Below are 57,671 nucleotides of genomic sequence, written 5' to 3' on the forward strand. Positions count from 1 at the left end.
ATCCACACGGAACACACAAAGTTTGCCTGGATGCTATTTTTGAAGCTGTAAAAGCTTTAAAACCAAAATCTTTTATGGATGAATGTTGGCTTTGGTTATACCGAGGAGCATGGCAGGAATGGGGAATTGACGAAGTAGAAATGGCGGTACCCATGAGCCCAGATCAGGTTTTAGCAAAACGTCACGGAATTTTCAAACACCAGTCTCAAAAAGACGGCGTTGTATTTCAGGGGACTGATGCCAGAGAGTTTTGGCAAAGAGCCGAAGACAGAAATGCAGAAACAGCGCAAGTTTACCAGCAAATGGGATTAGCGAGTTATGCTGCGATGGAAGCTTTTGTGAGATGGGAGTATTAAAACAAATTTTAAACCATATAAGTAATATAAGTCCATTCAATTACTGAGTTTAACCCGTTGGGTGAAATTTTTTAACACATAGAAACATAGCTTATTGAACTCAAAAAAGGCGTTTCACTTGCATTAAAACATCCCGATAACTATCGGGACTATGTGTGAAGAAACGAGTTTCTTTTTGATTTTCTTTTTTTCAAAATCATAAAATCTATGTTTCTATGTGTTTAATTAAATTTTTATTAATTACACTCAACGGGTTAAGCTTATAATTTCTTATATAACTTATATGGTTAAAAAAAATTTTCTATGGTAAAAAAAATAATAAAATGGCTTTAATAAAATCAATTTCAGGAATAAGAGGCACGATTGGAGGAGTCGTAAATGAAAATTTAACTCCAGTCAATGCCGTAAAATTTGCCGCAGCTTATGGTATGTGGCTCAGAGGGCAGTATAAAAAAGAATCATTAAGCATTATTTTAGGCAGAGACGCCAGAATTTCGGGAGAAATGATTAGTAATCTGGTGGCCAATACACTTACCGGTTTGGGGATTCAGGTAATAGATATTGGTTTGTCAACTACGCCTACTGTTGAAGTGGCTGTAAAACTAGACCAGGCAGATGGAGGCATTATAATTACCGCAAGTCATAATCCGAAAGAGTGGAATGCCTTAAAATTACTGAATGATAAAGGAGAATTTCTAAATGCTGTGGAAGGTGAAAAAATTCTGAAGATTGCAGAAGAGGAAAGTTTTGTATTTGCAGCAGTTGACGATTTAGGGCAATATCAAAAAAAAGAAGGGTACATACAACGTCACACAGAAGAAGTATTGAAATTGTCTTTAGTAGATGTGGAAGCCATTAAGAACGCCAATTTTAAAGTAGTGGTAGATGCAGTAAATTCAACTGGAGGTATTGCGATTCCAGCGTTGTTAGAAAAATTGGGAGTGGAATGTGTTAAATTGTATTGCGAGCCTAATGGTCACTTTCCTCATAATCCGGAGCCTTTAAAAGAACATCTTACGGTTATTTCAGAATGGGTTGTGAACGAAAAAGCAGATTTCGGAATTGTGGTCGATCCGGATGTAGATCGTCTCGCGCTAATTTGTGAAGACGGTTCGATGTTTGGCGAAGAATACACCCTCGTAGCCTGTGCCGATTATGTTTTAGGAAAAACAAAAGGAAATACGGTTTCTAATTTGTCTTCTTCCAGAGCATTACGCGATATTACTTTGAAACACGGCGGAAGTTATGAGGCCAGTGCAGTGGGTGAAGTAAATGTTGTCGAATTAATGAAAACCTCAAATGCGATTATTGGCGGCGAAGGAAATGGCGGAATTATCTATCCCGAATCACATTACGGTAGAGATTCATTAGTGGGAGTTGCTTTGTTTCTATCGCATTTAGCCAATAAAAAAGTATCCTGTAAAGAACTCAGAAACTCGTATCCGGATTATTTTATGAGTAAAAGTAAAATTGAGTTAACTCCCGAAATTGATGTGGATGGAGTTTTTGAAAAAATCGCTTATAAATTCAAAAATGAAAGCATTAATTGTATTGATGGTGTCAAAATAGATTTTGAAGAAGAATGGGTGCATTTAAGAAAATCAAATACAGAACCCATCATCCGAATTTATACCGAAAGCACATCGCAGAAAAAAGCAGATGAACTGGCAGAAAAATTTATTGATGTTATTAAAAATTTGCTTTAAAAAGTGTTTATATAGAATGTGTTTTTAAAAATATTGATTTTGTTTTAGTTTGAATAAGTAGCTGATTTTAAAACGTTAAAAAAGATATTTAACTGCATTTTTTAATTAAATGAATATCAAAATAAAAAAAATACATTTCAAAGGATAATAAAATTTTTTAGACAATTTATTAAATTCTTACACTATATATAATCGAAAACAATAAGAATTTAATAATACTTTTTCTAAAAAATGTGCTCGAAAACACTTTTTTTATGTGCACGAACACATTTTTTTGATTTTGCCATTGTTTATTAAAAAATATTATTTAGTTTAGCCAAAAGTAAGTACAAGAACCGTTTTTTTTCGACCCTTTTTTCGAGTTCAGTTAAGGCATTTTTAAGAGAAAAAAAGGATCGCATTTTAAAGAGATTGCAAATTGAAAAATAATAATAAGTAGTTGATTATTAGGTGAGGTATAATCTTCTGAAAGAGAATAAAAAAAACTAAACGAAAAACAAAAAACAAAACCAAATCTATTATGAAATTAAGAAGAAACATAGAATGAATCCTTCCGCTTTGTGTTTGATAAAACGCTTAACCAAATTTTACTCACGCAAAGCATGCTTTTTACATTAACCATTAAACTAACCAGAATAATATGAAAAAAAGTAACAAGTTACTACACGGTAACTATCAAGAATTAAAATTTAGTTTAAAAGCAATACTTACTGTTTTATTTTTGATAGTAACTGTTTTTAAAGTAAATGCGACTACTTCTACAGAAAGTAGCGAAAAATCAGAAATTGTAAATAAAAAATCAGAAGCAGATATTACGATCAAAGGTGTTATTTTAGATGAATTAGGACAACCAATGATTGGGGTAACCATTTTGCCTAAAGGTTCTAAAAGAGGAACCACAACTGATTTTGACGGAACTTTTACTATTGTCGTTCCGGCTACTACTGAGGCATTATTGCTTTCGTACGTAGGCTATGATGACAAAGAGGTTGCAATAGCAGGCAGAACGAATATTACGGTATCCATGGTTCCGTCTTCGAAATCACTGAATGAGGTAGTAATTATTGGATACGGAACTCAGAAAAAGAAAAATGTAACGGGTGCGATGTCTTCTATAAAAGGAGAATCGTTGATTTTATCTTCTGCTCCATCAGTTTTGACAGCCCTTCAGGGAAAAGTTGCAGGTTTGCAGATTACTCAGAATAGTGCCCAGCCAGGTGGTGGATTTAATATTCAGATTCGTGGTGCAGGATCTATAAATGTTAACAAACCTTTGGTGGTTATTGATGGATTTCCGGTTACCGATTTCCAGCAGCCAGGAACAGGAAACCGCTATGATGGGGGGACACAGAGTATTTTAAATTCATTTAATCCAAACGACATCGAATCTATTGAGGTTTTAAAAGATGCCAGTGCTTCCGCAATCTATGGTGCCAGAGCAGCAAACGGTGTCATTATGATTACGACCAAAAAAGGAAAAGAAGGTCAGGTAAGAGTAGATTATTCAGGATCTTATTCGTATCAAAAATACAACGACAGTTATGAAGTTCTGAATTTGCAGGAATGGATGCAGTTACGAAACGATGCTTCTAAAGAAAACTGGGAATTCATCAATAAAGTTTACCCGTATTCATCCAGAACTTTAGAAGAAGCTAATGCTGCTCCGGTTAATGGAATTCCGTTCAAAAGACTATATTCTGATGAGCAGATTAGAAATGCAGGTAAGGGAACAGATTGGCTATCATTGGTAACCAGAGACGGAATGGTGCAGCAAAATAATTTATCATTAAGAGGAGGAACTCAATCGACGAAATACTTTTTGTCCGGAAATTTATTCAATCAGGAAGGAATCGTTAATAATTCAGGATTAAAAAGAAGTACGGTTCATTTTAGTATTGATCAGAAAGTGACAGATTATGTAAATGTTGGAATGAACATGACCAAAAGCCGCATCAAAAATCAAAACTCACAATTGGGTGGCGATCAGTTTGAGAATTCAGGAATCATTAGATCTGCAATCCAGCAGAGCCCCAACATTTTAGCAATAGATGAATTTGGAAATTATCCTATAAACCCGGATAATGCCTTAGAACCAAATCCATATTCATTGTTAACCATTTCTGACGAAGGAATTATAGATAGAAATCTGATGAATTTTTATGCAGAAATTAAACCTTTCAGAGGATTTACAGCTAGATTTCAGGCAGGTTTTGATCAGGGAAATACCAGCAGGAATACGTATTTGCCAAGAACGACTTTGCATGGTGCATTAGAAAACGGTAAAGCATCAATTAATAATCAGAAAAAAGATGATAATTTATTTGATATTATCTTAACCTACAACACAAAAATAGCAGACGACAACTCTTTTACTTTTATGGCGGGTTATTCTAGATCAAAATTTAGAAATGAAGGATCGTCCTTAGGGAACAGTAATTTTATTACCGATGCTTTTTTATGGAATAATATGAATGCAGGAGCGGGAACAAAACTGACTACATCTTTTAAATCAGAGGAAGGCTTTATCTCTTATTTTTCAAGGATATCCTATTCGTATAAAGACAAATACCTGTTAACTTCTACAATACGTCGTGATGGGGGAAGTATGTTTGCTGAAAATTATAAATACGCTTTGTTTCCATCTATTTCGGCAGGGTGGGATATTTCTCAGGAATCTTTTATGAAAGGGATTACAGATTATGTATCACAACTTAAAGTAAGATTTGGATATGGTTTGATTGGGAATTCCGATGGACTTTATAAAGGAGCATTTTATGCACAGCCGGCCTATTTAAATCCTGATGAATCTATTTGGACAGGAGTATTTCCGAGCAGATTAACTAACCCTAATTTGAAATGGGAAACTACAACAGAAAAGAACTTAGGTATTGATTTTCAAATCTTAAAAAGTAGGGTTTCTGGTTCAGTAGAACTATACGATAGAGTAGTCTCAGATTTAATACAGGTAAAACCAAACAATAGTTATCAGGAAATACCTGAAGTTTTTGCTAACATAGGCAGTACACAAAGTAGAGGAGTTGAGGTTACTTTAAGTACGGTAAATATTAATAATCCTGATTTTAAATGGAATACTACTTTTACCTACTCTCAATACAAAACCAAATGGAAAGAAAGAGCTCCAGACTGGAAGCCTTCAGTTTATATGAGTTATAATGATCCGTTACGTGCGCAATACAGCCAGCTTTCGGATGGTATTATGCAAATTGGCGAAGTAGTTCCGGCACAGCCTGATTTATATCCGGGACAAATAAAAATAAAAGATATCAATGGCTTCGTTCGCGATGCAGCAGGAAATCCTGTAACAGATGAGAATGGCGTATTTTTAAGAACTGGAGAAGGTGATGGAAAAATTGACGAAGCGGATACTGTTTTACTGGGCTCAGCAGATCCTGATTTTTCAGCAGGTTTAAGCAATACTATTATCTGGAAAAACTTTCAGTTGAATTTTGTTTTTAATGGAATGTTCGGAAGAGAAATTGTAGATCAGACTGATTTTGCTTATGGTGTAACAGCAGTAGGTGTTGCTCAGAACGGAAGAAATGCACTAAGAAATGTATATAACAGATGGACTCCGGAAAATCCTACCAATACACGTCCGGGTTCGCATTTTGGCTATACACAATATGGTTCGGGTGATTTCTTTATGCAGGATGCTTCCTTTGTTCGTTTGCAAAGTGTTTCGCTAAGTTATAATTTACCACAAAAATGGTTTGGTAAATACATGCAGGGTGCGGCGATTAGACTGGATGGACAAAACCTTTTCACTATTACAAAGTATGATGGTATTGATCCTGAAACAGATGCTTATGCTGCAGCATATCCAAATGTAAAAACATTCACAGTAGGAATTGATCTTAAGTTCTAATAAAAAAGATATGAAAAATTTAATAAATTATACAGTAGTTTTACTATTACTAGTTTTCTCAGGTTGCAGTGAGGATTTAGAGTCGGTTAAGTACGACGATATAAATCCGAGTATTTTTCCAAGTTCAGAGGCAGATGTTCAGGCTATAGTGGCTTCGGCATATTATCCGTTAAGAGGATCTTATGGAAACGGAATTCATTCTACTTCAGAAAATGGATTAATGTTTATTCTGGATGCCACAACCGAAATCCTTCAGGGACCTTACGGCGTACAGCAGGAAGCATCATTACACAGTTACAAGGCAAGTTCTACTTCTTTTACACGATTTTATGATGTGTTTTACAATAAGATCAGCAACATGACCCTGAGTATCGACAGAATAGAAAAATCAAATGTAAACGAGCAGATTAAAAAGAAGGCCATTGCCGAAGTAAGATGTGCAAGAGGATTATTGGCTTATGAACTTTTTGACTTATACGGACCAATTGTAGTCGCACCTCTGGAAGTACTTAAAAACCCATTAGATGAACAACCTTTAGCAAGACTTTCTAATGCTGAGATGGTTAGTTTTATAGAAAATGACCTTAAAGCTGCTGCTGCAGAGTTGAAATCTCCAGCCGAAACGCCTTATGGAAGATTCAGTAACGGTTTGGCAAGAATGGTTTTAATCAGATTGTATCTGCATGAAAAAAGATGGGCTGAGGTTGAAGAACAAGCTACCGCTATCATGGATATGAATTATTATGGTTTAGAAGAAAATTATGCTGGTCTTTGGGATATTACAGCACCGGTTAGCAGTAAAGAAGTTATTTGGGCAGTTCCGGCAGATTATGCAGGAACCAGCGAAAACCAATGGCAGCTTATGGTATTGCCGAATAATTTCCCGGGACGTGGAGGTTACGGAACGATTCAGAGTTCATGGAAATTTTACGATTCTTTTGAGTCAACTGATATTCGTAAAATGGCTCTTATTGCGGAGTTTACTGGTACAGATGGAGTTACGTATAACAGAGCGAATCCGGCGAACTATATGCAATTAGGACCAATTCCTCTAAAAATTCACCCTGATGCGGCCAGAACTACGGCTTTAACAACAGTTGACATGATTATCTATCGTTATGCTGATGTATTATTATCAAGAGCTGAAGCTTTGGTCAACAAAACAGGAACGCCTACACAAGCGGCTATCGATTTGGTTAATATTGTTAGAAGAAGAGCCAAAATCAGTGAAATTGAATTGGTTAATTATGCGACTTTAGCGAAATTCAACGAAATGATTCTTTTAGAGAGATCCCACGAATACTGGTGTGAGAACGGACAATATCGTTCAGATCTTATCAGACACGGGAAATTTACGGAGCATGCTATCGACTTAAATGGTGCTGCTAGTCAAAGTGAGCCTTACAAAGCGTTGTTTCCTTTTTCATTAGCTAAAATTAGCGAAGGCAAAGGTAAATTTATTCAGAATCAGGGGTATAATTAATTTCTTTTTAAGAAGGATATCACTTTTGTGAATGAAAATGATTAATCAGATAATTTAATTATAAAAAATATGAAACATTTATTAATAATGCTTAGCCTTTTCCTGAATGTTGCTTCGAGTTGTCAGAGCGACGGAGGTGGTGATACCAATGAAGAAGTAAAAGGTGCTGAAAAAGTGACGTATGCCGTTTCTAATGAAGTTTTTACAAATCCGGAACGTGGGTTTATGCACACCTGGCAGGTAAATTCTGAAGGAGCTGCAATGACGGCGGCATCTCTGAATAATTTAAAGAAAGAAAATGTAAGCCTGATTTTACGTTTGTATTATCTGGAAAAATTTAAAACCACGGCTTTAAGCGAGGCACAGCTGGATCTTATCAAAACCGATTTTACTCGTTTGAGAGAGGCAGGTTTAAAATGTGTTTTGCGTTTTGCCTATACAAATGCTCAGGATGGTTCAGATGCTTCGGTTACGGTTATTTCTGGACATTTAGATCAGTTAAAACCTATTTTCGAAGAAAACAAAGATGTCATTGCTTTTGTTCAGGCAGGTTTTGTGGGCGCTTGGGGAGAGTGGTATTATACAACCAATCAGCTTACCACTCCTGCAAATAAAAAATTGATACTGGATAAACTTTTGGCTTCTTTTCCTAAAGAAGTTAAAATTCAGGTAAGAACACCTAAAATCAAACAGGACTTCGTGGCAACTACCACTGCTATGGATGCAACTGTTGGTTACGGAACGACTAATACAGCCCGTTTAGGTTTTCATAACGATTGTTTTATGGCAAGTGTTGACGATTATGGTACGTATCAGAATGTTACTGCCGAGAAAACCTATGTAAGTAATGAAGCCCTTTTTGTCCCAACAGGAGGTGAAACATGTCCGCCAGTAGATGTTCCAATTGCAAGTTGCAGCATTGCCGAGAAAGAAATGACACTCCTGAAATGGACGTATTTAAATCTGGATTATTATGGTCCGGTTTTACAGGAATGGAGAAACAATAATTGTTTTGCCGATTTTGAAAGAAAACTAGGTTACCGATTGGCATTAGCTTCGTCTAGTGTAAAAAAAGAAGCGGCAGTAAACGGTACTTTAGAATTTAATGCTTTGATCAACAACGCCGGATTTGCTCCGGTCTATAATCCGAAAAATGCTTTTTTGATTTTTAAATCGACTGCAAATGGAACGATTTACAAGAAAAAATTAAATTTTGATGTTAGAAAAGTGGTTCCAAGAGTTTCTTTCGACTTAAAAGAATCGGTAAGCTTAGCTACTATTCCAGCCGGAACTTACGAATTGCTTTTAAAGATAGAAGACAGTTCTTCAAAATTAGCCGAAAGACCTGAATATGCTATTCGCTTAGCTAATACAGGATTGTGGGACGCTGCTACCGGATTCAACAAATTATCACAAACGGTTATCATTAAATAGGTATTAAAATATTTAAACTTAAAACCATGAAAAAAATAAAATTAACCCAATACATAACAATGCTGGTTGCCTTGTTATTCCTGGCTGCTTGTTCCGGCGACGATTCATCTTCGGATTCCGCAACAAAACCTGTGGCAGATTTTTCATTTACGAATGATGGAAGTACATTTACGTTTACCAATCTTTCAACAAATGGTACAAAATACAGATGGGATTTTGGCGATTTGTATTATCCTTCAACCGAAAAAGACCCTGTTTATACCTATAAAATAGGTGGCGAAATTAGAGTTTCATTGACCGTTACAAACGATGCAGGTGAAGAATCGTTTATTACCAAAACCATCACGGCCCCAAGAATTATCATTATTGATATTAATATTGATGGCGAATTTGATGACTGGAATGATGTAGCGGTTACGGATGAAAATACATCAGGAAACGGTTCGATCCAGAAAATTAAAATCTGGGCTGGAGGTCCAAATGTGAATGTTTATTTAGAAGGAAATAAAAAAATGCTGATGGAATTGGTTGACATGTATATCAATACAGATGGTAATACAGCCACCGGATTTTTACACAGCAATTGGTCTGAAGGTTCAGGAGCAGAATTTTTATTCGAAGGCCCAATGGTAACCAATGGATGGGGACAGTTTTACAACCATACAGATCCAAACGGAGGCTGGGGCTGGGCTGGAATTGCAGGTTCTGGAGCTAATTTAAAAGCATCAGCAATTGTAAGTCTTAATGATACTACCAATGCAATGGAATTCAGTATTCCTAAATCACAATTAGGAACTTTAGGAAGCTCAATTGGTATTGCCATTACTGAAATGACTGCAGGATGGGCAGGAGTTGCAAACTTCCCGGAAGCACCAAAATTTTCAACATTAGAACTTTAGTTTGTCATCGATAGCGGGTCAAAATGTGCCATTAGACGTATAGTTTTTTGAAAAGGTATTTTTTAAATCTAATGGCATGTGCTATCGAGTAAAAATAATTTAAAGAGTAATCCTTGGTATTTTAGGATAACAAGGATTACTTTATAAGAATTCAAATTATAAAGAAATAAAGATAAGAATGAATAAAACCATTGCCAACAACCGATTGATGTCTGTAGATGTCCTGCGAGGATTTGATTTGATAATGATCATTGTTGCAGATCGTTTTTTCTACAATTTAAATACGGCAGCCAACACGAATTTTACCAAAACGCTGGCAGATCAGTTTGAGCATCCGGAGTGGTTTGGTTTTCATTTGTATGACGTTATAATGCCCTTGTTTTTGTTTGTTGTGGGTGTGGTTATTCCTTTTTCATTAGGAAAAAGAAGTACAGAAACCGGATCCGATTTTAAGTTGTACAAGCATATTTTAAGACGATTTGTAATACTGTTTATTTTAGGCTGGATCGTGCAGGGTAACCTGTTGGCTTTGGATATTTCAAAGTTTCATATTTTCAGTAATACATTACAGGCTATTGCGGTGGGATATTTATTTTCATCTGTTGCCTATCTGAATTTATCTAAAAAAGGAAGGTATTTGTTTTTTGTATCCTGCCTTGTTTTATATGCTGTATTGTTGTCTGTTCCGAGTTTCTTTGGGCATGATTTCGAATTAGTACCAGAAAAAAATCTTCCTATTTTTATAGATCAGCAGGTTTTTGGACAGTTTTATGATCAAACGCAATATTCCTGGCTTTTAACGGGTTTAGGATTTACAGCTACCACATTATCCGGATTATTTGCGGGAGAATTACTTCTGTCTTCTATTCCAAGAAAAAAAACAGCGCTTTATCTTTTAGTAATCGGAATAACCGGAATTCTTTTATCATTATTAATAGGTTTATGGCATCCTATTATCAAAAAAATATGGACAAGTTCATTTGTACTATTTTCATCAGGAATTAGCTTTGTATTGTTAGCTTTATTTTATTGGCTTGTTGATGTAAAAGGCTATGTAAAATGGGCATATCCATTTCGAATAATCGGGCTGAATGCCATCGCAGCTTATGTGGGATCTCATGTTTTGAATTTCACCTTAATAAGCAAGCAGATTTTCTTTGGCTTCGAGCAATTCACCGGAGTATATTATGATGCATTTTGCGATTTAGCAGGTTTTGGAATTCTTTATTTCATACTTTGGTACATGCATAAAAATAAGACTTATATAAAGGTTTAAGAAAACAAATAATTACAAATAAAACGTCCAAACAAGTATTACCATTAAAATAAAAAAAAATGAAAATTTCAAGTTTAAGATTTTTACTAATAGCTTTTTTGCTATTAAAAGTTTGCACAGTATCTGCACAGCTTATAAAAACAAAAGCACCAAAAAGAGACAAAGGCCAAACCGATGTTTTACGTTTGGCTACGCCGGCAATTCCGGTTGTTCACGTAGCTATTATTGGTTTAGGAATGCGCGGTACTGGAGCTGTTGAACGTATTACGCATATTCCCGGAGTAGAAATCGTGGCACTTTGTGATATGGTCGAAGAAAGAACAAAAGCAGCCAATGATACCTTAGTAAAACAAGGAAAGCCAAAAGCAGAAGTATTTTTTGGTGAAGATTCATGGAAGAAAGTAACAGCACTTAAAAATGTAGATTTAGTATATATCGTTACCGACTGGAAACACCACGCCAATATTGCTGTACAGGCCATGAAGGACGGAAAGCATGTTGCTGTTGAGGTTCCGGGAGCGTTGACAATGGACGAAATTTGGGACATTATCAATACTTCCGAAAAAACGCGTAAACATTGTATGATGCTTGAAAACTGTGTGTATGATTTCTTCGAATTAACAACTCTAAATATGGCACAGCAAGGTTTGTTTGGAGAAATTCTTCATGCCGAAGGTTCTTACATTCACGGATTGCAGCCGTATTGGGGAAATTACTGGAACAACTGGCGTATGGATTACAATCGCAAACACAGAGGCGATGTATATCCTACACACGGAATGGGGCCAGCCTGTCTGGCCTTGAACATTCACCGTGGAGATAAAATGAATTTCTTGGTTTCGATGGATACCAAAGCAGTCGGAAACCCAGCCTTTATCAAAGAAAAAACAGGAGAGGTAGTTACTGATTTCAGAAACGGAGATCACACGATGACAATGATTCGTACCGAAAAAGGAAAAACAATTCAGATTCAGCACGATGTTACAAGTCCAAGACCTTATAGCCGAATGTATCAGGTGTCCGGTACCAAAGGATTTGCCAATAAATACCCGGTTGAAGGTTACGCAATAGATGCAAAAGAAGCAGGAGGAGAGATTTCTAAAAATTATCAAAACCTGAATGCTGAAGAATTTGTATCCGAAGAGGTAAAAAAGATTTTGATGGAAAAGTATAAAAACCCAATTGTAAAAGATATTGAAGAAATGGCTAAAAAAGTAGGCGGTCACGGCGGTATGGATTTTATTATGGATTACCGTATGTTTTATTGCCTGCAAAAAGGACTTCCTCTGGATATGGATGTTTATGACTTAGCCGAATGGTCTTGTTTAAGTCCGTTAACCGAAATCTCTTTAGATAATAATTCGGCTCCGGTTGAAATACCAGATTTCACGAGAGGCGGATGGCAGAAATTAAACACAGTTGAGTTTTCAAAATAAGAAAATTGGTTTATATAAGTAATGTTTATTTGGTTGTTAAATTTAAAGCTCCTGTTAACTTAGCAGGAGCTTTTTTATGTTTAAAGGATTTTAAAATGAAGCGGATTTAAATCTTTAATAGAATTTATATTTCACCCCGCAAGGGTTTCTTCGAAATTGAGAATTATAGATAATTAGGTATTAAGCTCGGTATGTGAGGAGGTAAGCATGGTATCTGAGAAAGTAAGCATGGTATGTGAGGATGTAAGCACGGTATGCGGGAATGTAAGCGTGGTATCTGAGAATGTAAGTTCAGTATCTGAGGATTTAACCATGGTATTTGAGAATGTAAGCATGGTATCTGAGAATGTAAGCTCAGTATTTGAGGATTTAACCATGGTATGTGAGAATGTAAGCATGGTATGTGAGGATGTAAGCATGGTATCTGAGAATGTAAGCATGGTATATGAGGAAGTTAGCTAGGTATCTGAGGATGTAAGCATGGTATGCGAAGAAGTAAGCTCGGTATCTGGGAAGTCCCCATCCAGTAAAACCCCAGCGGGGTGACATGTTTATAGAAAAAATTAAATGTTCAACGTATTAAAACCCCAGCGGGGTGACCTGTTTATAGCAAGAATCAAATATTCATGTAGTAGTAAAACCCCTTCGGGGTGACCTGTTTATAGAAAAAATCAAATGTTCAACGTAGTAAAACCCCAGCGTGGTGACATGTTTATAGAAAAAATCAAATGTTCAATGTAGTAAAACCCCATCGGGGTGACCTGTTTATAGCTTCTGAAAATGTCCTTTTATAAATAATCTTCCCTATCAAAGTTTCAATTCTTACTATATAAACCCAGTACCGAACTCAAATCTAAGAGATGAATTTGCTGCCGAACATTCAAAACAGGTTTTCGAACCAAAGCCTCATTGGTTAAATAATAATGCAAACCATCTTGCGTAGTAATTCCTTCTATTTGATGAAAAGAAAGCCTTAAATTGATTTTACGTTTATTGCCCGATAAAAAATCATGGTTTTTAAAATCATATAAAAGATATAAAAAAGACTTCCCTACTGTTGAATAGCCGCATAAAACAATTAGTTTTTTAGATTCTAAAAATACGGCACCAGTTACCAGTCCTTTAGTATCAAGTGTTTCTTTGAATGTTGCAATATGATTTCCGGGTTGATTGGCAATGCTGTAAATAGTGGTTTTAGAAGATTTCCATTCTTTGGTAAACAAATAAATACTGTCTTTTGAAACAATAAAAGCTTCACAATCAAAATTAGTAGTGTTTGGCGTATGTTTAGAAAAATCAGTTTGGTTGGAATAAGTAAATGAAATATTTTCTATTATTGGATTTCCCTCTAAGAATGATTTTTTTTCAATTTTAAGAATGTTCAGATTGGTTCTGTTTCCGGAAGCATTGTTGCCAAAATCACCTATATATAAGTGAGTGCTGTCTTGCGAAATTTCTTCCCAGTCGTGATTGACGGCTTTATGCAAAATAATTCTCTTCTTAATTTTTCCTAAGGTATCAATACCGTAAATCGTTTTGTCATGGTCGTCATTGTGCGTCCAGAGTAAACCATCAAAAGCAATAAGCCCCGAAGTTTCTTTTATAGAATCACTTAATTGAGCTGTAAATTCAGGTTTTATTTTAAAATTTTCATACAAACAGCTTCCATCATTACTAGTAGCATCTGGATTGAAATTTTTCGAAAGCGAATCGGTACAGCCAGAAATCTGCGCGTAGCTGGAAAGAATACCTAAAAAGTAACATAAAAATATTCTTATCATAATTGGTTGAAAATCCATTAGATCAAAAGTAAAGTTTTATTTCTGAAAAAAGTTTTAGCATTTTTTAATATTCTTTGATTTCTCATGGTTTATTTTATATTTGTGATTCCCAATACCCCAATATTTTATGAAAATTAAAGAGAATTTATACAGTCAAAGGATTATTTCTATAGACGCTTTACGCGGAATTACCATTTTTGTAATGATTTTTGTAAATGAACTCGCCAGCGTTGCCAATGTACCGCAATGGATGAAACACATGCCCGCTGATGCGGATGCGATGACTTTTGTTGATTTGGTTTTTCCTGCCTTTTTGTTTATTGTAGGAATGTCTGTTCCCTTCGCATTTAATACGAGATTACTAAAAGGCGACAGTACCAAAACGATTTGGACACATACCCTGAAACGTGCCTTGGCTTTAATCATCATAGGAGTTTATATGGTCAATGCGGAGTATGGTTATGATGCCTCAAAAATGCTGATTGCGCCTGCGTTCTGGGGACTTCTGGCCTACATAATGCCAATCCCGATTTGGAATAAATACGCTAAAGATTTTCCGTTATGGATTAAAAATGTTTTGCAGTATGGCGGAATGTTAGTTTTAGTAGTATTGTATTTTTTATACGTCCAGGAAGAAACCGGCGAAATAGGAATGACACCAAAATGGTGGGGAATTCTGGGTTTGATTGGTTGGGCATATCTTTTTACAGTAGTGTATTATTGGCTTGTGGGAGGCAATTTATGGGCGATGATTACTTTCTTAGGCGTTTGTGTTGCGGCCAATTCTTTAAATTTAACCGAAGGAACTTTTGTCCAGCAAACTTCCTGGCTTAGTTTTATCGCCGGACATTTTACGCATGCTTCTTTAGTAACAGCGGGCATCATCATTTCGTTATTGTTTTTTGACCGAAAAATTCCGATAAAAATCAATTGGCCGGTGATAGGTTTTGCAATACTCTTTTTTGTTACGGGTTATTTACTGCGTCCGTATTTCGGAATTTCAAAAATAAAAGGAACACCATCCTGGACTATGTTTTCGGCAGGAATTTGCACAGTACTATTCTATTTCCTTTTTTGGTTAATGGAAATTAAAAAGCAAACAAAATGGAGCGATTTTTTCATGCCGGCTGCAGCAAATCCTTTGTTGATCTATATTTTGCCGGGTATTATTTATTATTTCAATGCCGCCTTTAATCTTCATATCATTCCGGATTATTTCCGTGAAGGAGTTCCCGGAATTATTTGGTGCCTGATCTTCTCAACGATTATGTTATTGGTAATGAAAATTTTCAATAAATATAAAATTCAACTGCATCTATAAAAAAAGTTTCAGGTTTCAGGTTTTGTAGCAACCTGAAACCTGAAACAAAAAAACTTTATCGTATGCGCTTAAACGCTATCGTACCTTCTCTTTGTTTGTTGTCTTTAAAAGTACCTTCCAGAGTATTACCATCTGCTGATAAGGTCAAAGTGTGCGTGCCCTGAGTGGCCCAACCTTCAATGGGCAGCGTCACGTCAACAGTGTAAATAATAGTGTTTCCGGTTCTTTTTCCCGTTCCGCTTTCTACAAATTTCTGGCCTTTCCATTCGAGATAATGCGAGAAAATGACTTTTCCGTTTTGTTCCGAAATAATCGCAACAGCATGTTGAACTCCTGAATTTATATCTTCCCAGACACCATTGATATCGATTGGTTTTGCGTCTGATTTTATTTGGCTATAGCCGAAATTTAAATTTAAAAGAAAGAGCAGTACTAAAAAGTTGGTTTTCATAAGTATTTTAATTTTGAATTATAACAGATTTTATTTCTAATAAAGCGCCTGGGACAGGATGATAATTCACAAAATTGAATTTACAGAGATTGTGCTTATTGAGGAGTTTTCCGTTGGGTAATCCGTCTTGCTTAAAATCTGTCCAGTGTAATTTTATCGTCCTAAATTTATCAGGAGAAGCTTGCAAATCAACTCTTGGGTGAGAGCCTCCGTGAACACATCCGTTTCCTTCTTCATTTCCTTCGCGGGCCTGCAATTTAATTTCATGGGAAGATTTATAAGTAAGCAGTACAAAATCGGAAGCAGCAGGTAAATCGGTAGGAGGACCGTCATTGGTGTCGGATGGTGTAATCATGACATTCAGTTCAATTTCGCCTTTCGGATTATCATTCGCAGTTACCCGAATTATACCTTCTTCCTGACGAATGGAATTGATTGTTTCCTGGCTTTCGTTTACCGGCCCAGCGATGAACCAAGTGTTCGTAGCCACCAGATTTTGACTGGTATTATTGGTAAAACCCGAAAGAATAAAACAGCTGATAATGGAGAGAAATAGTATTTTGTTTTTCATGAAATTGATTTCTTTTATCCAAATCAAATATAACTTTTAAAATTTTCAACAGAACCTAAATTTTTATTATTGAAGAAATTAGCTTCTTTTCTAAATATAATTTTAAATTTGTAAGAAACCATTTCTGTAAATTATTTTGATGCGTAACATTCGGATAAAATATATAATAGTTTTCTTGCTCTTGCACTCTTTTTGTTATGCGCAACAAGATAGTCTTGCCAGCGGAAAAAAAGATATTCTGGATGTTTACTACAAAGTTTTTCATAAAAATGATTCCACGAAAGTGAATAAAGACAAAAAAGTAGCTTTTTCACTATTACCCGTTCCAACGGATGCAAATTCGAATTCGGGATTAGTCATTTCTTTTCTGACAACTTTTTATTTGGGCGATGATTACGAAACAACCAAAATGTCTCAGGTTTCTTTTGCACCTTACTTTAGCTTTTCAAATCAATATGTTTTTCCGCTTCAGGCCTATATTTACACAAAAGAGAACAAATGGAACTTCATCAGCGATTATCGATATTTGATTTACCCACAGCTTACGTATGGCTTAGGAACAAATAATACCGAGAAAGAAATGTCGAATCTGGATTACCAGCAATGGCGTTTTTACCAGTTTGCGACCCGAAAAGTAGTGGGTGATTTTAGACTAGGATTGGGTTTGTTGCTGGATAATTACCAAAACATTTCCGAAGAGTCTTTTATTGATCAGGAAACAGATTATTCGAAATATATGAAAGGAGATTTTAGTGATGAAACTTCTTTAGGATTTGCTTTTCAAGGTTTATACGATTCCCGAAAAAACAATGTCAATCCAGAGCAGGGAATGTATATCGAAGCCGATTATCGGCTAAACACCAGTGGAGTAGAAGACAGGAAGTGGAGATCTATTTATTTCGATGCCCGAAAATATCATTCCTTTAGCAAAAACAAACATCGGGTTTTGGCTTCCAGAGCTTTTTACTGGTCAACATTTGGAGGAAAACCGCATTATCTGGATTTACCGAGTATTGGCTGGGACAGAGAAGGAAGAACAGGACGAGGTTTTACCAAAAACAGGTATCGCAGCAATGCGCTGCTTTACTTTGAAACTGAATACCGGACAGATATTACCAAAAATGGTTTTTTGGGCGCTGTATTTTTTACCAATATTTCATCGGTTTCGAAATTGGATACCTATCAATTTACCAAATGGAACCCGGCAGTTGGAACCGGATTGCGTATCAAATGGAACAAATTTAACAGCAGTAATTTGGCTTTGGATTTTGGTGTAAGCAAAAACGACTGGTCATTACGTTTGGGTTTGGCCGAAAATTTCTAACTTTCGCAAAAATCAACAGTTTACTTTTTCATGCAATTATCCGTAATTATCCTCAATTATAATGTGCGTTACTTTTTGGAACTCTGTGTATTGAGTGTTCAGGAAGCAATTATTTCGCTTGATGCGGAAATTATTGTAGTCGATAATAATTCGGATGATGAGAGTGTTCTGATGATGCAAAAACGCTTTCCAGACGTAAAACTCATTCAGAACAAAGATAATTTTGGTTTCCCAAAAGGCAATAATATAGGTGTAGCGCAAGCTAAAGGAAAATATATTTGCATTCTAAATCCCGATACCGTAGTTGCCGAAGATACGTTTACTAAAGTTTTGGCTTTCGCCGAAGAAAAACAAAATCTCGGAATTGTGGGTTGCAAACTGATTGACGGAACCGGAAACTTTCTGCCTGAGAGCAAACGTGGTATTCCGACACCCTGGGTAGCTTTTACAAAGATTTTCGGATTATATAAAATTTTTCCAAAATCAAAAATTTTCAATCAGTATTATGCACTGCATTTAGGCGAGAACGAAACCGGCAAAGTTGCTATTCTTGTAGGCGCTTTTATGCTGATGAAACGTGATTTATATCTGGATTTAAAGGGTTTTGACGAAGAATGTTTTATGTATGCCGATGATATCGATTTGTCGTATCGCGCGTTACTGAATAAAAAATCAAATTATTACTTTCATGCCACAACCGTCATACATTATAAAGGAGAAAGCACTGTAAAGGATGAGAAATACATGAAACGTTTTCAGGAAGCAATGAATTTCTTTTATCAGAAACATTTCAGGAAATCATGGTTTTTTAGTTTCTTTATCCAAATCGGAATTGTATTTTTTTCAATAGTAAAAATGTTTCAGGGAAAAGAGAGGTTCAAAACACCTCCGGAATGTTATTTTTTTTACTCATCGAATGACGAAATGTTAAAAAAAATGTCTTCGGTATTCAAAAATAAAGCCTCTTTTATAGAATTCAACAAAGAAAAAATGGTAAATTCGTCCTCGATTTTTAAGGGTAAAAGGACAGAGATTATTTTGGATAATCAGTATGTTTCATTCAAAAATTGTATCAAAATCATAGAAACTCTTAAAGATAAGAGCATTACTTTTAAAATTTTCCCCAAAAATGCAAATTTTATTATTGGAAGCGATTCGCGAAATGACAGGGGGCAAATTATAAAAATCGAGTAAAAAATTATATTAAATGTAATTTATATTTAAAATATTCAGTAATTTCGCAATCTGAAAATCAAAATCACCTTTTAGGTTAACAATATGGCAAGATTTGAATTAAAACTTCCTAAAATGGGAGAAAGTGTCGCTGAAGCAACTATTACCAACTGGTTAAAAGAAGTAGGAGACAGAATTGAAGCTGATGAAGCAGTACTTGAAATTGCAACTGATAAGGTTGACAGTGAGGTGCCAAGCGAAGTGTCAGGTGTTTTAGTTGAACAATTGTTTGGCAAAGACGATTTGGTTCAGGTAGGACAGACGATTGCAATTATTGAAACGGAAGGCGATGCCCCGGCTGCAACTGTAGCTGAAGAAGTGGCTGTTCCTGCTGAGGTTGCTGAAATAGAAAAAACAATCGAAGCAGCTACTGAAGCTGTTGCGGCTCCTCAGGATTATTCAGGTTCAGATAAATTCTTTTCTCCATTGGTAAAAAATATTGCGAAAGAAGAAGGCGTTTCTATTACTGAGTTAGAAAATATTTCTGGTTCAGGAAAAGACGGACGTGTTACTAAAGAAGATATTTTAAAATATATAGAAGATCGTAAGTCAGGTAGTGTAGCAGCTCCTAAAACGGAAGCTGTAGCTCCTAAAACTGAAATTGTGGCTCCAAAAGCTGCAGAACCAGTAGTACAAAAAAGCCAGCAGGCAGCGCCAGTTTCTGTAAACGGAGGTGATGAAATCATCGAAATGGACAGAATGCGTAAACTGATTTCAGGTTACATGGTGGCTTCTGTGCAGACATCGGCACACGTGCAGTCTTTCATCGAAGTTGACGTTACCAATATCGTAAAATGGAGAGATAAAGTAAAAGTAGCTTTCGAAAAAAGAGAAGGCGAGAAACTGACTTTTACACCAATTATGATGGAAGCGGTTGCAAAAGCACTGAAAGATTTCCCTGGGATGAATATCTCTGTTGATGGCGATTATATCATCAAAAAGAAAAATATAAACTTAGGTATGGCGGCAGCTTTACCAAACGGAAATTTAATTGTTCCGGTTATCAAAAATGCAGATCAGTTGAATTTGGTTGGAATGGCAAAAGCGGTAAACGATCTTGGTGGTCGTGCAAAAGCCGGAAAACTAAAACCGGATGATACGCAGGGAGGAACTTATACGGTTACGAATGTGGGTACTTTTGGAAGTGTTTTCGGAACGCCAATTATCAATCAGCCACAAGTAGGAATTCTGGCTTTGGGTGCTATTCGTAAAGTGCCTGCGGTTATCGAAACTCCGGAAGGTGATTTTATCGGAATCCGTCAAAAAATGTTCCTTTCGCACTCTTATGATCACAGGGTTGTTGATGGTGCATTAGGAGGAAGTTTTGTAAAACGTGTAGCAGAATATCTGGAAGCTTTTGATGTAGAAAGAGATTTTTAAAATAATACAGATAAGTTCAAAGCCCGATAAATTTTAGGAATTTATCGGGCTTTTTGTTTTGTAAGAAAATATATTTAAAATTTAATTTGGATGTATCGTAGTATTGTTTTTAAGTTCTTGAATTTAAAAATTCAACATGCTTTTAACCAAAAAAAGAGAATAAAATAAGGGAAATTCGGCTTTAAAAATTACATTTGTAATCTTATAAAATAAAAAAATGGAACTGAAACTCAACAAACCAATTTGCTTTTTTGATCTTGAAACAACCGGAATTGACATCGGAAAAGATCGAATTGTAGAAATTTCGATATTCAAAGTTTTTCCAAACGGAAATAAAGAAAGTAAAACCTGGTTAGTGAATCCTACGATTCCAATTCCGCCCCAAACAACAGCTGTGCATGGTATAACTGATGAAAAAGTGGCCAATGAGCCTACTTTTAATGAGCTGGCACCACAGGTCTATAATATGATTAAGGATAGTGATTTGGGAGGTTTTAATTCAGATCGTTTTGATATTCCGTTGTTGGCAGAAGAATTGCTTCGTGCCGGAGTAGATTTTGATATGAAAAACAAAGTTTCAGTAGATGTGCAGACTATTTTTCATAAAATGGAAGAGCGTACCTTAAGTGCGGCCCTGAAATTTTATTGCGGAAAAAATTTAGAGAATGCCCATTCTGCAGAAGCCGATACTATGGCAACTTACGAAATTCTTAAAGCGCAATTAGACCGTTATCCGGAACTTGTAAACGATATGAAATCATTATCAGAATTTACAACCCGCAAAAAAATAGCCGATTTTGCCGGAATGATTGCATTTGATAAAGACAACGAAGAGATTTTTACTTTCGGAAAACACAAAGGTGCCAAAGTAGATAAAGTACTCGAAACAGAGCCGGGTTATTTCAGCTGGATTCAAAACGCTGACTTTCCTTTGTACACAAAGAAAGTTCTGACAGCTATTAAATTAAGAAAATTAAATACAAAATAAGGCACTAAGTTACTAAGGTTCTAAGATGCTAAGTTTTTTTATAGTTTCTCAGAACCTTAGAATCTTAACAACTCATAAAAAGAATGAAAATAATCTGTATCGGTAGAAACTATACCAATCACATTGCAGAACTTAAAAACGAGCGTCCGGAAGAACCTGTCGTTTTTATGAAACCGGATTCGGCTGTATTGTTAAAGCAGCATCCGTTTGTAATACCCGAATTTTCTGAGGAGATTCATCACGAAATAGAGATAATTGTTAAAATAAACAAAGTAGGAAAGTATATCGAACCCAAGTTTGCACACAAATACTATGATGAGATAAGTGTGGGTATCGACTTTACCGCCAGAGATTTACAAGATAAATTAAAAAGTAAAGGCTTGCCATGGGAGAAAGCAAAAGCGTTTGACGGTTCTGCTGTCATTGGAGATTTTTTGCCTAAAACCGATTTTGTTTCGATGGAAAATCTTACATTTGAGTTAACAAACAATTCAGTGCCCGTTCAGAAAGGCGATACCAGCCTGATGTTATGGAAAATTGATGAGCTGATTTCGTATGTATCACAATTCTTTACACTCAAAATTGGCGATATTATTTTTACAGGAACCCCGGAAGGAGTGGCTGCTGTAAAACCAAATGATGTTTTAGAAGGCTTTTTAGAAAACAAAAAATTATTTAGAATACAAGTAAAATAATGGCTTTAAAATACAACCTTTCGAAAGTATATGCGCTTTCAGATAATGATCCTGAATTTGTAAACGAAATTTTAAAACTATTCGTTACAGAAGTTCCTGAGGATTTAAAACAAATCAGAGAAGGGATCAGAAAAAAAGACCATAAATATGCCTATTCTTATGCGCATAAAATAAAACCTACGCTAGATTTAATGGGGTTAAATGTTGCCTTTGAGGAAATTCTTCAGGTAGAAGCCTGGACCAAAGCCGAAGGCAAGAAAAAAGAAATCATCGAGACTTTTAGAAGCATCCGCACACAGGTTAAAGAAGCGGTCAAAGAAATCAAAAAAGATTTTGACGTGTAGTATTTGGGCGTGACCTGAGTTTTGCCTGAAGAAAAATCAGGCAAAACTCAGGTCGGGTCTTCCGCTGTATTCCCGATTAACAAAAACTACGGCAAAAAAGCCTTGTTTTTCTAAATCGGGAGATGCCGCTTCACCCCCTCACGCAATTCGCTGCGATAAACTTCTTTTTAAATAATAACGCAAGTAGTTAGAAAAACATACTAATATGAAAGCAACTATAGTCACCATAGGAGATGAAATATTAATCGGTCAGATTGTAGATACCAATTCCGGTTTTATTGCCAAATCATTAGATAGAATTGGAGTAGAAGTAACCGAAATGATTTCGATTAGCGACGAAAAAAATCATATCCTCGATACGTTTGCCAAACTGCAAAACAAGGTTGATGTAGTAATTGTTACAGGAGGTTTGGGGCCTACAAAAGATGATGTTACCAAAAAAACATTTTGTGATTATTTTAATGATGAACTGGTAGTCAATCCTGAAGTTTTGGCGCACGTAACACAATTAATAGAAGGTTTTTACAAACGTCCTATTTCACAAATAAACAAAGATCAGGCTTTAGTTCCGTCAACCTGTACTATTCTTCATAATCAGGTAGGAACAGCGCCGGGAATGTGGATGAAAAAAGAAAATACAGTTTTTATTTCGCTTCCGGGAGTACCTTATGAAATGAAATATTTAGTCGAAAACGAAATAATCCCTAAAATTGTTCGCGAATACAAACGTCCTTATATCATTCATAAAACCATTTTAACGTACGGGCAGGGCGAAAGTATGGTTGCTGAACGTATTGAAAATTGGGAGAACAATCTGCCGGAATTTATCAAATTAGCCTATTTGCCAAATCCGGGAAGAGTGCGTTTGCGTTTATCAGCACGCGGAACAGATAAAGAATTTTTAGAGTCGGCTCTCGAAGAAAATATCAAATCATTAGCGGCAATAATTGGCGATATTATAGTAGGTTATGAAGAAGATGAGACTATCGAAAGTGTTGTCGGAAAGATTCTAACCAGACAAAATAAAACGCTTTCTACCGCCGAAAGTTTTACGGGAGGAAAAGTTGGATATGCTTTATCGGCTATTCCAGGGTCCTCAAAGTATTATAAAGGCACTATTGTTTCATACGCAACAGAGGCTAAAGTTAATGTTCTCGGTATCTCGCAGGATCTGATAGACAAACATTCAGTGGTAAGTGCTGAGGTTGCCTCGGCTATGGCTTTGAAAGTGAAAGAGATACTCAAAACCGACTATGCAATTGCCACAACAGGCAACGCCGGACCAACAAAAGGAGACTCAAATGCTGAAATTGGAACGGTTTTTCTTGCAATTGCAACACCAAATGATATAATTGTGGAAGAATTTAACTTTGGTCAACCACGTGAAAAAGTGATAGATAGAGCCACGATTAAGAGTTTAGAAATATTGCAGAAAGAAATTTTAAAAAATGTGCAATAATTTTTTGCTACAATGGTTTATTTTTCTTTTCTTTGCACCCTGATTTTGAATAACGATAAAAGATAAGTATAATGTCAAGAGTTTGTGACCTTACAGGTAAAAGAGCGATGGTAGGAAATAACGTTTCTCACGCTATGAACAAAACTAAGAGAAAATTTTCTGTAAACTTAGTTAAAAAGCGTTTTTATCTTCCAGAAGAAGATAGATGGATTACTCTTAGAGTAGCAGCATCTACGATAAAAACAATTAATAAAAATGGAATTTCTGCTGTTTTGAAAAAAGCGCAGTCAGAAGGATTTATAAAATAATCTTTTCCTAAATAAATATATAGCAAGATGGCAAAGAAAGGTAATAGAATCCAAGTAATTTTAGAATGTACTGAGCACAAGACTACTGGTGTTGCAGGAACTTCTAGATATATCACGACTAAGAACAAAAAAAATACTCCAGACAGATTAGAGATTAAAAAATTTAATCCAATCTTGAAAAGAGTAACTGTTCACAAAGAAATTAAGTAATAATTAGAGGTTTGATAAAATCTCAAATGGTAACATTTGTATTTTATTAATTTCAATAACATTTGAATCATGGCAAAGAAAACCGTAGCATCGTTACAAACAGCTTCTAAGAGATTATCAAAAGCCATCAAAATGGTGAAATCTCCAAAAACTGGTGCATATACATTCGTAGAATCTATTATGGCTCCTGAAGAAGTTGATACTTTCTTGAAAAAGAAATAATAACAATCATAGCATATAGAAAAGCTACTTTCATCTCGAAAGTAGCTTTTTTATTTTTATATTTGTCTAAAATTTAGTGATGCCTCAATTTAGTGTCTTTAAGTTTTCAGATTTCGTTGATTTATAATCTAAGAAGTCTAACAATCTAATAATCTACAAAAAAAATGAGTTTTTTTAAAAAATTATTCTCTACTGATAAAAAAGAGACTTTAGACAAAGGTCTCGAAAAATCAAAAACTACTTTTTTCTCGAAGTTAAGTAAGGCAGTTGCCGGAAAATCTAAAGTCGATGACGATGTTTTAGATAATCTGGAAGAAATCCTTGTAGCTTCAGACGTTGGAGTAGATACTACTTTGAAAATTATTAAAAGAATAGAAAAGCGTGTTGCCGAAGATAAATATTTAGGAACCGAAGAACTAAACCAGATTCTTCGTGACGAAATAGGCGCTTTATTATCTGAAACCAATAGAGGTGAAGCTACCGAATTTGATATTCCGAAAGACAAAAAACCGTATGTTTTGATGGTTGTGGGTGTAAATGGTGTGGGTAAAACGACAACCATTGGTAAACTCGCGTATCAGTTTAAGAAAGCGGGTTACAAAGTAGTGCTGGGTGCTGCCGATACGTTTCGTGCTGCTGCCATCGATCAGTTACAAGTTTGGGCAGACAGAGTAGAGGTGCCAATCGTAAGACAAAATATGGGTAGTGATCCTGCTTCTGTAGCTTTTGATACCTTGCAATCTGCAGTAGCTCAAAATGCAGATATTGTAATTATTGATACTGCCGGACGTTTACATAACAAAATCAATTTGATGAACGAGCTTACTAAGGTAAAACGTGTAATGCAAAAAGTCGTTGCCGATGCGCCTCACGATGTTCTTTTGGTTTTGGATGGTTCTACGGGCCAGAATGCTTTTGAGCAAGCCAAACAATTTACTGCCGCGACAGAGGTTACTTCACTTGCGGTTACTAAACTTGACGGTACTGCTAAAGGTGGTGTAGTAATAGGTATTTCAGATCAGTTCCAGATTCCTGTAAAATACATTGGTATTGGTGAAGGAATTGAAGATTTGCAGGTCTTTAATAAATATGAATTCGTAGATAGTTTCTTTAAATAATAGTCAGAATGAGTTTTTCTTCTTTAAAAAATATATCATCACTTACTTTTTATTTTGTGAGTGTAGTTTGTTTCGTTTTAGCAAATGTTTTAAAAGATAAAAGTTTGTCTTTTTATTATATTTTATTGATCTTGGGTATCGTTTTTTTCTTTGCAGGAATGCTGAAAAGATTGCGATCAAAATAATTATTTTCCTTTGAAATAGGCTACAAATGTTCCGTTCCTACGGAACTTTTTTGCATATTCGATTATTACCAACGGATTGAAATCCGTTGCTACAAAATAATACGTTCCTACGGAACTTAGTTTTAAAAGAGCCGTAGGCTCGATAGATATTGTAGGGACGGATTTTAATCCGTTTACATAAATGAATCCGCGTACAAGAAAGAGCCTTAGGCTCGGTCAATATAAACTTGTCTGATTATGAAATATTATTTTCTTGTTTTACTTTTTAGCTTCATTTCCTGTACAAATTCAAAGAAGGAGAATAAGGAAGAAATTCAAATTAATAATCAAAAAGTAATTGTTATCCAGCCTTTGGGTGATTTTAAAACAAGTCAATCCAAAGAAATTTTTAATCAAATCAAGGCAATTAACTCCGTTGTTGTTTTAAGACAAAATATTCCTTTTCCCGAAAACTCGTTTTACAAACCCAGAAATAGATTTCGTGCGGACAGTATCATTAAAAACCTAAAAAATAATATTGGTAAAGATTCTGTTATTGTGGGATTGTCGAACTCAGACATCAGTACAACTAAAAACAAACACAGAGATTGGGGCGTTATGGGATTAGGTTATAATCCTGGGAAAGCTTGTGTGGTTTCGGATTTTCGGTTGTCGAAAGTAAATAAAAAACAACAGTTTTATAAACTGGTTTTGCATGAATTAGGGCATACTGAAGGTTTGCCTCACTGCAAAACAAAAACCTGTCTGATGAGAGATGCCGAAGGCGGCAATCACTTTGACGAGGAAAAAGGTTTCTGTTTGAATTGCAACAACTTTCTGAAAAGTAAAGGGTGGAACTTGCTATAACGTTTTTATTTAAAACCACATAAGAAATATTAGTACATAGAAAAAAATATATTAAATGAACTTATATTTCTTATATGGTGAAATGTTTTCTTCCAAGTGTAAATTAGTTTTACTGATATAAGGCGCTAATTTTCTCCCATAGCGTTTCATCAAAATCGGATAAGGCTAGATTTACGTCATCTGCGGCATCGCCCATCCTGATGATGACCATATTTTTGCTTGGCACAACATATATTTTTTGATCGTTTTTACCCAATGCCATAAACATATCGTTTGGTGCCGTTGGAATAATACTTCCTGGAAGTGTAAGCTGTGATTGTGGCAAATGATAACTTGATTTTCCGTTTAGCCACCATAAATAACCGTATCCTAAATTGATGTTTTGTGAAGTGTTTGTAGCTTCATTAAAATAAGCTTCGTTTAAGATGATTTCGTTATTCCATTTTCCTTTATTGAGCATCAAAAGGCCAAAACGAGCCATACTTCTTGAAGTACTAGTGTAAACGCTATTTACCCCAAGTTGTACCCAGTTTCCGTTCATGCCAATTTTATCTCTTAATTTGGTATTAAAATAGTTTTCCCAAGTTTGTCCACTGGCTTGAGCTACTACGTCCTGTAATTTTACATAGACATTATGATACGCCCATCGGGTTCCTGCATCGGCTTTATAAATAAGGCTTGCGGGATCGACATCGTCTGTACTGTCATCAAGTCCGGAAGTCATGGTAAGTAAATGTTTGCAGGTAATTAGGTTTTCTTTTGCTATTGTTTCGCTTGTCCAGCCTGTGCCAATATATTGCGACACTTTATTGTTGATGCTAATTAGGTTTTCCTGTTGTGCTATTCCGGTTATTGTAGCAGTTAATGTTTTCCCCGCACTTGCCCAATACCAATTGGTGCTTGCGTTGTGACCGTTGAAGTAATTTTCCATTACAATTCGGCCATTGACTAGAATAATAAACGATTTTGAGTTTTTGAGTTCCAGATAATCTAAAAGTGGCTGTACGGCATTCTGGTTCCATTTTAGGTCTGAAATGGATTGTGTTTCCCAGTTTGTTCCGCTTAAAGGAGGAAAATACAGTGTTGGTTCTGGAGTAGGAGTTGGTTCGGTTGAATCTTTACTGCAGGCGGAAAATGCAAACAGTATCAGTAGGATACAAAGATTTTTAGTCATGGTTTTTTGGTTTAGGTTTAGGGTAAGACCAAAAATATGCAAATTAGTTTAAAGGGTTTTGTGATTTTTTATTTCTTTTGAATTTTTATCGATTAACTTTGTAGTTCGCAAATTTTTTCTTTTGAAAACCGGAGCCCTAGCCCTGATGGAAGCGATATCCTTTTTATTTTTTCTTTAAAAATAAAAAGATATAGCGGACAGCAGGAAATAGCTCCTTATAAACAATATTACTTATGAAAAATACTTTTATGATTTTGGTTTTATCGCTTTTGTTTGTGGGTTGCAAACAGGAAATTAAACCGGAAGATATTGCAAAACTGAACGGGTATTGGGAGATTGAAAAGGTGGTTTTTGACAAAGGTGAAGAGAAGGATTACGGGATGAATGAGAGTTTTGATTATTTTGAAATCAAGAATAATAAAGGATTCAGAAAGAAAGTTATGCCACAGTTTGACGGGACTTTTTTGACCAGTGATTCTTTCGAGAATGTGTCGGTACGTTTTGCAGATGAAAAAGCTTTTCTGGATTATAAAACGGCTTACGCAAAATGGAGTGAGGAACTGATTTCGATTTCGGATGAAGAACTGGTGGTTAAAAACGCAGAGAATAAAGAATATCATTATAAAAAGGCAGCGCCTGTAAATTTAACAAAAGATGGCGAAAAGACTAAATAATCAAAGTTCGATTGGAGATGTTTTGCAACAGATTATTCAGGTGAATAAACTGCAGCCCGGTATGGACCAAATTGATGTAAAGGAAGCCTGGCGTCAATTGATGGGGAACGGTGTGAATACTTATACTAAAAATGTGGTACTGAAAGGAAGCACATTGTATGTAGAACTTGGTTCGGCAGTTTTGAGAGAAGAATTGAGTCACGGAAAATATAAAATAGTCAAAATGATTAACGAAGAATTAGGACGTGAAGTGGTGAAGGAAGTGGTTTTACGCTAGTTTTAGATTTTAGATTTTACTGCATAAAAAAATCCATTCGTCTCGACGAATGGATTTTTTTGTTTTGAATGTTGAGCTCAGAATCTAAAATCTGAATGCTATAATCATAAATTATTAAAACTGCTCTCTACCAGCAAAGTGAAATGCACCTTCGATAGCAGCATTTTCGTCGCTATCAGAACCGTGTACTGCATTTTCTCCGATAGAAGTTGCGTATGCTTTACGGATAGTTCCTTCAGCAGCTTCAGCTGGATTTGTAGCTCCAATTAAAGTTCTGAAATCTTCTACTGCGTTGTCTTTTTCTAAAATAGCAGCAACAATTGGTCCGCGTGACATAAATTCAACTAACTCTCCGTAGAAAGGTCTAGCAGCGTGAACAGCATAAAATGCCTGAGCATCAGCTACAGTTAATTGCGTTAATTTTAAGGATACGATTTTGAAACCTCCGTTTGTAATCATTGCTAAGATATTCCCGATGTGTCCGTTTGCTACAGCATCTGGCTTAATCATTGTAAAAGTTCTATTTGTTGCCATTTTCTTGCGAATTTTAAATTTTGTGCAAAAGTAGACTTTTTTTATGAATTGATTTTAATTAATTCATAATTTAAGCATTTTATAATGATGTTTTGATAAAGAAAATTTTGTGAGATATATTTGTAGAGACGCACTGCAGTGCGTCTCTACGTATTTTAAATATTAAACTTTAAAAATCTGTTTGTTTTTATAGAAAATCCATAAAATAAAAGACCAAATTGCAACATATACTAACGCTCCGGCCAGCGAAGCCGTCATTGGGTTGCTGAAAAAAGGCGCAATCCCAAAACGGTATAAATAATCTAAAAGATTCGTTTGTTGTGCAGGATTATTAGGATCGGTTACCGGAATCATTACTAATGATTGCGGAATTATTTGTGATGCAAAAAATACAATCATTGGGTTTACGCCCCAGATAAGGAATAATTTGAATCCTTTTTTGTAATTCGCAATGTCAATAATGTAATATAAAAAAGCGAGACAGGTAGTGGCTAACCCTGTTGTATATAATACATAACTGCTTGTCCAGAGTGATTTGTTTATAGGGAAAGCAAAATTCCATAGCAAACCTCCAATAATCAGGGCTATACCCGTAATGGCCATTTTTTTGACAATTTCTGTTTTAGAAATCTGAAGTTGTAAAATCTGACCAATCAATAAACCGATAATTCCGTTTACAATTGATGGCAGCGTGCTCAAAATTCCTTCCGGATCCCAGGTTATGGTGCCACTGTACATGTGACCTTTAAGTAAAAGACTATCAAGCCAGGAAGCAAAATTTGTTGCTTTGCCCAAATTTGCTTCTCCAATTCCTGGTACAGGCAGTAAGGTCATAACTGCCCAATAACCTAATAAAATTGCAGCTCCGGTAATAATTTGTGTTTTTTTCGTTGTTTTTAAATACAAAAGGGAAACTACAAAATAGACAATAGCAATTCGTTGTAAAACTCCCGGTAATCGCACATCCTGATACGCTTCTATTCCGCTATACGCTAAAATTAGATAAATGAATAAAATGGAAAACGCCAGAATGTTTTTTATTTTCGAGCTGAAATTGCCCATTAAAGCATATCCTACTGCAACAGTAATTACTAAACGGCCTATTAGAAGCGGCACTCCTTCAAGACCAAATAACTGTATTTTACTAAAAAAGTTAAAGAAAATCCCTAAGCATAACATGCGTAAAGAACGAACTAAGATTTTATTGAAAGTAGTGCTGTCATACCTTTTCTCAGGCATAGCTAGGGGTACAGCAACTCCCATGATAAAGATAAAAAACGGAAAAACCAGATCGGTTGGGGTACAGCCATGCCAGTCAGCATGTAATAATGGTGGGTAAACATTGCCCCAGTCGCCCGGATTGTTTACAATTGTCATTAATAAAATAGTCAATCCTCTGAAGACATCTAATGATATCAAGCGCTCTCTAGTCATAATTTTTGGTAAATAGGTTAGTTTTTGTTTTTTTAAAAGGTTACTATTTGGTTTGAGAGGGCATAATTTCAGGAGAGAGTGGTTATTTATTTCTGATGCTTATTCCTTTATTTTTATATTGTAATGATTGAAAAATGGGTTTCTAAGGGCTGTAATTTTTGCATCAAAAGCGGAATTAACTGCTCGCCTTTTTCTAGATAAAATTCCGAAAAATTAGCCTGACGTTCCTGCAAACCCTGGTTAGGGAACAATTCGCACTGCAAATCTACTACACGCTGTAATTCGTCATTCAGTTTTCTTTTTTGTGCTTTTAGTAAACGTTTCTCCAGGTTTTCAAGACCTTTTGTCTGTTTGATTTCCTGTGCTTTTACAGCTCCTGTAAAAGATTTGTCCGTTTGTTGTGCTAACTCAAAAAGATATTGAAATTGTTTTTCTAAAATCTCTTTTTGAGGCGTTAAATCAATTGGGAAATCAGAAATCTTGTGTGTAATCGTATTGATTAAATCGGCTGGTTTAGTAAATAAATCTTTCCAGCTCAAATTTAATTTATCAGCTTTATTGTTTTGTTTTTCAGAAGTCAGCAGCACTGAATTACGAATCAGCAGCATCGGAAATGTAATGTTTACAGCATCAAAAAATGCTTTTAATTCCAGCCAATACGCAATTTCTCCGCCTCCTCCAATATAGCATAAATTAGGTAAAATAATTTCCTGATACAAAGGGCGCATAATTACATTAGGACTGAATTTCTCCGGATTGCTTTCCAATAGCTTTAGAATTTCTTCTTCAGAAAAAGAAATTTTGGTGTTATTGACACTATATTTATTATTTTCAAAAACAATTCGCTCACGCAACTCATCTTCGATATAGAATAAATTGATTTCGCGGGGATTTACCTGAACCGTATAATTTTTAAGCTTTTCGATGGTTTCCTGAACAGCTTTAAAAGAAGTTTGAGACTGCAATTCTTCTTTCATATACGGGATAAATGCTCTTTTTAAATCGGCATCATCCGCATCCAAAATAACCAAACCATGATCTGCGAATAAACTATTGGCTAAAAAACGAGTGGCATCGGCTAATTTTTCGTGTTTTAGATACGCTTCTTCGAATAATGTTTTCAAAACGGCAGCATTAGTGCTAGTGCCTAAGTCTTTTGTGTAAATTTCGAAGAATTCAGCCAAACCTTCGGTAGAAAGTCTTCCAACCGGACCGGTACTGTCTTTGTTCCAGCGGAATTTTTTCCCTTTAAAATTAAAATAATTAATTTCTTCAAAATCATGATCTTCCGTCGCCATCCAGTATATCGGAACAAAATTTTGTGTGGGATATTTTAACTTTAATTCTTTAGTAAGATTAATGGTCGAAATGATTTTATACAAAAAATACAACGGACCGCTAAACAAGTTTAACTGATGTCCGGTGGTAATAGTAAAAGTATTGGGAAGTGCTAAAAGCGCAATATTTTGCGTTGTAGAATCTGATATTTCGATGTTTTGGTATTGCTTATTTAAGACTTCAACCAAAGGGATTCGGTTTGCATTATCGAAATTAGCTTGTTTTTCAATGATTTGCTTTTCAAAGTTCTCCAGAGTTGGAAAATGATTGTATAGTGGTTGTAATTCTGATTTTTGATCTAAATAATCTTGTATCAATTTTGAGAAATATCCTGAGTTTTGGTAGCTGATACAGTCGGTGGGCATAATTTTATATTTATTTTTGATAGCTGTAAATTTAATGAAAATATGTACTTAAATTTTTTTTTAACTAATGCTTAATATTTGATTTTTAATTTTTTGTTTAAAATATTCATAATCAGTATTGTGGTTCTTTTTTTTGGTTTTTGTAATAAAGGATTTTTTTATAAAAAACAATCGCATTCAACCTTGTTTTTTTGTTAAAATTCTGAGAGTAACTTAAAAGTATTGTGCTTAAATGTGAGTTTTTAATAATGAAACTATATTTTTGCAGGCAAATATTTGTTGTGTTAATGAGTTGCTTCATTTTACAACTTTATTTTTAAAAAAAAATATCAAACCAAAATGAAAAACACCTCTACTCAGAAGAACTCTTTGCGACATGTTCTCTTTGGTTCCTTAATTGGCACCACAATAGAATTTTTTGACTTTTATATTTATGCCAATGCAGCTGTATTGGTTTTTCCTCAATTGTTTTTTCCCGGATCCGATCCTACTACTTCAGTAATAGAATCTTTGGCCACTTTTTCGGTTGCTTTTTTTGCCAGACCCATTGGTTCTGCAGTTTTTGGGCATTTTGGAGATAAAATAGGAAGAAAAGCTACTTTGGTAGTGGCGCTATTGACGATGGGAATTTCTACAGTTTGTATCGGGTTGTTGCCTACTTATGCCAGCATCGGAATTTTGGCACCTATATTATTAACACTTTGCCGATTTGGGCAGGGGCTTGGTTTAGGAGGCGAGTGGGGAGGAGCTGTTTTACTGGCAATCGAAAATGCACCGCCTAACAAACGTGCCTGGTACGGAATGTTTCCGCAATTAGGAGCTCCAATTGGGTTGTTGCTTTCTGGTGGAACTTTTTTAGTATTAACAGATTCTATGAGCCCTGAAGATTTTATGAATTATGGCTGGAGAATTCCTTTTATTGCCAGTTCTTTATTGGTTTTAGTTGGTTTTTATATTAGAACAAAAATTACAGAGACCCCTTCATTCGAAAATTCAAAAAAATTACACGAAGAAGTAAAAGTTCCTTTTCTTACCCTTATCAAATCCTATAAAAATCAATTAATTTTTGGCACTTTCGCAGCCATTACTACTTTTTTGGTATTCTATCTGATGACCGTATTTACCTTAAGCTGGGCTAATTCTGATTTAGGTTTTTCTAAAAGAGATGCTTTATTGATACAATTGTTTTCCGTATTGTTTTTTGCTTTTTTCATTCCCGTTTCGGCATTGGTTGCAGATAAAATCGGCCGCAGAAAAATATTAATTATTACTACGGTACTTATTGTATTATTCGGATTTCTATTTGCGTATTTTCTTAATTCAGGAAATCCTGTTTTGGTAACGGCATTTGTCTGTATCGGAATGTCATTGATGGGATTTACTTACGGACCGTTGGGAACATTTTTATCGGAATTATTTCCTACTACTGTTCGTTATTCCGGAGCATCATTAACATTCAATCTCGCAGGAATTCTTGGGGCTGCTTTTGCGCCTGTAATTGCAATTTGGTTTGCAACCCATTACGGAATTGCTTATGTTGGATACTATCTGTCAAGCGCAGCGGTATTAACACTGATTTCATTGCTGGTTATATCAAAGAAGGTACATAAGTTTTAGAAAAAAGGAAATTACTTTAAAAAAAAAGGTAGTACTAATAATAGCACTACCTTTTTTTTACATTGATTCTAAACAAAAAATAACCCCAGTTACAAAGAAGTTTACTTTGTGCTGAGGTTAATGTTTACTTTTAAATATTTTACCTTTTTAATGAAAAATGGGCTCTAAACTCAGCTCCGTTTAATCGCGTCACTACAAACCAATAATCAGAAGCAGGCTCATCTCTGCCAATATAGGTTCCGTCCCAGGCAGTATCAATCGATAATTCTTTGATGAATTTTCCGTAACGGTCAAATATCCTGATCTTGGAGTTTGGTGCCAAATAGGCGAAATTGATGGTCCAGGTATCGTTATAACCGTCATTATTAGGGGTAAAGAATTTTGGATAAGGCAGTTCATCAACATAATTTACGCATTCGACACCGGTAGCTTCAAAAACCTGTACCGTTACGGCCGTTCTCTCGCTTTCGCAATTGTCGATGGTTTGTGAGGCGTAGTAACTAATGTTATTTTGAAGTGGAGTTGCATCAGATAAGTTTGTTCCTCCAGTTTCGTCATTGTACCATTTAATATTTTGCCCAGTGATATTTATGTTGTTTATAGTAGCATTTTGTTGTTCACAGAAAGTCTGGACAGCATCTACTATCGGAGCTTTTGTATCTTGAATTTTTATGGTAATAGCTACTCTTTTGCTTTCGCAGCCGTTAATGGTTTGCGAAGCATAATAGGTAACGCCATTTTCGAGTACAGTAGAGGCTGGAAGAAGCGTTTCCCCTGAAACTGTTTCGTACCACTTAATATTTTCTCCCGTTATTGAAATGTCACTTAGTAATGCATTTTCATCAATACAAAAGGTCTGATTTTTTGAAGCAGCAGGTGATGGTGGGAAATCAGTAAAAGCTATAATAGTTGCTTTTACAGCTTCTGACATACATCCATTTGAATTTTTTATTCTGATGTTATAATCACCTGAGCTTAAAAAATCGGAAACAGCCACTGTGCTCCATGAAAGACCATCGTTAAAACTGTATTCTGATGCCAGAGTTGTAATCGTTATTTTCCCCTTAGAATTAGAACAATCAGGCTGCAGAATAGTTTTTTCCGGTAAGCCTGGATAATCAGTTGGAGCTATTATCTGGATGTTTTTTATATCAGATTCACAGCCTACGGCATTTTTTACTTTTAGCTGATATGTTCCCACTGCTAAATTTCCTGAATTTGGGTTTGTACTCCAGGTTTTTCCATTATCAAAACTATATTGTGTCGCAACGGTTGTAATGGTTATGGAGCCAAATGGATTTGCGCATGTAGTAGGCTGTACCAAAGTTATTTCAGGTGTTTTTGGGGCATCTGGAGGCGTATTGACTATGGCCTCAGTTGCCTCAGAAATACATTCGCTTCCCGACTCTTTTGTTCTTATCCAATAGGTTCCTGGATTTAGCTGTAAAGTTGGATTGGTTCCCCATGTTTTTCCATCATCAAAACTGTATCGATATTTGCTTGAATTTACCGTTACACTTCCTTTTGGATCACATCCAACGGGTTGTTTTATTGTTATTTGAGGAGCTTTAGGAATTGCCACTTGTTTGATGGTAGTCATACAACTAGGTTCGGAAATACAGCCTTCGGAATTTTTGATTCTTAAACAATATTCGGTGTTTTCCTTTAAGTTAGTTGCAGTATTAGAGGTTGTCCAGGTTTTTCCATCATCAAAACTATAAGCTGCTGCTGGTGTCTGGATATTAATTACGATACCATTTACAGTGGCTCCCACACATAAGGGTTGTTCTGAATCATATATATCTATTTTAAAAGTTGAAAAAGCATTGATGCTAACCGAGGCAGGGTCAGAAATACAGCCTTTATCATTTTTAATTCTCACTAAATAAACACCAGGAGAAAAATTATTTTTAGAATTCCCGCTTTGCCATGTCAGTCCATTATCAAAGCTGTATTGTGTAGCAGAAGTTTTTATCGTTATACTTCCTGTAGGAGTCAGACACGTAGGCTGAACTGTTGAAAATGTTGGCGCAGCTATAGTAGTATTCGATTTCAAAACGACATTCGTTGCCTCTGAAGGACAACTCCAATAGGTTTCTTTTATTTTTACTTGGTAAGTGCCAACTTCTAAAGACCCGGAGGTTGAACTGGTTCCCCAGTTTAATCCGTTATCAAAACTATAATATTGTCCATAGGTTGATACGGATATACTCCCATCCTTCGCACCACAGCTTGTAGGAGATGTTGTAGTAACAACAGGTTTAGGAGGAAGTGCAAGTGGCGCATCTAAATAAGCATATTGTACATTTGATTCGCAGCCTTTATCATTTTTTATTTTTATATAATAATAATTAGAGGTCGTGCTTGTATTTGTAAATACAGGGTTTGTAGTCCAGGTATTTCCATTATCAAAACTATACTGATCGGCTTTTGTAGTAATGGTTATAGTTCCTTTTGCCTCACAAGTAGGCTGTGCAACATTATAAAGAGGAATATCTAAAAAATAAGGTTCTAAGTAAGCATATTGACTGTTCGATACACAACCTTTGTTATTTTTTATTAAAATATAATAATAACCGGAAGCTAAATTAGACGCAACTGGATTTGTAGTCCAGGAATATCCATTATCAAAACTGTATTGATCAGCAACAGTTGTAACGGTTATCGTTCCGCCTTTCCCGCAAGTAGGCTGTTCAATTTTAAAAGTGGGATTGTCCAGATAAAAAGGTTCAACAAATACATACTGCGTTGTAGAAATACATCCTAATTTATTTTTAACTACTAAATAGTAATATGTATTTGGAACAGGGTTTGATAAAATTGGATTTGTTGTCCAGGTACTTCCGTTATCAAAACTATATTGGTCTGCTACAGTAGTGATTGTTATATTTCCAGCTATCCCGCATGATGGAGGCAGAAAAGTATAAGAAGGAGTATCTAAATAAAAAGGATATATTTGAATATATTGCGTATTTGAAGTACAGCCGGCATTATTTTTTATTGCAATAGAATAATAATTACCCGGAACCAAATTAGTTGCTGTTGAATTAGTAACCCAAGTATTTCCTCCATCAAAACTATAAAAATCAGCTTTGGTCGTTATGCTAATGCTTCCTGGATTTCCACAAGTAGGTTGTGTAACGGTATATGCAGGATTGTCTAAATAAAACGTTTCTACAGTAATAGGGAGATAATAGGAAACGCAGCCCGTATAATTTTTTATTAAAATATAATAGTAATTATTCGGAATTAAATTAGGTAATGTTGGATCTGTTGTCCAAGTGTTTCCATTATCAAAACTATAAAAATCGGCTTTTGTAGTAATGGTTATGCTTCCGTTTTTTCCACAAGTGGGTTGTGTTAAAATATAGTTTGGATTGGCCAGATAATTAGAGTCCAGATATACATATATAGTGTTAGATTCACAACCTTTTTTATTTTTTACTTTTAAATAATAATAACCACTTGTTAAGTTTAACATTGTAGGATTGGTAGTCCAGGTATAGCCTCCATCAAAGCTATATTCATCCGCTACGCTGGTTATTTTTATACTTCCGATATTTCCGCAAGAAGGATTTACTGCGACATAAGTAGGGTCTGGAAGAAAAAAGTAATCCAGATTTACGTATTGATAAGTAGAAGAGGTACAGCCTATTTCATTTTTTATCATGATATAATAAGTACCTGGATTCAAACCTGTTGCAGTTGGATTGATGCTCCATGTATTACCGTTGTCAAAACTATATTCACTGGCAGGTGTCGTTATAGTAATGCTTCCTCCAACATCACACGTTGGTTTTGTATAAGTAAATGCTGGAGTTGGTAGATAAAAATAATCAAGGTTTACATATTCTGGATACGAAATACATCCTAATTCATTTTTAAATACAATTTGATAGAACCCAGGTAAAAGATCGTTTGCAATAGGATCGGTAGTCCAGGTTAGACCGCCATCAAAACTATATTCGGATGCTGCGGATGTTATTTTTATAGTTCCTCCTGTTCCACAAACAGGCTGTATTTTTGTATAAGTCGGCGTCACTTTTAAATAAAAAGGCTCTATGCTAACGTAAGTTGAGTTTGATTCACATCCGGCATCATTTTTAATCTTAATTAAATACGAGCCAGGCTCTAAATTTGTAGCAACAGGATCGGTTGTCCAGGTTTTACCATCATCAAAACTATATTCTTTTGCAATAGTAGAAATGCTTATTTGACCTCCTTTTCCGCAGGAGGGCTGAATAACACTAAATGTGGGATCTTTTAAAAAGACTCTATTAATTGCAACGAATTGCGACGAAGATTGGCAACCTGCAGCATCTTTTATTTTTATAAAATATGTTCCCGGTTCTAAATCATTTGCTGTTGAATTTGTTGTCCAGGTAGCACCATCGTCAAAGCTGTATTCTGCGGCACTTGTCGAATTTATTTTAATGGATCCTTTCGAATCACAGGTAGTTGGCTGAGTGACAGAAAAATCAGAATTTGCTAGTAATTGAGGTTCGATTATGCTAACTCCTGTTGAGGAGGAAACACAACCGCTTAATGTTTTTATTTTTACATAATAGGTTCCAATAGGTAGCAAATCTTTTTTAGGACTGTCTTGCCAGGTTAATCCATTGTCAAAACTATATTTAGAGGCTGGAGTTACGATATTTATGGTTCCGCTAGGTTCTATACAATTGGGCTGAATTGTGGTGAAAGCAGGACCGGGAATAGTATTGTTTATAGTTAATTTTGTGCTCACATAACAATCGCCTCCATCTGTCACTTTTACAGAATACTGACCTAAACTTGTAGCAAAAGAAGGAACTTTATAGGATTCGTTAGTTGCGCCACTAATTGCGATACCGTCTTTATACCATTGAAAAGTCTTTTTGGAGCTAACAGGTTTTGTTATTACAGCAGTTAAAACCAAATTATTATCGCAAAAAATACCAGTTTGCGAAATATTAACTCCAAAGGCTGCAGAGGTGTTTAATAATAAATTATCAAAATAGAAAAAAGGTGCTGAATTTGCACCCCATTCGTATTTTGGTGGTAGCGTACAAGGACTTCCTAAAATTACTGTATTTATATCAATACTGGGTGTAAAGGTAATATTAAGAACACCCCATTCTCCTATAGGAGTATAATTCATACTGCCTAATATTATCCAATTTGAGTCCCAGGATGAGGGACAACCAGTAGTCATAAGTGGAAAAGTAGCACATTCGGCTTTTCCATAAAGAACAATATCAACAGGGCCGTAATCAATAACTCCTTCATTTCCAAGGTCAACACTTCCTGTTGCTGGTTTAGAAGCAATATTAAATGTTAATTGATAACTCGTTCCTGCCTTCATAGGATTTTTTAAGCAGGCACCTAAATATTCTTGCCAATCTTTTGCAAAAAAAGCACCTACAGCTGCATTTCCGTCAGGGAAAGGCGTCATACCTGCATTGTTTACATAACCGCAAGTATTAAAATAATCTGTTGTGGGTATTGTTGCTTGTTCCCAAGAAGTGGCAAAATTCAATTCAGATATTCCGCTTGGGCAAGTATTGAATTGCTCAAAAGAAGGATTTGGAATAATAGAATTTATCACCGAGTTATTACAGACACATTCACTGTCATTCAAATCTATTTTTCCATCACCGTCATCGTCAATTCCGTTGTTGCAGTTTTCCTGAGAGTAGCTAAAGATTGTAAATAATAAAAAAAAAATGAGTAATTTTTGTTTCATATAGGGCTAATTAGTGCTTGTCAAATGTAATAAAATATATATTAAATAAAACTCTTCAATTAATATTGCTGAGTTAGTTTTTTGCAACACATGCCGTTTTTATTGTTTTACAAAAAACGGATATTATATTTTTTTGAAAGTATCTTGTAATTATTAACGTTTCAAGGTAAAATGTCCTCTAAATTCAGCCCCATTTAAGCGGGTAACTACAAACCAATAATCAGATGAAGGTTCGTCTCTTCCAATATAGGTTCCGTCCCAGGCTGTATGAATGGATAATTCTTTAATAAATTTTCCGTAACGGTTAAATATCCTGATATTTGAGTTGGGTGCCAGATAGGCAAAATCGATTGTCCAGGTATCATTATAACCGTCATTATTAGGAGTAAAGAATTTTGGATAAGGCAATTCATCTTCAAAATTAATGCAGTCTGCAGTTGTGGCTTCGAGAATTTGTATAGAAAAGGTATTTCTGTCGCTTTCACAACTATTTATGGTCTGAGAAGCATAATATGTTTTTCCGTTTTCAAGCGGAGTCATATTTGATAAGTTTTCTCCGCCAGTTAGGGCATTATACCATTTAATATTTTGACCGGTAATGTTAATATCGCTAATTGTTGCATTTTCCTGTACACAGAATTTTTGGTTGTTTTCGCCAATAGGCAACTTTGTATCCTGAATTTTTATAGTAATGGCTAACCTAGGGCTCTCACAATTATTTAAAGTTTGCGAAACATAATAATTTAGACCATCCTCAAGTATGGTCGTGTTCTGTAAAATATTTCCGTTTACAGCAGCATCATACCATTTTAAATCGTTTCCATTTGCAATAACATCACTAATTGTAGCATTTTGATCAAGACAAAAAATTTGGTTAGAATTTCCCGTTGGTAAAGGGGTGTCATATATAGTTACCAAAACCGGAAATCTTCCGCTTTCGCATCCTATAGTTTGCGAAGCATAATAAGTAGTATTGTTTTCTAATAATGTAGCGTTTGTTAACGGAGTCGTCGGAAGATCAGAGTCGTACCATTTTAAGTTTTGCCCTGTTAGTATAAGATTATTTAAAGTAGCATTTTCAATTTTACAGAAAGATTGATTACTGTCTCCTGTTGGAATAGCGGGTGTATTTTGTACAGCAACTGTAATCGCAATTCTATTGCTTTCGCAATTATTGATTGTTTGCGAAGCGTAATAGGTTTTTCCATCTTGAAGAGGAACTGTATTTGCTAAAACTGAAAGACTTGTGGCATCATCATACCATTTTATATTTTCACCTTCTACTAAGATGTTTGCCAGAGTTGGATTGTCTCCAGTACAAAAAGTTTGATTGACAATCCCAGTTGGTACTGGTGTATTTAAAATAGTTACACCAACAGCAACTCTATCACTTTCGCAGCCATTTATGGTTTGTGAAGCGTAATATGTTTTACCATCCTCAAGCAAAGTTGTATTCGTTAGAAGCGTTCCGGCTATTAATTCGTCATACCATTTTAAGTTTTGTCCGGCAATATCAATGTCATTTAAAGTTGCATTTTGTTGAAAGCAAAAGGTCTGAGGATTTGTATTTACTATTGGTAAAGGTTGGCTGCTAATATTAACTGTTTGATTTTGAGTTGACGTATTGCCATTTCCATCATCATAATTCCAAACAATTGTATAAGTTCCAGGTAAACTGTACGATAGCGGATTTGTTGTGGTAGCCGTAATGGCTCCCGCACAAACATCAGTAGCTGTTGGAACTATTGTTATAACGGTATTACAATCTCCAGTAACTGCTGGCAGATTTGTAAGGTCAGGAATAGGAGCTTCAACGTCTCCAATAACGACATCTATTTTTTTAGTATCATCACAGCCGCCAGTGCCTGTAATTAAACAGCTGTATTCACCACTATTTATTGCTGTTGCGTTTAGAATCGTAGGATTTTGATCTGATGATGTAAAGCCATTTGGTCCTGTCCACGCATAAGTTGTTCCTCCGGAAGCTTTTAATTCTAAAGTATTTCCTATACAGATTGGGGAGTTGCTAGATAGAATGGGATTAGTAAGGCAGTCTTGAAATTTAGCAATAAAAGTATTGCCACCACTAATTGTTGGGTATTCTGTACCTGATGTTCCAAGATTGTTACTGCCTGTTGTTGATCCAATAGTATAAACATAGGCATTACTAAAAAAAATACCTTTTAAATAATCTTGGTGGTCACCTCCATAATACGTTCCCCATACAAGATTTCCCATGGTGTCAAATTTTGAAATAAACCCTTCATCAGAACCATTACTTGCTGATTGAAAAGTGTCAGGTGTTACAATATCTGTTTGACTTCTGGTATTTCCTGTTATGTATATGTTTCCATTATCAGATGTAAAACTGCTTTCGCAATTGTCATTTCCTTGTGCGTTTTCAGATCCATAATAGGTTCCCCATTGGCGAACTCCTTCAGAATTAAATTTGGCTAAAAATGTATCAACACCACCTACTTCTTGATTTTCTTTATGTGCACCTATAGTTGAAATGTTATTAATACTGTTTGTTGTTCCTGAGATGTATATATTGTTAGACGCATCAGATCCGATACCTGTTATTCGGTCATAATAATCATTTACCGATATGTGAAATGAAGCATCTCCACCATAATATGTACACCATAATCTCTGTCCTTCAGGGTTAAATTTGACAATGAAACCATCCATAAAATGAATTTCTGTTTGATGTGCACCTGATGTTGAGATATTGGGTTGGTCAGAATCAAGAATCCAATATTGTCCTGCAAATATTAAATCATTATTTTTATCAATTGTGGAATACTTTATTATTCCAGGAAAATAACTTGCAGAAATCCTATTTCCTAGAGGTGAAAACTTTGCGAAAAAACCACACCCATCAAATGGGTCATTATTGATACTTTGAAATGCACTTGCAGTTGCAATATCATTTGTACTATGAGTTTCTCCACCTATTATCAAATTTTCGTCATTATCTAAGCTTAAAGTATTAATTAAATCTCTTTCCGATCCTCCATATAATGTTCCCCATATTTGCTGTCCATCAGTATTAAATTTAAGGATTAATCCATCTAATGTGAAATCTGGATTAGCAGTTTTGTATGCTCCAGATGTGGTAAGGTTGTCACCTGACGAATTGCCATAATCTGAACCTCCAATATAAATATCATTGTTAGAGTTTATCGCTAAATCTTTAATTATGGCTGAGTTAATATAACTGCCCCATATTCTATTACCATTAGGACTTAGTTTTGAAAGAAAGGATGCGTCCCAGATTGATATTTTTGTTGTTTGAAAAGCTCCAGCTGTAGCAATATTTGTAGAACTAGAGGTTTCTCCAGTAATAATTATATTTTCATTATTATCTGTTTTTATTTTTTGCGTAAGGTATCCACTATTACCCCCAAAATAAGTACCCCACAACCTAACAGGCACAGGATCAATAATCAATTTTTTATCACTAATGTCATCCGAAGTTGAAAAACCATATACATTTTTCTTGATTTTAGTATAACCAATATTTATTTCTTTCTTACTGGTTCCTTCTTCTGTCCAACTAGCAGGAAGTGTTTCTTCCATTTTTCCAAAACGAACATTCATCTGAATTTTATTGTCAACCAAATTTGTTTCGGCACCATTAAATTTTAATTGAATATCAGAAATCTTTCCTTTAGGATGTACTACAAAATTGTATTCAACTACTTTTTTTGGGTCATTCGGAATCGTGAAAACTACATCAATGTTAGGATAAATATTTTTATAAGTCACTTGTTTGTATTGATGTACGCCAACAATTCCTTCTGGTTTATTAGGAATATTGTAATAATTGTCAAAGTCTTTTGATTTCTGTTCCGCAATCAATTCAACTTTTGAATTTGAGCCTACAAAATCAATATCAATTCGGTGAAACTTATATTCCAGATTATAATCCGGTTCTGCTTTTACTTCTTTAGGTAAATGAGTATCCGGAGCTTTTTTTCTTAGAGGAGTTCTGCACGGAATTTTCTTTGCTTCATAAATATCATAGGAAAATCCATTTTTCTTAAGCTGAACATTCAAACCTCCGGTATTCAATAAAAATTTTACTGCGGTGTTAGGTTTGTTTTTCTGATCGACAATTTGACCTATATTTTCTTTAAAACCAATTGATTGATTTTGGTTTTGTGCGATGATGGGAGTAATAGCTAATAAAAATAAGTATAGTAATTTTCTTTTCATAAAATAGATTCAGCAATCGCAAATGTAATCAAATATCTACAAAATAAAACTAAAAATTCTTATCGAAAAAGAGATAAATCACCTCCAAAATCTTTTCATAAAAAGTCCCCAAATATCACGTATTTTTGCAAAAAAAGAATGTTGCTTTGAAAACCAAACTCTTCATCATCACACCACCTTTTACCCAACTGAATACTCCGTATCCGGCAACTGCGTATATAAAAGGATTTTTAAATACCAAAAATATCGAATCGGTTCAGGCAGATTTGGGTATTGATGTGATTTTGGAATTGTTTTCGAAAAAAGGATTGTCGGCGATATTTGAAAAAGCAACTACTAACAATAAACCAAAAACAACAAACGCACAGAGAATTTTTGCTTTGCAGGATGAATACATCAAAACAATTGATGCTGTGATTCAGTTTTTGCAAGGGAAAAATCCAACTCTGGCATTGCAGATTTGCCAGGAAGATTTTCTGCCGGAAGCTTCCCGTTTTGCACAACTTGAAGAACTCGATTGGGCTTTTGGAACCATGGGAACTCAGGACAAAGCCAAACATTTAGCCACTTTGTATCTCGAAGATATTTCGGATTTTATTGTAGAATGTATCGATGAAAATTTTGGCTTTAGCCGATATGCCGAACGTTTAGGAAGAAGTGCCAATTCTTTTGATGAATTGTACCAAGCACTTCAGCAGGAACCGACGTATATCGATTCGATTTTGATTTCGCTTTTAAAAGCTAAAATTGAAACCATTCAACCCACTTTGTTTTTGATTTCTGTTCCCTTTCCAGGGAATTTATACAGCGCTTTTCGATGTGCGCAATGGGTAAAACAGAATCATCCTGAAATTAAAATCTCGATGGGTGGCGGTTTCCCAAATACCGAATTGCGTTCGCTTTCGGATAAACGTGTTTTTGAATTCTTTGATTTTATTACTTTGGATGATGGCGAAGTTCCGATAGAAGAATTAATTTTCAACTTAGAAAACCCAGGCTCTGATTCTTATAAACGAACTTTTTTACTTGAAAACGGAGAAGTAGTTTATAAAAACAATTCCTTAAAACACGATTACAAACAAGCGCAGGTAGGAACTCCTGATTACTCTGATTTGCCTTTGGATAAATATATTTCGGTTATCGAAATCGTCAATCCTATGCACCGAATGTGGAGCGATGGCCGTTGGAATAAACTCACCATGGCGCACGGCTGCTATTGGGGCAAATGTACTTTTTGTGATATTTCACTTGATTATATAAAAGTGTATGAGCCTGTTGCGGCCAATTTGCTTTGTGACAGAATGGAAGAAATGATGCTGCAAACCGGTCAGAATGGTTTTCATTTTGTTGATGAGGCAGCGCCGCCAGCTTTGATGCGCGCTTTGGCAATCGAAATTTTACGCCGAAAATTAGCTGTAACCTGGTGGACCAACATTCGATTTGAAAAAAGCTTTTCTAAAGATTTGTGTTTGCTTCTAAAAGCTTCCGGATGTATTGCCGTTTCTGGTGGATTGGAAGTGGCTTCAGACCGATTATTGAAATTAATCGATAAAGGTGTTACGGTAGAACAAGTGGCAAAAGTGACGAGCAATTTTACCGAAGCCGGCATTATGGTGCACGCGTATTTAATGTACGGATATCCAACACAGACCATTCAGGAAACGGTTGACAGTCTCGAAATGGTGCGTCAATTATTTGAAGCGGGTGTTCTGCAATCGGGTTTTTGGCATCAGTTTGCCATGACGGCGCACAGTCCTGTTGGGTTGTATCCGGAAAATTTTGGTGTAACCAAAAAAACAGAAACCATAGGAACTTTTGCAAATAATGATATCGATTATACGGATTCAACTGGAATCAATCATGATAAATTTAGTTTTGGATTGAAGAAATCACTGTTCAATTTTATGCACGGAATCTGTTTTGATTACGAATTGCAGGATTGGTTTGATTTTAAAATTCCGAAAACCAAAATTCACCCGGATTTTATTTTCAATGCTTTAGAAGAGCAAAATAATTTTGATACAAAACCAAATGCAAAAGTAGTTTGGCTGGGCGGAAAACCATCAGTAGAAACATTTTCAAAATCTAAAAAAGGGCAAACATGGGAAATGATGTCACTTACTTTTCATGACAAAAAAGAAAGTTTCATCATTCAGACAAATAAAACTGAAGGTGAATGGCTGGTTGAAATTTTGCAAAAAATTACGATTTCAAATGCTAAAAATTATACTTTTCAGGAAGTAAAAACTGATTTCGAAATGCAGTTAGATGATTTCGAATTGTTTTGGTATTCAAAACCGGTTAATACGTTACGTGAGTTTGGGTTGTTGGTTTTGTAGGGCTTTATACCATTGCAGGATAAATAAAAATTAAGGTTTTTGGCTAATAAACTTCATGACTGTCCACTAAGCGGACTAAATAAAAAATAGACCACAGGCTACACCAATTGAACAGATAAAAACTGATTTTTTTTAGCTCTTTGTAAATCATAATCAGCACTAATCCGCTAAAATCAGTTTCATCAGTGTGCCATTATTAATGAATTGGTATAAAAAACGGATAGTCTTAATAAACTTAATTTCTTAATGGTAAAACTATTTCTCCAGAGTAAAACGAAACCCAATTCCATGAAGGTTTTCAATTGCAATTCCGTTTTCATTGGCTAAAATCTTTCGCAAACGCGAAATAAAAACATCCAGACTTCTTCCCATAAAATAATCATCGGTACCCCAAAGCGAAGTTAGAATCTGCTCGCGTTTTAAAACAGAATTCTTATTGTCTAAAAACAATTTCAAAAGTTCAGATTCGCGCTGTGTAAGGCCAATTTTTTCCTTTTCATTAAAAAGAATAAAGTTTTTGGTATCAAACTGGTATTTCCCAATTTCATAAATCGATTTTTCGACAGGACTATTTTTCTGGGAACGCTTTAAGAAAATTTCGATTTTCAATAATAATTCTTCAATACTAAAGGGTTTTACCAAATAATCGTCGGCACCCAAACGCAATCCTTTGATGCGGTCTTCTTTAAGGGTTTTTGCCGAAAGAAAAATAATAGGAATATTGGTATTGAGTTTTCTAACTTCAGTTGCCAGATCAAAACCATCCATTTTTGGCATCATTATATCGAAAATACAAATGTCAAAATTTTCTTTTTTAAAAGCTTCCAAACCCAATTTCCCATCACAACAATGAATAACTTCATAGTTGTTTTGTTCCAGATTGTCTTTGGTCAAAAACGCTAATGTTTCATCATCTTCGGTATAAAGAATTTTAAATTGCTTCATTTTTTATAAGGAATTGATAAGGTGATGGTTGTGCCGTTTTTACTATTATTAGTGGCATTAATTTTCCAGTTCTGCAAATTGCAAATCTTTTTTACGTAATATAATCCTAATCCAAAACCGTTTACTTCATTGCTTTTAGAATTTTGAACGCGGTAAAATTTATCAAATATAAACGAAATATTTTTAGAAGAAATTCCAATTCCGTTATCTATAAATTCCAATTTTAATGTTTGATTTTCAGTTGAAATCCGAATGGTGATTTCAGGTTTCGAATCACAATATTTTACCGCATTATCCAATAAATTATAAATCAGATTGGTAAAATGAAAAGCGTCTGTTTCAATTTGATATTCATCCAAAGGAGATTCAATTTTAATGCTGGTTTCAGGGTATTTTAACTGAATATTCTGAATCGTTTCTTCCATAATGGGCAAAATCAAAACCGCCTCCGATTTTAATTCCAAAGGGGTATAATCTGATTTCGCAATATTTAGAATTTTCTCGATATGACTGTTCAGTTTATTGCTTTGTTTGATGATAATATCCGTGTAAGTATGCAGTTTTTTGTCTTCCTTAATGGGGTTTTGCTCAATTAAATATTTCGAAGCAATCAAAATGGATGATAAAGGCGTTTTGAATTCATGTGTCATATTATTGATGAAATCACGCTGCAATTCGGAGTATTTTTTTTGCTGCAAAATCGTAAAAATCGAATACACATAGATCAGCAAAATAAAAATTAAAGCAAGAGAAAGCACAAACCAAAAACGCATCGAGCTGAATAAATAACTCGTTTCGTTAGGAAACCGTACCGCAAAATAATACACTAAATTTTTATGTTTAGGGAAATAAACCGACTGTTTTCCTTTTCCTTTTTCGGATAATGAAATGTAATTTCCATACACCATTTCGTCGCTTTGGCAATTGTACATCGCATATTCAAAATCGGTCGTGATATTCATTTTTTTGAATTCCGTCTTTAGATAAAATTCTAAAATATCGGGTTCAAAATCATTGTCGATGTTTACAATATAATAGTCATTGGCCACTTTCTGCACCGGATTTTGAGCCGGCAATTCATGACTTTTGCCTTCATATAATTTTTTGGCAACTTCCAGTAAAGCGATATGCGTTTTCTGACTGAGTTTTTTTTGTTCTAATGTAAAAGCTTCTTTAGTCCAAAGCAGCTGTGCAATTAATATCCCGATAATGGCTATTAATCCTAATATAATGATACTATTGAGTCTGTTTATTTTCAATTATTAAGAGTTTTGAAAGTGTAATATTAATCAAAAATAGCCTTAAAAACACCAGTTAACAAGTCATTAACAAACATTTGAAACCACTTAACAGCGATTTGAAATTTTCAGAATTACTTTTGAAATACAAAATAACGAGAACTTTAACCATTAAATATATAACTATGAAAATTATTAAAATTTCGATGCTGGCTTTAGCTTTAAGCTTAATGTCTTTCTCAGCAATTGTTCCAGTAAAAGTAATCCTTTCGAAAACTGAAAAAGCACTTGCTTCAATTTCATGGAAGGCTGAAAGTATTGATGTGGGTGAAATTCCGCAGGGAACTCCAAAAGCGATTGTTTTTGAATTTAAAAATACAGGAAATGCTGCAGTTGTAATTACCAATGTAAAAGGTTCTTGCGGTTGTACTGCAACAGATTATACTAAAGAACCTATTCTTCCTGGAAAATCTGCAAAAGTTACCGCAACCTATAATGCGGCTAACAAAGGTGCTTTTACAAAAACAGTTACAGTAACAACAAGCGCTGAAACAGCACCAAAAATACTTACTCTAAGAGGAACTGTTATCTAAAATAAAAGGTTGATAATAATGTGAAAAACTCCAGATTGGCCATATGTCTGGAGTTTTTTTTATGCCCTGAAATTTGATTTATTTAGTTAACACATCAATACATTTATAAAAACGATTCGTATAATGCTCTGTGTCAAGCGAAGTAATGGTAACGCTGCTCACTTTGCCGGAGGAAGCATGAATAAACTTGGACTGCATGCCATTGGCTTCGCAAATAATTCCGAGATGCCCAATAATGGTTCTGTCTTTGTAACCATAAAAGACTAAAATATCTCCCACTCTAAAATCTTCGGGAGCCAGTGCTGTTCCTAAATTTTTATACTCACTGGAGCTTCTGGGTAAGGAAACATCAAAATTTTTAAATACATAACTAACAAAACCAGAACAGTCAAATCCTTTTTCAGGATCGTTCCCGGCATATAAATAAGGTGTTCCTATAAATTGTTTAGCAAAGCTAATGATAGAATCACGATCGACTCCGTTTGCTGTTTTCTGAATGGGCGTATGAGTCGATACCGTTTCCTTTTTTTCAAAACAAGAAGATAAAATGGCTGTAGCAAATAATAGGTAGAGGGTAAATTTCATTTTTTACGAATTAACTGTAGGATTTATTTCATAAAGATAGTCCTTGCTTTTGAATATCAAAGGAATAGTTTTTTTAGAGTTAATGAAATAACGCATTAAAGATAAAATTTAATGAAGCCACGGTGGTATTATTTTATTACTTTTTGATGGTTTAGTATCTTTTTAAACAATAATTTTCAGGTATATTTGTGAATCTACTTTATATTTTAACAAATAAATTATGTTTATTAAAAAAATGCCTCTTATAATTTTGTTATTGATGATTTCGTCAGTTTCAATTGCACAAAGTAAAACCAATACTTTTCTGTATGCCGGAAGAGTAGATAAACTACAAGACGATACTGTTGTTTTGATTGGAACTGCAGCTTCGGTCTCGTTTAATTTTACCGGGAATGAATGTGCTGTTTCTTTGCAAAGTATTGATAACTGGGAACATCATAATTATGTGGTTTTCGAACTGGATGGAGAAAATATTGGAAAATACAGAGTCGAAAAAGGTGCTGCGCAATCTTTTCCAATTACGGTAACTTCAAATAAAAAAGTACATACGCTGACGATTTATAAAGGTACAGAAGCCACAATGGGGAACGTTGTTTTTCTGGGAACTACAGCAAAACTGACTTCAATATCTTCTAAAAAGAAAAAGAAAATTGAATTTATTGGCGATTCTATTACTTCTGGAGCGGCTAATGATCCGTCTGAAATCCCGTGTAATGAAGGCGAGTATTTTGATCATCACAATGGTTTTTTTGCTTATGGTCCGATTTTGTCCCGCGATATTGAAGTGGATTATTTAATGAGTTCTGTTTCGGGAATCGGAATGTATCGCAACTGGAACGACGAAAATCCGGAATTGGCGATTATGCCTAAAGTTTATGAGAATTTGTATTTGACACTAGAGGCTTCTAAACCGAAATATGATTTTACTTTTCAGCCTGATATCATCAGTATTGCTTTAGGAACCAATGATTTTTCAGGAGGCGATGGTAAAAAAGAACGTTTGCCTTTTAATGCAGAAAAGTATGTTTCGAATTATGTGAATTTTATCAAGATGTTGTACAAACACAACCCAAATGCTCAAATTGTGATCACCAACAGTCCGATGGTGAACGGCGACAGAGCAGTTGTTTTTGAAGATTGTCTGACTAAAGTAAAACAGGCTTTTGAAAAGGATACCACACATAAACCTATTTTGATTTTTAAGTTTAAACCCATGACGCCTTCTGGTTGTGGCGGACATCCAAATATTAGCGAGCATCAGGTAATGGCAAAGGAATATGGTCCTTTCTTAAAAAAGTTACTAAATGAAAAATAATATCTTTAAGTTTGTTTTCTTTCTGATGATTTCCGGTACTATGATGGCAAATGTGACACTTCCGAATATTTTTGGCGACAATATGGTTTTGCAGCGCAACGCCGAAGTTAAAATTTGGGGTTGGGCGAATCCAAAAGAAGAAATTAAATTAATAGCGAGCTGGAACAATCAGGAATATAAAGTGACTGCCAATAATCAGGCGCAATGGGAACTGCATATAAAAACGCCGGAAGCGGGCGGGCCATATATGATTTCGATAAAAGGGTATAACGAAGTTGCTCTAAAAAATATTTTAATTGGAGAAGTCTGGGTTTGTTCCGGGCAATCAAACATGGAAATGTCCGCCAGTTGGGGAATCGAGAATGGCGAAGAAGAAATGAAGAATGCTAAGAGTCCTAATATTCGATTTTTTTTAGTTCCGAAACTGACTGCTACAACGCCACAAAATAATCTTTTAGGAAACTGGACCGAATCGACTCCGGAAACCATGAAAAACTTTAGCGCGGTAGGTTACTTTTTTGCAAAACGACTTCGTGAAGACTTGAAAAATGTTCCAATTGGATTGATTTCTTCGAATTGGGGCGGAACTCCTGCTGAAATCTGGATGCCGGAAGAAGTCGTACAAAATGATCCCGAAGTTTTAGCAGCTGCAAAAAAACTCAACGAACAGGAATACGGCCCACGTCAGCCCGGACGTGCTTATAATGCTATGATTTATCCTTTTGTGGGTTTCAAAATTGCCGGTACACTCTGGTATCAGGGCGAGTCAAACGTGGGGTCTTTGGTTTATGACAAAACACTTTCGGCATTAATCACTTCGTGGAGAAAAGCCTGGCAGGATGATTTTCCGTTTTATTATGTACAGATTGCACCTTATAAAACCGGAACAAATAATTTCTCGAATGTTATCGTGAGAAACTCGCAGCGAAAAGTACTTAAAGAAGTAAACAATACCGGAATGGTCGTGATAAGCGATGTTTCGGATACGATTGATATTCATCCAAAAGACAAAAAATCAGTTGGAATTCGGTTAGCAAATTTAGCTTTGGCTAATACGTATAAAAGCAATTCTACTGTAGCAAGCGGACCACTTTTTAGTCATTTTAAAGTGGAGAAAAATAAAGTAATCGTTTCTTTTGATAATGCTGATGGATTATATTTTAAAGATAAAAAATCAGATCAATTTGAAGTGGCTGGAGCCGATGGTATTTTTCATATTGCGGAAGCTGTTATAAAAAAAGACCAGGTTATTTTGATCAGTAAAAAAGTGGAAAATCCGTTAAAAGTTCGTTTTGCCTGGGGAAATACAGTGCAGTCGGATTTGTTTAATAAAGTTAATTTGCCCGCTTCTTGTTTTGCGGAAGAATTTTAGATTTTAGATTTTAGAATTTTCGCCTTTTATGTCAGAATGAGAGAAGTCGAAGTCCTGTGAAGAATTTCGCCAATCTTTGTCGAGCTACTTACGAAGATTTGCTTCGCCAGTCGCTATCGCTCAAGTCTCCTTCGTCGAAATTACAAAATTGAGGATAATTGGATTTCTTTTGAAAATAAAATGTTCTTGTTTACCGTGAACTGCGTGAGGGATAGTAGTGGAAATCCTTTTGTGCCGGGGTTCGGCACAAAAGATTGAAACGGATAGCCCGACCCGGAGGGACACGCCCAAAATACTAAACTATATGTACTATGAATAATAAAAATACGATAATGATTGGGGTTTTTGCCCTGTTTACAATTGGAAATATGAACGCACAGAAAAAGGATTATTTAGATAAAAATAAGACTATTGAACAACGTATTGATTTGCTTTTGCCTTTGATGACGCTGGAGGAAAAAGTGGGGCAAATGAATCAGTATAATGGTTTTTGGGATGTAACGGGACCGGCTCCAAAAGGAGGCTCAGCGGAACTTAAATACGAACATTTGCGAAAAGGCTGGGTAGGCAGTATGCTTACGGTTCGTGGTGTAAAAGAGGTTCGCGCGGTACAGAAAATTGCGGTTGAAGAAACCCGTTTGGGGATTCCGTTAATCATAGGTTTTGATGTGATTCACGGTTATAAAACATTAAGCCCGATTCCGCTGGCCGAAGCAGCAAGTTGGGATTTGGATGCGATTCAGAAATCGGCAGCAATTGCGGCAGATGAAGCTTCGGCATCTGGTATTAACTGGACTTTTGGTCCTAATGTTGACATTGCAAATGATGCGCGTTGGGGTCGTGTGATGGAAGGTGCGGGTGAAGATCCGTATTTAGGAAGTAAAATTGCTACTGCCAGAGTGCATGGTTTTCAGGGCGAAACGACAGCAGATTTGTATAAAGTAAATACAATTGCAGCCTGTGCAAAACACTTTGCTGCGTATGGATATGTTGAGGCGGGATTAGAATATAATATTGTGGATATTAGCAATTCGAAATTGTATAATTCGGTTTTGCCTCCTTTTGAAGCTACTGTAAATGCGGGCGTTCGTACGTTTATGAATTCGTTTAATACCCTGAATGGTGTTCCGGCAACAGGAAATGTTTTTCTGCAGAGAGACATCTTAAAAGGAAAATGGAAATTTGATGGTTTTGTAATTTCGGATTATGCTTCGATTCGCGAAATGATTGCACACGGCTATGCAAAAGATGAGGATGATGCGGCTCTGAAAGGTGTTGTTGCAGGTTCTGACATGGATATGGAATCGTATATATATGTGGCTAAAGTGGTGAATCTGGTTAAAGAAGGAAAACTGAAAGAAGCTTTGGTTGATGATGCCGTTCGCAGAATTTTACGTGTCAAATTTGAATTAGGATTGTTTGATGATCCTTATAAATACTGTGATGAAAAACGTGAAAAAGCGACTATTGGAAGTAAAGCCAATAATGATGGTGTGCTGGACATGGCCAAAAAATCGATTGTGTTATTGAAGAATGATAAAAATTTGCTTCCGCTAAAAAAATCCGGACAGAAAATCGCTCTGATTGGTGCGTTGGCAAATGATAAAAACAGCCCGTTAGGAAGCTGGAGAATTGCATCTGATGATAATACAGCTGTTTCGGTTCTGGAAGGAATGCAACAGTATAAAGACAATCAATTGACTTTTGAAAAAGGAGCGGATCTGATTGTGGGTAAAACAAGTTTCTTAAACGAAGTGGTTTTTAATATGACAGACAAAGGCGGATTTGAAGCAGCCAAAACAGCCGCCAAAAATGCTGATGTGGTTGTAATGGTTTTGGGAGAACACGGTTTTCAGAGCGGTGAGGGCAGAAGCAGAACCGATCTTGATTTACCAGGAGTTCAACAGGAATTACTGGAAGAAATTTATAAAGTAAACCCAAATATTGTTTTGGTTTTAAATAATGGCCGTCCGTTGAGTATTCCGTGGGCTGCAGAACACGTTCCTGCTATTGTTGAAGCCTGGCATTTAGGAACGCAAACCGGTAATGCTGTGGCGCAGGTTCTTTACGGAGATTATAACCCAAGCGGAAAGTTGCCGATGTCTTTCCCGAGAAATGTGGGTCAGGTTCCTATTTATTATAACCGATACAGCACAGGAAGGCCTATAGACAGTGATAAAAATGTGTTTTGGTCACATTATAGTGATGTAGAGAAAACGCCGCAGTTTTCGTTTGGTTTTGGATTGAGTTATACCACATTTGAGTATAAAAATCTAAAATTAAACAAAACAGCTTTTGCAAAAGGAGAAGCTGTTGAGGTGAGTGTTGAGGTTACAAATTCGGGGAAATATGATGGAAAAGAAGTGGTTCAGTTGTATATTCATGATGATTACGCGAGTATCATTCGACCAATAAAAGAATTAAAAGGCTTTGAGCTAGTGAATCTGAAAAAAGGAGAAACCAAAACAGTGAAGTTTACTTTAACCAATAAAGAACTTGGTTTTTATGATAATGAAGGAAAGTATCTGGTAGAACCGGGAACTTTTAAAATCATGGTTGGAGGAAACTCTGATAAAGGTTTAGAAGGAGGTTTTGAGATAAAAGAATAAGCTTTTTTTGAGGGGCAAAGGTTCTGAGGCTCAGAGGAACAAAGGTTTTTCCGCCACGAATTCACGAATGAATGGTTTGAAAATTCGTGAATTTGTGGCGATTTTTTTTATCTCTTTTATCTGCTAAATCTGCGGGAGTTTTTTCCGCTACGAATTCACGAATGAATGGTTCAAAATTCGTGAATTCGTTGTGATTTTTTTCTCCACGATTTTTTCTATAGCCCCTAGCTTCAGCTAGGGGAATTAGATTTGAATAGAAAAGGGCTTTAGCCAAACTTTACAGGTTTGGCTAAAGCCCTTTTGTTTGCGTTTATGTTTTCATCCAGCTAAAGCTGGACGCTATTGAATTTTAGAGAACGAAAAAACATTCTAGTTTCCGACTATGTTAGATTAAACTTTTGAAAACTAATTTCATTACGCTGGAATAAGCTTTTTTTGAGGTACAAAGGCGTAGAGGTACAAAGGTTCAAAGGTTTTTCCGCCACGAATTCACGAATGAATTGTTTGAAAATTCGTGAATTCGTGGCGATTTTTTTATCTCTTTTATCTGCTAAATCTGTGGGAGTTTTTTCGCCATGAATTCACGAATGGATTGTTTAAAAATTCGTGAATTTGTGGCGATTTTTTTATCTCCATAATCTGTTAAATCTGTGTGAGTTTTTTGTATTTTTAAAACCTAATAAAACTTTCAACCATTAAATTAAAATAATGAAATATAACAGATGTGGAAAAAGCGGGTTATTATTACCTGAAATTTCTTTGGGATTGTGGCATAATTTCGGTTCAGTCGATAATTTTGAAAATGCCGAAAGTATTGCAGTAGAAGCTTTTGATAAAGGAATTACTCATTTTGATCTGGCGAATAATTACGGGCCAGTTCCGGGATCGGCAGAAACGAATTTCGGTAAAATATTATGGCATAATTTTCAGGGAAATCTACGTGATGAAATTATTATAGCCACCAAAGCCGGTTATACCATGTGGGATGGACCTTATGGAGACTGGGGTTCCAGAAAATACCTGTTGTCGAGTTTAGACCAGAGTTTGAAAAGAATGAAAGTCGATTATGTGGATATCTTTTATTCGCATCGTCCTGATCCTGAAACACCAATCGAAGAAACCATGATGGCGTTAGATTATACAGTGAGAAGCGGAAAAGCGTTGTATGTGGGAATCAGTAATTATTCGGCAGAACAAACACGTGTTGCGGTTGATGTTCTAAAACAATTGGGAACGCCATGTTTGATTCATCAGGCAAAATATTCGATGTTAGAGCGTTGGGTAGAAAATGGTTTATTGGATGTTTTAGAAGAAAAAGGAGTAGGCTGTATCGCCTTTTCGCCTTTGGCACAAGGACTTTTAACGGATAAATATCTAAAAGGTATTCCAGAAAACTCACGTGCTCATAATCCAAATGGGCATTTAAAGGAAAATGAAGTTACGCAGGAAAGAATCCAGAAATTGATTCAGCTGAATGATATTGCACAGAACAGAAACCAATCTTTGGCACAAATGGCATTGGCCTGGCTGCAAAAAGACAAACGAATTACATCGGTTTTAATTGGTGCAAGTTCGGTGCGACAATTAAATAATAATATTGAATGCTTGCAGAATCTTGAATTTTCTCAGGATGAATTGAATGCGATTGAGAAGATTTTGGGATAGATGATAAAGTAAAGACGCACTGCAGTGCGTCTTTACTAAATTCAAAAAAGATATTTCTTACTTCGGTTGAATAATCATCGCTAATCCACCGCCACTAGCTAATCTGTAAGTTAATTTTGTAGTGGAATCAACAGAAATTTTTTCTCTTTTATAATCATTTGCAGCTTTATCAGCATTTAAACCATCAGAGAAAATTTCAGCTTCATATTTTTTGCCTTTTTCAAGGAAAGAGAAATCAATGGTAATTTCTCTGGAATCCCAGTTGGTTATTGCTCCCAAATACCAGCTGTTTTCTTTTTTTCGTGCCATTGAAACGAATTTTCCAACTTCACCATCTAGAGCGGCAGTTTCATCAAAAACAGTTGGAATTTTAGCTATGAAATCCGTGCTTTCCTGTTCCTTCATAAACGCAGTTGGACTGTCAGCCATCATTTGCAAAGGCGCTTCAAAAATAGTATAAAGTGCCAGTTGATGTGATCTTGTTCCCTGACTCATCGGATTCGAATGACTGGGTTTGAATTCGCTTTTCGTTGCATTACGCATCGCTCCAGGTGTGTAATCCATTGGTCCGGCCATCATTCGGATAAACGGAATTGTGGTGTCATATAACGGAACATCATCGTTTGGTGTCCATTTATTATTTTCTAAACCTTTTACCCCTTCAAAATTCAAAATATTCGGAAAAGTACGCTGAATCCCGGTAGGTTTATACATACCGTGAAAGTCCAAAAGCAATTTG

42 protein-coding genes and 1 pseudogene (1 of these 43 running past the window's edge) are annotated in these 57,671 nt (G+C 35.5%); 30 read left to right on the forward strand and 13 right to left on the reverse strand.

Annotated elements, in window-relative coordinates:
• The 8 genes and pseudogenes from GON26_RS16315 to GON26_RS16350 form a co-directional block, all read left to right on the forward strand.
• Positions 1–356, forward strand: a pseudogene (locus GON26_RS16315) (glucosamine-6-phosphate deaminase); the annotation flags it as partial.
• A gap of 323 nt (positions 357–679) precedes the next feature.
• Positions 680–2,062, forward strand: coding sequence for a phosphoglucosamine mutase (glmM, locus tag GON26_RS16320; RefSeq protein ID WP_160375842.1), 1,383 nt, complete (start codon positions 680–682; stop codon positions 2,060–2,062).
• Positions 2,063–2,702: 640 nt separating this feature from the next.
• Positions 2,703–5,948 (forward strand): SusC/RagA family TonB-linked outer membrane protein, encoded by a 3,246-nt coding sequence (locus tag GON26_RS16325; RefSeq protein ID WP_160375843.1) that lies wholly within the window; start codon positions 2,703–2,705, stop codon positions 5,946–5,948.
• A 10-nt stretch (positions 5,949–5,958) separates the two neighbouring features.
• Positions 5,959–7,431: a RagB/SusD family nutrient uptake outer membrane protein gene (locus tag GON26_RS16330; protein WP_160375844.1), complete on the forward strand. Its 1,473-nt coding sequence runs from the start codon at positions 5,959–5,961 to the stop codon at positions 7,429–7,431.
• A 69-nt stretch (positions 7,432–7,500) separates the two neighbouring features.
• A complete protein-coding gene (locus GON26_RS16335) occupies positions 7,501–8,865 on the forward strand; it encodes a DUF4832 domain-containing protein (protein ID WP_160375845.1) in 1,365 nt (454 codons plus the stop codon).
• Positions 8,866–8,891: 26 nt separating this feature from the next.
• Positions 8,892–9,764 (forward strand): PKD domain-containing protein, encoded by an 873-nt coding sequence (locus GON26_RS16340; RefSeq protein ID WP_160375846.1) that lies wholly within the window; start codon positions 8,892–8,894, stop codon positions 9,762–9,764.
• Between the two features lie 178 nt (positions 9,765–9,942).
• Positions 9,943–11,040 (forward strand): acyltransferase family protein, encoded by a 1,098-nt coding sequence (locus GON26_RS16345; protein WP_160375847.1) that lies wholly within the window; start codon positions 9,943–9,945, stop codon positions 11,038–11,040.
• Positions 11,041–11,099: 59 nt separating this feature from the next.
• The gene (locus GON26_RS16350; protein WP_160375848.1) at positions 11,100–12,476 is read left to right on the forward strand and encodes a Gfo/Idh/MocA family protein; all 1,377 of its coding nucleotides are present in this window, start codon (positions 11,100–11,102) and stop codon (positions 12,474–12,476) included.
• Between the two features lie 815 nt (positions 12,477–13,291).
• On the opposite strand, the gene GON26_RS16355 is transcribed toward GON26_RS16350, so the two are convergent.
• Complete coding sequence (locus GON26_RS16355; protein WP_160375849.1) at positions 13,292–14,257, reverse strand: T9SS C-terminal target domain-containing protein; 966 nt, start codon at positions 14,255–14,257, stop codon at positions 13,292–13,294.
• Between the two features lie 127 nt (positions 14,258–14,384).
• Here GON26_RS16355 and GON26_RS16360 point away from each other — a divergent pair, with 127 nt between their 5' ends.
• A complete protein-coding gene (locus tag GON26_RS16360) occupies positions 14,385–15,578 on the forward strand; it encodes a DUF5009 domain-containing protein (protein ID WP_160375850.1) in 1,194 nt (397 codons plus the stop codon).
• A gap of 55 nt (positions 15,579–15,633) precedes the next feature.
• Here the strand turns inward: GON26_RS16360 and GON26_RS16365 are convergent, their stop codons facing one another.
• Positions 15,634–16,029: a hypothetical protein gene (locus GON26_RS16365; RefSeq protein ID WP_160375851.1), complete on the reverse strand. Its 396-nt coding sequence runs from the start codon at positions 16,027–16,029 to the stop codon at positions 15,634–15,636.
• A 7-nt stretch (positions 16,030–16,036) separates the two neighbouring features.
• Positions 16,037–16,600, reverse strand: coding sequence for a hypothetical protein (locus GON26_RS16370; protein ID WP_160375852.1), 564 nt, complete (start codon positions 16,598–16,600; stop codon positions 16,037–16,039).
• A gap of 175 nt (positions 16,601–16,775) precedes the next feature.
• Between GON26_RS16370 and GON26_RS16375 the strand changes: the two genes are divergently transcribed.
• From GON26_RS16375 to GON26_RS16430, 12 genes are all read left to right on the forward strand, one after another.
• Positions 16,776–17,924, forward strand: coding sequence for a BamA/TamA family outer membrane protein (locus tag GON26_RS16375; protein WP_230407954.1), 1,149 nt, complete (start codon positions 16,776–16,778; stop codon positions 17,922–17,924).
• Positions 17,925–17,954: 30 nt separating this feature from the next.
• Complete coding sequence (locus GON26_RS16380; RefSeq protein WP_160375854.1) at positions 17,955–19,118, forward strand: glycosyltransferase family 2 protein; 1,164 nt, start codon at positions 17,955–17,957, stop codon at positions 19,116–19,118.
• Between the two features lie 84 nt (positions 19,119–19,202).
• Complete coding sequence (locus GON26_RS16385; protein WP_160375855.1) at positions 19,203–20,537, forward strand: dihydrolipoamide acetyltransferase family protein; 1,335 nt, start codon at positions 19,203–19,205, stop codon at positions 20,535–20,537.
• 217 nt (positions 20,538–20,754) lie between these two features.
• The gene (locus GON26_RS16390; RefSeq protein WP_160375856.1) at positions 20,755–21,525 is read left to right on the forward strand and encodes a 3'-5' exonuclease; all 771 of its coding nucleotides are present in this window, start codon (positions 20,755–20,757) and stop codon (positions 21,523–21,525) included.
• Positions 21,526–21,608: 83 nt separating this feature from the next.
• Entirely contained in the window at positions 21,609–22,220 is a 612-nt protein-coding gene (locus GON26_RS16395; protein ID WP_160375857.1) for a fumarylacetoacetate hydrolase family protein, read from the forward strand.
• Entirely contained in the window at positions 22,220–22,564 is a 345-nt protein-coding gene (locus GON26_RS16400) for an Hpt domain-containing protein (protein ID WP_160375858.1), read from the forward strand. The genes GON26_RS16395 and GON26_RS16400 overlap by 1 nt, the downstream gene beginning before the upstream one ends.
• A gap of 205 nt (positions 22,565–22,769) precedes the next feature.
• Entirely contained in the window at positions 22,770–24,023 is a 1,254-nt protein-coding gene (locus tag GON26_RS16405; protein ID WP_160375859.1) for a CinA family nicotinamide mononucleotide deamidase-related protein, read from the forward strand.
• Positions 24,024–24,094: 71 nt separating this feature from the next.
• Positions 24,095–24,331 (forward strand): 50S ribosomal protein L28, encoded by a 237-nt coding sequence (gene rpmB, locus GON26_RS16410; protein WP_007805815.1) that lies wholly within the window; start codon positions 24,095–24,097, stop codon positions 24,329–24,331.
• A gap of 27 nt (positions 24,332–24,358) precedes the next feature.
• A complete protein-coding gene (gene rpmG, locus GON26_RS16415) occupies positions 24,359–24,541 on the forward strand; it encodes a 50S ribosomal protein L33 (RefSeq protein ID WP_007805817.1) in 183 nt (60 codons plus the stop codon).
• Positions 24,542–24,610: 69 nt separating this feature from the next.
• Entirely contained in the window at positions 24,611–24,763 is a 153-nt protein-coding gene (locus GON26_RS16420) for a DUF4295 domain-containing protein (RefSeq protein ID WP_072961632.1), read from the forward strand.
• Positions 24,764–24,927: 164 nt separating this feature from the next.
• Positions 24,928–25,881 (forward strand): signal recognition particle-docking protein FtsY, encoded by a 954-nt coding sequence (gene ftsY, locus GON26_RS16425; RefSeq protein ID WP_160375860.1) that lies wholly within the window; start codon positions 24,928–24,930, stop codon positions 25,879–25,881.
• Positions 25,882–26,303: 422 nt separating this feature from the next.
• Positions 26,304–26,912 carry a Zn-dependent protease gene (locus GON26_RS16430; RefSeq protein ID WP_160375861.1) on the forward strand — a complete coding sequence of 203 codons (609 nt, stop codon included), beginning with the start codon at positions 26,304–26,306 and terminating at the stop codon, positions 26,910–26,912.
• A 109-nt stretch (positions 26,913–27,021) separates the two neighbouring features.
• Here GON26_RS16430 and GON26_RS16435 read toward each other — a convergent pair whose 3' ends face one another.
• Complete coding sequence (locus GON26_RS16435) at positions 27,022–28,086, reverse strand: serine hydrolase domain-containing protein (protein WP_160375862.1); 1,065 nt, start codon at positions 28,084–28,086, stop codon at positions 27,022–27,024.
• A gap of 233 nt (positions 28,087–28,319) precedes the next feature.
• Here GON26_RS16435 and GON26_RS16440 point away from each other — a divergent pair, with 233 nt between their 5' ends.
• Both GON26_RS16440 and GON26_RS16445 read left to right on the forward strand, forming a co-directional pair.
• Positions 28,320–28,760 (forward strand): lipocalin family protein, encoded by a 441-nt coding sequence (locus GON26_RS16440; RefSeq protein ID WP_160375863.1) that lies wholly within the window; start codon positions 28,320–28,322, stop codon positions 28,758–28,760.
• Positions 28,741–29,037 (forward strand): DUF721 domain-containing protein, encoded by a 297-nt coding sequence (locus GON26_RS16445; protein ID WP_160375864.1) that lies wholly within the window; start codon positions 28,741–28,743, stop codon positions 29,035–29,037. Before GON26_RS16440 ends, GON26_RS16445 begins: the two co-directional genes overlap by 20 nt.
• A gap of 114 nt (positions 29,038–29,151) precedes the next feature.
• Here GON26_RS16445 and GON26_RS16450 read toward each other — a convergent pair whose 3' ends face one another.
• The 3 genes from GON26_RS16450 to bshC all read right to left on the reverse strand — a co-directional run bounded on the left by GON26_RS16450 (position 29,152) and on the right by bshC (position 32,708).
• Complete coding sequence (locus tag GON26_RS16450; RefSeq protein ID WP_026984871.1) at positions 29,152–29,571, reverse strand: nucleoside-diphosphate kinase; 420 nt, start codon at positions 29,569–29,571, stop codon at positions 29,152–29,154.
• Between the two features lie 162 nt (positions 29,572–29,733).
• Positions 29,734–31,005: an acyltransferase family protein gene (locus tag GON26_RS16455; RefSeq protein ID WP_160375865.1), complete on the reverse strand. Its 1,272-nt coding sequence runs from the start codon at positions 31,003–31,005 to the stop codon at positions 29,734–29,736.
• A gap of 113 nt (positions 31,006–31,118) precedes the next feature.
• Positions 31,119–32,708, reverse strand: coding sequence for a bacillithiol biosynthesis cysteine-adding enzyme BshC (gene bshC, locus GON26_RS16460; RefSeq protein ID WP_160375866.1), 1,590 nt, complete (start codon positions 32,706–32,708; stop codon positions 31,119–31,121).
• Positions 32,709–33,047: 339 nt separating this feature from the next.
• Here bshC and GON26_RS16465 point away from each other — a divergent pair, with 339 nt between their 5' ends.
• Complete coding sequence (locus tag GON26_RS16465) at positions 33,048–34,325, forward strand: MFS transporter (protein ID WP_160375867.1); 1,278 nt, start codon at positions 33,048–33,050, stop codon at positions 34,323–34,325.
• Positions 34,326–34,464: 139 nt separating this feature from the next.
• Here the strand turns inward: GON26_RS16465 and GON26_RS16470 are convergent, their stop codons facing one another.
• On the reverse strand, positions 34,465–40,050 hold the full coding sequence (locus GON26_RS16470) for a T9SS type B sorting domain-containing protein (RefSeq protein ID WP_160375868.1): 5,586 nt from the start codon (positions 40,048–40,050) through the stop codon (positions 34,465–34,467).
• A 153-nt stretch (positions 40,051–40,203) separates the two neighbouring features.
• The gene (locus GON26_RS16475; protein ID WP_160375869.1) at positions 40,204–44,271 is read right to left on the reverse strand and encodes a DUF7948 domain-containing protein; all 4,068 of its coding nucleotides are present in this window, start codon (positions 44,269–44,271) and stop codon (positions 40,204–40,206) included.
• A 146-nt stretch (positions 44,272–44,417) separates the two neighbouring features.
• Here GON26_RS16475 and GON26_RS16480 point away from each other — a divergent pair, with 146 nt between their 5' ends.
• Positions 44,418–46,610 (forward strand): B12-binding domain-containing radical SAM protein, encoded by a 2,193-nt coding sequence (locus GON26_RS16480; RefSeq protein ID WP_160375870.1) that lies wholly within the window; start codon positions 44,418–44,420, stop codon positions 46,608–46,610.
• 255 nt (positions 46,611–46,865) lie between these two features.
• On the opposite strand, the gene GON26_RS16485 is transcribed toward GON26_RS16480, so the two are convergent.
• On the reverse strand, positions 46,866–47,555 hold the full coding sequence (locus GON26_RS16485) for a response regulator transcription factor (protein ID WP_160375871.1): 690 nt from the start codon (positions 47,553–47,555) through the stop codon (positions 46,866–46,868).
• Positions 47,552–48,814: a sensor histidine kinase gene (locus GON26_RS16490; protein WP_160375872.1), complete on the reverse strand. Its 1,263-nt coding sequence runs from the start codon at positions 48,812–48,814 to the stop codon at positions 47,552–47,554. The genes GON26_RS16485 and GON26_RS16490 overlap by 4 nt, the downstream gene beginning before the upstream one ends.
• Positions 48,815–48,978: 164 nt before the next feature.
• Between GON26_RS16490 and GON26_RS16495 the strand changes: the two genes are divergently transcribed.
• The gene (locus GON26_RS16495) at positions 48,979–49,386 is read left to right on the forward strand and encodes a DUF1573 domain-containing protein (protein ID WP_160375873.1); all 408 of its coding nucleotides are present in this window, start codon (positions 48,979–48,981) and stop codon (positions 49,384–49,386) included.
• Between the two features lie 78 nt (positions 49,387–49,464).
• Here the strand turns inward: GON26_RS16495 and GON26_RS16500 are convergent, their stop codons facing one another.
• Complete coding sequence (locus GON26_RS16500) at positions 49,465–49,971, reverse strand: C40 family peptidase (RefSeq protein ID WP_160375874.1); 507 nt, start codon at positions 49,969–49,971, stop codon at positions 49,465–49,467.
• A gap of 235 nt (positions 49,972–50,206) precedes the next feature.
• Here GON26_RS16500 and GON26_RS16505 point away from each other — a divergent pair, with 235 nt between their 5' ends.
• The 4 genes from GON26_RS16505 to GON26_RS16520 all read left to right on the forward strand — a co-directional run bounded on the left by GON26_RS16505 (position 50,207) and on the right by GON26_RS16520 (position 56,932).
• The gene (locus GON26_RS16505) at positions 50,207–51,286 is read left to right on the forward strand and encodes an SGNH/GDSL hydrolase family protein (protein WP_230407955.1); all 1,080 of its coding nucleotides are present in this window, start codon (positions 50,207–50,209) and stop codon (positions 51,284–51,286) included.
• Positions 51,276–52,658: a sialate O-acetylesterase gene (locus GON26_RS16510; RefSeq protein ID WP_160375876.1), complete on the forward strand. Its 1,383-nt coding sequence runs from the start codon at positions 51,276–51,278 to the stop codon at positions 52,656–52,658. The genes GON26_RS16505 and GON26_RS16510 overlap by 11 nt, the downstream gene beginning before the upstream one ends.
• Positions 52,659–52,969: 311 nt before the next feature.
• Positions 52,970–55,267, forward strand: coding sequence for a beta-glucosidase BglX (bglX, locus tag GON26_RS16515; protein WP_160375877.1), 2,298 nt, complete (start codon positions 52,970–52,972; stop codon positions 55,265–55,267).
• A 708-nt stretch (positions 55,268–55,975) separates the two neighbouring features.
• On the forward strand, positions 55,976–56,932 hold the full coding sequence (locus GON26_RS16520; protein WP_160375878.1) for an aldo/keto reductase: 957 nt from the start codon (positions 55,976–55,978) through the stop codon (positions 56,930–56,932).
• 57 nt (positions 56,933–56,989) lie between these two features.
• Here GON26_RS16520 and GON26_RS16525 read toward each other — a convergent pair whose 3' ends face one another.
• Positions 56,990–57,671: the 3' end of a glycoside hydrolase family 97 protein gene (locus tag GON26_RS16525; RefSeq protein WP_160375879.1), read on the reverse strand. The gene runs 1,304 nt beyond the window's last position; the window shows 682 of its 1,986 coding nt (coding positions 1,305–1,986); its start codon lies beyond the right edge, outside the window; its stop codon occupies positions 56,990–56,992.

Source organism: Flavobacterium hydrocarbonoxydans, assembly GCF_009789235.1.
GTDB lineage: Bacteria > Bacteroidota > Bacteroidia > Flavobacteriales > Flavobacteriaceae > Flavobacterium > Flavobacterium hydrocarbonoxydans.

Excerpts from the sequence above, each read along its gene's own strand:
- bglX (WP_160375877.1), top strand. The coding sequence starts at position 52,970 with ATGAATAATAAAAATACGATAATGATTGGGGTTTTTGCCCTGTTTACA.
- GON26_RS16385 (WP_160375855.1), top strand. The coding sequence starts at position 19,203 with ATGGCAAGATTTGAATTAAAACTTCCTAAAATGGGAGAAAGTGTCGCT.
- GON26_RS16470 (WP_160375868.1), bottom strand. The coding sequence starts at position 40,050 with ATGAAACAAAAATTACTCATTTTTTTTTTATTATTTACAATCTTTAGC.
- GON26_RS16335 (WP_160375845.1), top strand. The coding sequence starts at position 7,501 with ATGAAACATTTATTAATAATGCTTAGCCTTTTCCTGAATGTTGCTTCG.
- rpmG (WP_007805817.1), top strand. The coding sequence starts at position 24,359 with ATGGCAAAGAAAGGTAATAGAATCCAAGTAATTTTAGAATGTACTGAG.
- GON26_RS16325 (WP_160375843.1), top strand. The coding sequence starts at position 2,703 with ATGAAAAAAAGTAACAAGTTACTACACGGTAACTATCAAGAATTAAAA.
- GON26_RS16510 (WP_160375876.1), top strand. The coding sequence starts at position 51,276 with ATGAAAAATAATATCTTTAAGTTTGTTTTCTTTCTGATGATTTCCGGT.
- GON26_RS16390 (WP_160375856.1), top strand. The coding sequence starts at position 20,755 with ATGGAACTGAAACTCAACAAACCAATTTGCTTTTTTGATCTTGAAACA.
- GON26_RS16380 (WP_160375854.1), top strand. The coding sequence starts at position 17,955 with ATGCAATTATCCGTAATTATCCTCAATTATAATGTGCGTTACTTTTTG.
- GON26_RS16445 (WP_160375864.1), top strand. The coding sequence starts at position 28,741 with ATGGCGAAAAGACTAAATAATCAAAGTTCGATTGGAGATGTTTTGCAA.
- GON26_RS16395 (WP_160375857.1), top strand. The coding sequence starts at position 21,609 with ATGAAAATAATCTGTATCGGTAGAAACTATACCAATCACATTGCAGAA.
- GON26_RS16520 (WP_160375878.1), top strand. The coding sequence starts at position 55,976 with ATGAAATATAACAGATGTGGAAAAAGCGGGTTATTATTACCTGAAATT.
- GON26_RS16350 (WP_160375848.1), top strand. The coding sequence starts at position 11,100 with ATGAAAATTTCAAGTTTAAGATTTTTACTAATAGCTTTTTTGCTATTA.
- GON26_RS16345 (WP_160375847.1), top strand. The coding sequence starts at position 9,943 with ATGAATAAAACCATTGCCAACAACCGATTGATGTCTGTAGATGTCCTG.
- GON26_RS16365 (WP_160375851.1), bottom strand. The coding sequence starts at position 16,029 with ATGAAAACCAACTTTTTAGTACTGCTCTTTCTTTTAAATTTAAATTTC.
- bshC (WP_160375866.1), bottom strand. The coding sequence starts at position 32,708 with ATGCCCACCGACTGTATCAGCTACCAAAACTCAGGATATTTCTCAAAA.
- glmM (WP_160375842.1), top strand. The coding sequence starts at position 680 with ATGGCTTTAATAAAATCAATTTCAGGAATAAGAGGCACGATTGGAGGA.
- GON26_RS16405 (WP_160375859.1), top strand. The coding sequence starts at position 22,770 with ATGAAAGCAACTATAGTCACCATAGGAGATGAAATATTAATCGGTCAG.
- GON26_RS16440 (WP_160375863.1), top strand. The coding sequence starts at position 28,320 with ATGAAAAATACTTTTATGATTTTGGTTTTATCGCTTTTGTTTGTGGGT.
- GON26_RS16455 (WP_160375865.1), bottom strand. The coding sequence starts at position 31,005 with ATGACTAGAGAGCGCTTGATATCATTAGATGTCTTCAGAGGATTGACT.
- GON26_RS16330 (WP_160375844.1), top strand. The coding sequence starts at position 5,959 with ATGAAAAATTTAATAAATTATACAGTAGTTTTACTATTACTAGTTTTC.
- GON26_RS16340 (WP_160375846.1), top strand. The coding sequence starts at position 8,892 with ATGAAAAAAATAAAATTAACCCAATACATAACAATGCTGGTTGCCTTG.
- GON26_RS16360 (WP_160375850.1), top strand. The coding sequence starts at position 14,385 with ATGAAAATTAAAGAGAATTTATACAGTCAAAGGATTATTTCTATAGAC.
- ftsY (WP_160375860.1), top strand. The coding sequence starts at position 24,928 with ATGAGTTTTTTTAAAAAATTATTCTCTACTGATAAAAAAGAGACTTTA.
- GON26_RS16475 (WP_160375869.1), bottom strand. The coding sequence starts at position 44,271 with ATGAAAAGAAAATTACTATACTTATTTTTATTAGCTATTACTCCCATC.
- GON26_RS16485 (WP_160375871.1), bottom strand. The coding sequence starts at position 47,555 with ATGAAGCAATTTAAAATTCTTTATACCGAAGATGATGAAACATTAGCG.
- GON26_RS16450 (WP_026984871.1), bottom strand. The coding sequence starts at position 29,571 with ATGGCAACAAATAGAACTTTTACAATGATTAAGCCAGATGCTGTAGCA.
- GON26_RS16465 (WP_160375867.1), top strand. The coding sequence starts at position 33,048 with ATGAAAAACACCTCTACTCAGAAGAACTCTTTGCGACATGTTCTCTTT.
- GON26_RS16370 (WP_160375852.1), bottom strand. The coding sequence starts at position 16,600 with ATGAAAAACAAAATACTATTTCTCTCCATTATCAGCTGTTTTATTCTT.
- GON26_RS16400 (WP_160375858.1), top strand. The coding sequence starts at position 22,220 with ATGGCTTTAAAATACAACCTTTCGAAAGTATATGCGCTTTCAGATAAT.
- rpmB (WP_007805815.1), top strand. The coding sequence starts at position 24,095 with ATGTCAAGAGTTTGTGACCTTACAGGTAAAAGAGCGATGGTAGGAAAT.
- GON26_RS16495 (WP_160375873.1), top strand. The coding sequence starts at position 48,979 with ATGAAAATTATTAAAATTTCGATGCTGGCTTTAGCTTTAAGCTTAATG.
- GON26_RS16420 (WP_072961632.1), top strand. The coding sequence starts at position 24,611 with ATGGCAAAGAAAACCGTAGCATCGTTACAAACAGCTTCTAAGAGATTA.
- GON26_RS16430 (WP_160375861.1), top strand. The coding sequence starts at position 26,304 with ATGAAATATTATTTTCTTGTTTTACTTTTTAGCTTCATTTCCTGTACA.
- GON26_RS16355 (WP_160375849.1), bottom strand. The coding sequence starts at position 14,257 with ATGATAAGAATATTTTTATGTTACTTTTTAGGTATTCTTTCCAGCTAC.
- GON26_RS16505 (WP_230407955.1), top strand. The coding sequence starts at position 50,207 with ATGCCTCTTATAATTTTGTTATTGATGATTTCGTCAGTTTCAATTGCA.
- GON26_RS16435 (WP_160375862.1), bottom strand. The coding sequence starts at position 28,086 with ATGACTAAAAATCTTTGTATCCTACTGATACTGTTTGCATTTTCCGCC.
- GON26_RS16500 (WP_160375874.1), bottom strand. The coding sequence starts at position 49,971 with ATGAAATTTACCCTCTACCTATTATTTGCTACAGCCATTTTATCTTCT.